Source organism: Dethiosulfatibacter aminovorans DSM 17477 (assembly GCF_900142005.1).
GTDB lineage: Bacteria > Bacillota > Clostridia > Tissierellales > Dethiosulfatibacteraceae > Dethiosulfatibacter > Dethiosulfatibacter aminovorans.
In genome coordinates this window covers 57,672-106,358 of record NZ_FQZL01000012.1, presented here as the reverse complement: position 1 = coordinate 106,358, position 48,687 = coordinate 57,672, and the positions used below count along the sequence as shown (strand labels likewise).

Genomic DNA, 48,687 nt, shown 5'->3' with positions numbered 1-48,687 from the left:
ATATTCATACTTCTGTTCTCCACAAGATTCTATTCGGAAACAGAAAGCCTCCTTCAGATAAGGGGGCTTACAAATGGACTTCCATACGGATGGATGGGAATCATAGGAGCACTGCAGTTTGGAGTATGGTTCTATCTGGGAATAGAGGGAACAGCCCTTGCGGCAGAGGAATGCAGGTCAACAAGCAGGTCCCTTCCCATAGGGGCCATAGTTGGAACAATAACGCTTCTGGTTGGAGCAACAACCACTTGGCTCGTGTGTTCCGGTCTGGTTGAGGCTGGAGTACTGGGATCAAGCGTATACCCCTTATTCGATGCTGCAAGAGCGGTAGGAAACCCGATAGTCATAAATGCCCTCTTCACAGGAACGATACTGTCCTGTATGGCAAGTGCCAACGGATGCATAACGGACTCGAGCAGGGCATGGTATGCAATGTCCAGGGATACTCTCATTCCTGAGATATTTGGAGTGCTTCATCCCAAGTATAAGACACCATACAGGGCAATACTGTTTCTGCTTCCCATAGCAATAGCCTTCGGATACACTGGAATGCTTGACCAGGTGGTGACATTCTCAATACTGTCTGCACTTCTTGTATATATAATGTCTGCAATAATGATGGTGAAATTCAGAAGGATGTACCCGATGGGAACAATACAGAGGGAATACGTATCGCCCTTCCATCCGGTACCGTCAATAATATTGATGGTCATAGCCGTAATGGCAATAGTGGGAATGTACTTCGGATACTGGATAAACATACTTGGGGGGCTGGCATTCTATTTTCTTGCATCACTGTGGTTCAAGAAGAGAAGGGAACACTACATAGATTTCAACAGTTTCATAGGAAATGCAGATGCATGGCCGAGGGCTGAGGGATATTAATAAAGTGAATTGAAAGACTGGCGGAAACCCATATAATTGAGGCGAAGCCAGTCTTTGTTTGACTGTTTGATATTTAATGAAAGTTCACGTATAATGGTAATGAAACAAAATAAAAAGCATACGGGAAAGTGAAAATGAATAAGAATATGAAAAGAATTTTAACAGTGATAAGTGCAATGATAATACCAGGCGCGGGCCATGTGATTCTTAAAAAGCCTGTGAGAGGGTTGATGCTTGTGTTCTGGATGCTGGCAATGGGATTCATAACATACAATATTACAGACGAATCAATTTCTTTTTTGGGGAGGTATGCAGGAGGATTTTTGGTTTATGTGCTCTCTATACTTGAAGTGTGGAAAATATCAAAATAATTCATCAAACCTGGTTTGACACCGAAAATGACAGGTGATAGAATTTTAATATAGAAATAAAAATTCATTGATGAAATGGAGGTATCACCATATGAAAAGGGATGAATTGTTTATAATCAAGCAGGCCATATTAAATGAAATTGAAGGATGCGAATTCTACAAGATGGCCGAAAAACAAGCTGACAATGAAGAGGCTAAAGAATCATTTTTAATACTTGCTTCAGAGGAAATGAAGCATGCGGAATACCTCAAGGAACTTTTTGATAAAATGGAAAAGGATGATGAGGACCTAAAGCTGGCTTACCTTTTGGAACCTCCATCACCCCATATCTTTGACTGGACAAAAAATAAATTCAAAAGGAGTGCCATGAATGTTTCAATATACGGCATGGCGGTAAACCTTGAAAAGGAATCAGTTGAATTTTATGAAGATGCAAGAGACAAGACTGAAAACAGTGAAGCCAGGAAGCTGTTTGATATCCTTGTTAAATGGGAAAAGGTTCATCTTGAACAGTTCTTGAAAGCCTATGAAACAAGCATGGATGAATGGTGGAAGGAACAGGGATACGAACCTTTCTAAAAAAATATTGAAACGATACAGAGCATGATATGACTTGCAGTGGGCGCACCGGACAAACTAATCGGTGGGTCCTTTTTTAGTTTGCTCTTCACAAAACAAAAGTTCGGTGTTATAATAAAAATACAAACATATGTTCTGTTTAAAAAGGGAGTGAATGTTGTTTTGGAAAGAGATAATATTGTCATGCATATAGATGTGAATTCCGCTTTTCTGTCCTGGCAGGCAGCATACAACAGGCAGATGGGCATGGAGGAGGATATAAGGGAAATTCCTGCAGTAATAGGAGGAAGTGAAGAAAGGAGGCATGGAATAGTCCTTGCCAAATCCATACCTGCAAAAAAACTGGGAGTAAAGACTGGCGAATCCCTTATGGAGGCAAGGCAGAAGTGCCCCAACCTCAAGGTAATACCTCCAAGCTATGATGTATATACAAGGGCCAGCAGAAAGCTGAGGGATCTTCTGGCGGAATATGCTCCAAAGATAGATGTTTTCAGCATAGACGAATGCTTTATGGATTTTTCGGGAACAAGAGATCTTTTTGGAGACCCTGAAGAACTTGCCCACAGGATAAGGAAAAGAATAAAGAAAGAGTTCGGCTATACAGTAAACATAGGAATATCCACAAATAAACTTCTTGCAAAACAGGCAAGTGAGTTTGAAAAGCCTGACAAGGTCCATACCCTGTATCCGGAGGAAATACAGGAAAAGCTGTGGCCCCTTCCTGTGGGAGAACTTTTTATGGTTGGATACAGAACTGTCCCCAAGCTTAACCAGCTTAACATATATACAATAGGAGAGCTTGCCAATACGGACAGGGAGCTTATTTCAGGGCTTCTCAAGTCCCATGGCAGACTTATACACGACTATGCCTGGGGAAAGGATGCTTCCAAATTTTCTGAAAAGAGCAGTATGCCTTTCAAGGGGGTTGGAAACGGAAGCACAATACATTTTGATGTAGAGGACAGGCTTACAGCCCATAAAATTCTTTTAAGCCTGGTTGAGACGGCATCAAAACGACTGCGGGACGAAGATATGAGCTGCCGTGTAGTTGCTGTGGGAATCAAAAACAAGGACTTTGGGTATCATTCCCATCAAAGGAAGATTCCTGTTTTTACCAATTGTACTCATGACCTTTTTGAAATAATAAGGGAGCTTTTTGATGAAACATGGGATGGAAGTCCCATACGACATATGAATGTAAGGTTTACAGACCTTGAACGAACAAAATTTAAACAGCTTAATTTTTTTCAAAACGAGTACAGCATGAAAATGGAAAAATTGGATATGGCAATAGACGGTATAAGGGAAAAATACGGGAAATATGCAGTAATAAGAGCAGAGTATATAGATTCCGGTCTTTCACCTGTCCTTGGAGGATATCCAAATGACGAGTATCCGGATATGAGCAGTATATTGTAAGGAAGTGTTTTATATGAAATTGTTGAATCACCCGGTTGATATGATAGCGGTGTTTGACTCAAGGGGCAAAGTTATGCCCTTTAAGTTCAAGTACGAAAACAAGACGGTAAAGGTTGAAAGAATTGTAAGGTATTATCAGGAAAAGCTGGCAGGCAATGAAAGGATAGTATTCGTCTGTCTCCACAACGGAAAGGACATGTATGAGCTTAAGTATGAACTTGACAGCCACAAGTGGTTTTTGTTTAAAAAATGAAATTTTATAATATTGATGTTGAATTAAAAGCGATACGTAAATGTGTCGTTTTTTATTTGCAATAAATGAATATGCGGGAGGTTCAGGCTCCTATCATGATTCCAGTAGGATTCTTGATTTTCTAAGTTGGATATGAGATAATGGTAAAGCCTCCTTTTGTTTTGCAGAGGGAGGCTTTTTGGTAGCTTGGGAGGAAATATGAGACCTACAATAAATGATGTTGCAAGAGAAGCAGGCGTTTCCAGGGGAACTGTCGACAGAGTGATTAACAACAAGGGAAATGTGTCGAAAAAATCTGAAGAGAAGGTGTTGGCAGCAATAAAAAAGCTTGACTATGTCAAGAGTCCTTTTGCAAGTGCTTTGGCAAAAAGGAGCAACAGGATCAAAATAGGAATAATATATCCTGACCTTGACCATTATTTCTGGAATGAAGTGGACAGGGGCATAGATGGAATGCGGGTAGCCAGCCAGGCTACGGTCTTCCAGGACCAGAAGGAAGAAATAGAAAATGCTGTAAACATTTTATGGAAACATATAGTAGGTGATGAAGAACCTGAGTTGCCGGCCTCCTAAAGCGAACAAAGAATTTTAATAAAAGAACAAATAGAATAGTATTAATATACCCGTTATTTTGATATAATCAGTGTATGTTTTTAGCAGTTATGAAAAGGCAAAAAAGAAAAATTATTATATAGATTGGTTTGAAAGGAAAATTATGGATTTTTTACCTGTAAATAGAATGGAAATGAAGGAACGAGGATGGGACCAGGTCGATTTTGTCATGGTGACGGGAGATGCCTATGTGGATCATCCTTCTTTTAGTACGGCAATAATAACAAGAACACTTGAAAAATATGGATACAAGATAGGAATTATATCCCAGCCCGATTGGAAGAATGTTGAAAGTTTCAAGATTTTTGGAAGACCGCGGCTTGGTTTTCTTGTTAATTCGGGGAATATAGATTCCATGGTGAATCACTATACATCCTTCAAGAAAAGAAGGAGCAAGGACGAGTATTCACCGGGAGGGGAAGCTGGTCACAGACCTGACAGGGCAGTAACCGTATACGGTAACAAGATAAGAGAGGCATACAGGGATGTTCCCATCATCATAGGAGGAATAGAAGCCAGCCTTAGACGGCTTGGTCATTACGACTATTGGGACAACAAGGTGAGAAGGTCGGTATTGCTTGACTCTTCTGCCGACCTTATTGTTTACGGCATGGGTGAAAAAACCATAGTGGAGGTTGCTGAAGCATTGGATGGCGGAATACCCATTGAGGAGATAACATATATAAGGGGAACCGTCTACAAGACAAAAGACAAGACAAGAATCTATGATTATATTGATTTGCCGGATTTTGAAGAAATAAAAAAGGACAGGGAAACTTATGCCGGAAGTTTCAAGATACAGTATGAAAATACAGATTCAATAAGTGCCAAAGTTCTTGTGGAAAAATACGGCAGTGTTTATGTTGTGCAGAATACTCCGACACCGCCCCTTTCTCAGATGGACCTTGATGATGTATATGACATGGAATATATGCGTGACTATCATCCAATGTATGAAGAGGCTGGTGGAATACCGGCTCTTAAGGAAGTGAAGTTCAGCATATTGAGTTCAAGAGGATGCTTTGGAGGTTGTTCCTTCTGTGCACTTACTTTTCATCAGGGAAGGGTTATACAGGCTAGAAGCCATGAATCAATAGTGAAGGAAGGAAAATCGTTTATTGAAGACAAGGACTTCAAGGGGTATATTCATGATGTTGGAGGACCTACTGCAAATTTCAGGGTAAGGGCTTGTGACAAGCAGGTCAAATATGGAGTGTGCAGGGACCGGCAGTGTCTATTTCCTGAAAAGTGTGAAAATCTGAATGTTGACCACAAGGACTATTTGAGTCTCCTTCGGAAGTTGAGGAAAATAGAAGGAATAAAGAAGGTGTTCATAAGGTCGGGAATAAGGTATGACTATCTTCTGTATGAAAAGGATGATGAGTTTGTGGAGGAGCTTTGCAAATATCATGTAAGCGGTCAGCTGAAGCTTGCACCTGAACATGTATCGCCAAAGGTATTAAAGGCGCTTGGTAAACCATCCTTTGACATCTACAAAAAATTCATAGAAAAGTATGAAAAGGTGAACAAAAAAATGGATATGAAGCAGTTTGTTGTTCCTTATTTTATATCGGGCCATCCGGGAAGTACAATGAAGGAAGCTGTGGAGCTTGCGGAATATATAAGGGATATGGGTCATATGCCGGAACAGGTACAGGATTTTTACCCCACGCCGGGAACACTGTCCACCTGCATGTACCATACTGGGATGGATCCAAGAACGATGGAAAAGATATATGTGCCGAATTCCTTTGAGGAAAAAAAGATGCAAAGGGCACTGATGCAGTTCAGGAAGAAAGAGAACTACAAGCTTGTATTGAAGGCGTTGAAGGCAGCCGGGAGGGAAGACCTTATTGGATTTGACAGGAAATGCCTTGTCAGACCTCCTAAAACTTCTGACGGAGAAAATAGAAAAGGCGGTGGGACGAGAAAGAAACGTTAGTGTAAAAAAGCGTCAATATTAAGGAAAACTTAATATTTGCCACCTTGCAAAATATTGCAAAATGAGATAGTATTTTAGTAGGCTTTTTGTAATGATGTGTTATTGTGAAGAGTCTGGAAAATTAGCGGGATTGGAAGGGAAAAATGAGAAGAAAAAGAAGAAGATTAAACCCCAAAGCAATAATAATCGTTATTGTTCTTGCGGCAGCATATATATTGTTTACTAATATTGGTGGAGTTTTTGGCAGCGATGAATTGAATTTGAACGATCTCAACAAGGAAGAGATGATAGTGGCGGAAGCCGATGTACCCAAGACTCAAAAAATCACCCTTGCTGCGGCAGGTGATATAATTTTCCATATGAGTCAGATTGATAGCGGATACGACGAGCAGACTGATTCCTATGATTTTGACAGTTTTTTTGAATATGTCAAGCCTGTTATAGAGGCGGCAGACATAGCAGTTGCAAATTTTGAAGGAACGACTGGAGGAACATCGGAATCCTACAAGGCATATCCAAGGTTCAATATTCCGGATGAAACCCTTGATGCAGTAAAGTATGCAGGTTTTGACGTTCTGTCAACTGCCAACAACCACACTCTGGATACCTACAAGGACGGCCTTATAAGGACTCTTGATGAAATAGAAGAAAGAGGTATGCTGGCGGTTGGAACCTACAGGGAAAAGCCCGAAAGTCGCGTGCTCTATGTCGAGGAAAAGGGAATAAAGCTGGCCTTTCTTTCCTATACTTTCAGTTGCAATGGAATGGAGTCGACAATGACGCCTGAAGACCTTGATGCAATGGTGAACATTGTGAATGAAAACTATGTCCTAAGCGATGAGACTGAAGCGGCGAAAATACTGGAAGACATAGAGGAAGCAAAAGAGGAAGGTGCAGATGTAATTACTGCCATAATGCATTGGGGAAATGAATATCAGAAGGATCCTTCCATTGCACAGAGGGAGCTTGCCGATCTTATGTTTACCAATGGAGTTGATTTGATTTTGGGCAGCCATCCTCATGTGATTCAGGATTCAAAAACTCTGGAATACGAGGGTGAGAAAAAGTTTGTTGTATATTCCATGGGAAATTTCATATCGAATCAGAGGCAGGAAACACTGGATGTATATTATCCCAATCTTGAAAACTACTACACTGAAGATGGTGTAATAATAAATATTGAAATAGAAAAGGATTTTGAGACGGGAATAACTACGTTGGGTGAAATTGAATTTGTACCGACATGGGTTTACAGGGTGGAAGCACCTCCCTTGTACGATTATGATGTAATACCTGTTGAAGAATACCTTAAGAACAACAGCTTGAATCTTGACGACTATACTTTGTCAAGGATGGAAAGGTCATTCAGGGACACAATGTCCAAAATGAATATAAATCAATAATATGTCTCAAAAATAAATTATGGAAGTGGTGAATTGGAATACATCAGGACATTATTAACAAATCTCAGAGTACGGGATGTTATAGACATCGGAATTGTCGCCTTTGCTTATTATAAGCTCTACATGATTATCAGGGAAACAAGAGCAAAACAGTTGTTGAAAGGTATTATGTTTATATTTATTATTTCAGCTCTTGCAAGCACCCTCAAACTTTTTACCATAAGCTGGATAATCACCAACACCTTGCAGGTTGGATTCATAGCCCTTGTAATAGTATTTCAGCCTGAGCTTAGAAAAGCTCTCGAGTACATTGGAAGGACAACCCTCTTTTCATTCAATGTATTTGAAGGAGACGAAAAAAGAAATGAAAGAAATATCAAGGAAATAATGACGGCTGTACATGCCCTGGCAAACCAGCGAATAGGTGCATTGATAATTTTTGAGCAGAAGACAGGACTAAGCGACATTATAGAAACTGGAGTTGCAATGGATTCACATATTTCAAATGGACTATTAATCAATATTTTCATACCGAATACTCCATTGCATGACGGTGCCGTAATCATCAAAAATTATAAGATCAAGGCGGCAGGATGCTTTCTTCCCCTTGCTGAAAGCCAGCACCTGAGCAAGGATATAGGTACCAGGCACAGAGCGGCCATAGGAGTTACTGAAAGGTCTGATTCCATAGCACTGATTGTGTCCGAGGAAACAGGTTATATTTCCTATGCCCATGAAGGAAGGCTTTACAGGAATATTCAAAGTGAAGAGCTAACAGAGCTTTTGACAAGCATTTACAAGAAGGATGAGAAACAAACAATATTTGAAAGATGGTGGCATAGAGATGGTAAAAAACAAGGATAGACTGCTAATACAAATCCTTTGTGTCATTGCTGCACTTATAACCTGGCTTTATGTTATAGACCAGATGAATCCGGTTACTGAAAAGGAAATAGATTCGGTTCCTGTAATACTTCAAAATACTGAAAAACTTGAGATTGCCGGACTTGTAGTTGCAGATGTTGACACAGATGAAATCAGCCTTGTAGTTGAAGGCTTTAGAAATGATATAATCAACCTGGAAACCAATGACATAAATGTTTACGTGGATGTAAACGGATACAACGAGGGTTTGAACAAGATTCCTCTGGAAATCCAGCTTCCCGACGATTACAAGCTTATCGACTATTCTCCAAAGCAGGTTCTTTGCGAATTGGAAGCTATTGTCAACAAGTCCATAGATTTGACAGTGGAAATAGATGGAATTCAAATTTCGGGATATTATGTTGATGATGCTGTATCAAGTGTAAACTCTGTAATAGTAAGAGGGCCAAGAAGTGTTTTGAATTCTGCAGAAAAAGCAGTGGCCCTATTCAACATAAACGGAGCGTCCGGAACTCTCGAAAAGAAAGTTCCTATAGATGTTTACAGCGATCAGGGACTTGAGCTGGATCTTGAAATAACTCCTGACATTGCAAACATAACCGTTCCTGTCTATCCCATGAAAAGGCTGAAGATAGTTGTCCCTGTAACCGGTCTCGTCATGGATGGGTATGATGTGAAAGAAATCAAGGTTGAGCCTGAAACTGTTCTTATTGCCGGGAAACCGGGAATTATTGATTCGATGGATCATGTGCTTGTTGAACCTGTGAGTATTGACGAGGCAGACAGTACGGTATTCAGATCACTGGATATAATCGAAGGCAACTATATAATAGCGGAAAAAATATTGCCTGTGGCAACTGTAGTTGTTGAAAAAATCATTTCAAAGGATTTCATATACAATCTGGATGAAATAGAATTTATAAATGTTCCAGATGGCTATAATTTGGAAATTACCGATGACAAGGAATTTGTGCTGGCAACTCTTACAGGGCTTACCAGCTACATGAATGAAACGGGAAGAAATGATTTGAAAATCGTTGCAGATCTTGAGGGATTTGAAGGTGTTTCAGGGCGGGTTGTCTTGAAATATGAAACCCAGAAGGAAATCAGGGAAATAGAACTGGATGCCGAATCCATAGAAATAAAACTTGTCAAGAATGAGGGCAATACTGAAGGAAACGACACGGAAGATACAAATACTGAAGAATCCAACACATAAGGGAGGATAAAATGAGAAAAGAACTTGAAGTTTTTCTTACCTCTACTCATGACGGTGTAATAGCCATAGATAAAAACTGCAATATAACTTTGTACAACAAGGAAGCGGAAAAGCTTGTAGGAATTCCCAGGGATAAGGCTCTCAACAGGAATGTGGAAGACATAGTGATAAATACGAGGCTTCCATACATTCTTGAGACAGGAGAGTATGAGCTTGACTGGCAGCAGCATTTGAGGGATTTTGAAATAATAAGCAGCCGTATGCCCGTCAAGAACAAGGATGGGGAAATAATAGGTGCAATAGCCATATTCAGGAATATTACGGACAGACTTAATCTCGATAAGCAGCTAACCAGCATGAATGAATATAAAAGTCTTCTTCAGGCATTGTTCCAGGCTGTACAGGATGCAATAAGCGTAGTTGATGAAAACGGCAATCATATAATGATCAATCCTGCCTACACAAGAATTACAGGCATCACCACTGATGAAATATATGGCAAGGGTGCAAATTACGATATAGCCGAAGGTGAAAGTGTTCACATGAAGGTGCTGAGGACAAAGAAGCCGGTAGGTAATACGAAGGTGACAACCAAACCCAGTGGAAAGGTGGTTATTGCCAGAGGGGCTCCTATAATAGTAGGAGACAAGTTGAAGGGCAGTGTAGTAATACTTCACGATATCAGTGAAATAAAACAGTTGACCACCAAGCTGAACGAGGCTGAAAAAAGAATTAGAGAACTGTCGGCAAAATATGCCTTTGACGACATAATCGGCAAAAGCCAGGTTATGAACGAGGCCAAGGAAAAGATGATCAAGGCATCCAAAGTTCCTGCCACTGTAATCCTCAAGGGAGAGAGTGGTACTGGAAAGGAAATGTTTGCCCATGCAATACACAACGAGAGCAGCAGGAGGGACAATCAGTTTATAAGAGTGAACTGTGCAGCCATACCTGAGACTCTTCTGGAAAGCGAGCTGTTCGGTTATGAAGAGGGAGCGTTTACAGGAGCAAAAAAAGGCGGAAAGAAAGGATACTTTGAAGAAGCAAACAATGGAACTATTTTTCTTGATGAAATTTCTGAAATAAATCTCAAGACACAGGTCAAGCTCCTTAGAGTATTACAGGAGAAAGAGATAACGAGGGTAGGTGGAGTAAAGCCCATACATGTCAATGTAAGGGTTATATCTGCAACAAATGTGAATCTCAAGGACAAGATAGAAAGAGGGGAGTTCAGGGATGATCTATACTATCGATTAAATGTGTTTCCGATTGATATCCCGCCATTGAGGAACAGGCTTGATGATATTGAACTTCTGACAGAGAGATTTATAGAAAAGCTGAATGTTGAATATGGAAGGAACATCAAGGGTATATCCCTAAAGGCACTGGCGGAACTCAAAAGGCATGATTGGCCGGGCAATGTAAGGGAGCTTGAAAATATTGTGGGAAGATCCATAATATCCATGAATGCAAATGAGCAAATAATATTGAAGGAGCACCTTCCATTACTTACCAATATGGGAATAAGGAATAATGGAGACCATTATGACGAGATAGAGGATGGTGAAATATCTACTTTGGCAGAAGCTGCCGATGCTTTTGAAGAGGATTATTTGAGAAAGGCATATGAGCTTTGCGATTACAATAAAACATTGACTGCTAAAAAACTTGGCATATCCATCAGAAGTTTATATTACAAGATGGAAAAATATGATATTAAATAATGCAAATATTTGCACGATTCAACAAAACCTTGCAAATATTTGCATGCAATAATAAGCATGCAATAAAATGAGAAACATTTAAAAAGTAAGAAGCATAGTATTTTCAACGAGTTGAAAATACTATGCTTCTTTTTCTTTTTTGGCATGCATCTTGCTTATTATTATATTGAGGACCAATGTGAATCAATAACTAATTTATTCAAAATCAAGTTTCGTATTTGTTCATTCAACAAGCTTAACTAAAGCTTTTGCATAAAACTAGGAGGTAGTATATGAAACAGTTGGTAATAAATCCGGGGTCGACTTCGACGAAGATTGCGGTGTTTGATGATCTTGAAATGATCTTTGAAAAAACGCTGAGACATTCAGTTGAAGAACTTGCGCCCTACGGAAAAATAATTGAAGAGTTTGAATTCAGAAAAAATATAATCCTGGAAGTACTAAAGGAAAGCGGTATTAAAGTGGAAGAACTTTCTGGTGTAGTAGGAAGGGGAGGCCTTTTGAAGCCGATGAGTGGCGGAACATATGAAGTTTCGGATTCAATGCTTAAAGATTTGAAAGAAGGTGCAAGAGGAGAGCATGCTTCGAATCTAGGTGGAATATTAGCTTATGAAATAGCAAGTGATGTAAATATTCCTTCTTTTATCGTAGACCCGGTAGTTGTAGATGAAATGAAACCTATAGCAAGACTGACAGGACATCCACAGTTTGAAAGAAAGAGCATCTTTCATGCACTTAATCAGAAGGCTGTTGGAAGAAAGGCTGCACAACAGTTGGGGAAAAAATATGAAGAAACAAACCTTGTTGTGGCACATCTTGGCGGTGGAGTTTCAGTCGGAGCGCACAAGGAAGGCAAGGTAATAGATGTAAATAACGCCCTTGACGGTGAAGGTCCGTATTCACCTGAAAGAAGCGGAACCCTTCCGGTAACAGATTTAGCCAAACTTGCATTTTCAGGAAATGTAAGCCTTGAGGAAGTCAAGAAAATGATCAAGGGAAACGGGGGGCTTACAGCTTATCTCGGCACAAACAATGCCAAGGTGGTGAGCGAGATGTGTGATGAGGGAGACCAAAATGCACGACTCATATATGAAGGAATGGCCTACCAGATTGCCAAGGATATAGCAGCCAATGCAGCTGTTTTGGAAGGAAATGTAGATGCAATAGTCATAACAGGTGGAATTGCATATGATGTAGAATTTGTATCATGGATAGAAAAAAGAGTGGGTTTCATAGCGGAAGTCCTGGTATTTCCTGGTGAAGATGAATTGGAAGCCCTTGCGGAAGGTGGACTCAGAGTGCTGAAAGGCGAAGAGGAAGCTAAAATATACAGTTAGGTGATTATATGAATAAAAGACTGGTGATTATTACAGGGCACTATGGAAGTGGAAAAACGGAATTTGCAGTGAATTATTCTGTGAAATGTGCCCAAAATCATGAAAAGGTAAATATTGCAGATTTGGATGTTGTAAATCCTTACTTCAGAAGCAGGGAAAAAGCTGAAGAACTTGCAGAAAAGGGAATAAGGGTCATAGGAAGCATGATAGGGAATTCCACTCTTGAACTTCCGGCGATACCGCCTGAAGTAAGGGGAATGATAGAGGACGAGGATGCAAAGACAATCCTTGATGTTGGAGGAGATCCTGAAGGTGCAAGGATACTGGCGGGATATTCGGCCTATATAAAGGAACAGGATTATGAAATGCTTCTCATAGTAAATGCAAACAGGCCTCAGACAAAGACGCTTGAAGATGTATTGGGATACATTGAGAGCATAGAAGCAACATCGAAGCTCAAGATAACAGGTCTTGTCAACAACACGCATCTTCTGAAGAGTACGACTGTAGAGGATGTAATAAGAGGACACAAGCTTGTAAAGGAAGTTTCTAAAGAGACAGGTCTGCCCATAATGTGCGAAACAGCCATAAAAACTGTGGTTGATGAAATAAAGCAAAGTTGTAAGGATTTAAGTATGTTTCCTCTCGATTTGTATATGAGAGAGAAGTGGATGAGTTAAATTTAATGGAGGTGTACTATGGCTAAAGGTCAGGTAACGTTTAATGTAGACATTTGTAAAGGTTGTGAACTATGTGTTACAGCGTGTCCGAAAAAGATAATTGAATTGGACCAAAGTGTGATCAACGCAAAAGGATTTCATCCTGCTCACGTAACAAATATGGATGAATGCATAGGTTGTGCAAACTGTGCGATTATGTGTCCGGATTCTGTAATAAAAGTTGAAAGGGTATAAGGAGGTAAAACAATGACTAAAGTATTGATGAAGGGTAACGAAGCAGTAGGTGCTGCAGCAATAAAGGCTGGATGCAGATATTTCTTCGGTTATCCCATAACACCACAAAATGAAGTGCCGGAATATATGTCAAGAGAACTTCCGAAGGTTGGAGGAGTATTTCTTCAAGCTGAAAGTGAAGTTGCTGCAATAAATATGGTTTATGGAGCGGCAGGAGCTGGAGCAAGGGTTATGACATCTTCTTCGAGCCCTGGTATTGCGCTGAAGCAGGAAGGTATTTCATATATAGCAGGAGCCGAGTTGCCATGTGTAATTGTTAACATGATGAGAGGCGGTCCTGGACTTGGAAGCATCCAGCCTGGACAGGCAGACTATTTCCAGGCTACAAGAGGTGGTGGAAACGGCGACTATAGACATATAGTATATGCACCGGCTTCAATCCAGGAAATGGTAGACTTGTTGATGGAATCATTTGATGTGGCTGATTTGTATAGAATTCCTGTAATGGTTCTTGGAGATGGAATGATAGGACAGATGATGGAGGCTGTAGAGTTCAAGGAGCCAAAGCACAGGGAACTTCCTGAAAAGGATTGGATTACTGATGGAACAAAGGAATCAAGAGAACCTAGAATAATAAATTCATTGTTCTTGGAACCGGAACTTTTAAATGAGCACAACATAGAACTTGAAAGGAAACACAAGCTGATTGAAGAGCTTGAAACAAGGTACGAAGCTTATGGCCTTGAAGATGCAGATGTTGTATGTGTTGCATATGGCACAACTTCCAGGATAACCAAAAATGCAATAGACGATCTTGAGAAGGAAGGTTTAAAGGTAGGACTTATCAGACCAATAACTTTGTGGCCTTTCCCATTTGAAGCATTTGATAAAATCAACCCTGACTGCAAAGGCCTTCTTACAATAGAGATGAGTATGGGACAGATGATAGATGATGTAAAAATAGCCTCAAACGGCAGATGGCCTGTATCATTTAACGGCATGGCTGGAGGTCTTGTACCTACGCCGGCAAGTATAATTGAATCAGTTAAGGAAATAATAGGAGGTGCAAAATAATGGCTACAAAAACACCTACAGTAGTATATGAAAAAACAAAGGCATTGACCGACACTCAGTTGCACTATTGCCCGGGATGTACCCATGGAATAATACACAAGCTTGTTGGTGAAGTGCTTGTAGAACTTGGAGTTCTTGGTGATACCATAGGAGTTGTTCCTGTTGGATGCTCTGCTCTTGCATATAAGTATTTCAATATGGATACTCATCAGGCAGCCCACGGAAGGGCTCCGGCAGTTGCGACAGGAATAAAGAGAGTCAGACCTGAAAATGTTGTGTTTGCATATCAGGGGGACGGAGACCTTGCTTCAATAGGGACAGCCGAGATAGTGCATGCAGCTCACAGAGGAGAAAAAATAACTACTATTTTTGTGAACAATGCAATATATGGCATGACAGGCGGACAGATGGCACCTACAACACTAATAGGACAAAAAGCTACGACTGCACCTCTTGGAAGGACTGTCGAGCATTCAGGAAGACCTCTCAAGGTTGTGGAAATGCTGGCAACAATAGATGGAGCAAAATTTGTTGAGAGAGTATCGGTACATACCCCTGCCGCGGTGAGAAAGGCAAAAAAAGCAATAAAGAGAGCTTTCCAGTGCCAGCTTGAAGGCAAAGGATTTGCAATAGTTGAAGTTCTTTCTACATGTCCTACCAACTGGGGCCTTACACCTGTAGACGCTCTGAAATGGCTGGAGGATAATATGATTCCCTACTATCCAATTGGAAATTTAAGGGATTATGAGGAGGAAAAATAATGTTGGAAAAAGTAATAATGGCAGGATTTGGCGGGCAGGGAGTTATGGCTATTGGAAAATTGCTGGCTTATGCTGGAATGCTTGAGGATAAACAGGTTTCATGGCTTCCTTCATATGGACCTGAGATGAGAGGTGGTACTGCGAATTGTGATGTTATAGTTTCGGAAAAGCTTATCGGATCACCAATAATTACAAATGATGCAACTGCGGCAATTGTAATGAATCTTCCTTCTATGGACAAATTTGAAAGCCATCTTGCTCCAAATGGCAAGCTTATAATAAACAAGTCCTTGATAGAAAAAGAAGCTACAAGAGATGATATTTTAGCATATTATATCGATGCAAATGAAATCGCAATGGATATTGGAAATTCAAAGGCAGCAAACATGGTTATGCTTGGAGCATATCTTGAGCTTACAAAGGCTGTTAAGCCTGAATCCATAATAAAAGCCTTTACTAAAGTATTTGGCGAGAGCAAGGCTAAATTCATCCCCCTTAATGAAGAAGCATTGAAAAGAGGCGCGGAGGCTGTAAAAAAGCAGGCAACCCTGGTTTAAAAAAATAAAATAAGGTGATAATAATGAACAAAACTGAGATAAACTGGCAAGAACTTGGATTTGGTTACATTAAAACGGATTATAGATATATATCTACATGGAAGAACGGAGTATGGGACGAGGGAGAGCTTGTTGAAGATAACTTCCTTAGAATAAGTGAAGCTTCAACTGGCTTGCATTATGGGCAGCAGTGTTTTGAAGGATTGAAGGCATACAGAACCAAGGATGGTTCCATACAACTTTTCAGACCTGATGAAAATGCAAAGAGAATGCAGAAAAGCTGTAAAAAGATAATGATGCCTGAAATGCCTGTGGATAAATTCATTGATGCATGCATTCAGGTTGTAAAGGCCAATGAACATTTTGTACCTCCTTACGGAACCGGGGCTTCACTGTATTTAAGACCATTCATGTTTGGAACCGGTCACAAAGTAGGGGTTAGTCCTGCACCTGAATACATATTCTGTGTATTCTGTGTTCCTGTCGGAGCATATTTCAAGGGTGGGATGAAACCTGTGAACTTCATTACTACGGATTATGACAGAGCAGCGCCAATGGGTACTGGAGCTGCAAAGGTAGGCGGAAACTACGCTGCCAGTCTTCAGGCTCATCAGGAAGCAGTGGATGCAGGATTTGCAGATTGCATATATCTTGATGCTGCCACTCATACAAAGATTGAGGAAGTTGGAGCTGCAAACTTTTTTGGGATTACAAAGGATGATGTTTTTGTAACACCGAAATCGCCTTCCATATTGCCCAGCATTACCAAATATTCCCTTCTTTACCTGGCGAAAAATTATATGAATATGAAAGCCGAGGAAAGGGATGTTGAAATAGACAATATAGATGAATTCAAGGAAGCCGGAGCATGCGGTACTGCAGCTGTAATAACACCTATTGGTGCCATAAGCCACAATGGAATCAAGCATGTATTCCATTCGGAGACAGAAGTTGGACCAGTAACAAAAAAACTATACGATATTCTAACAGGCATACAATTGGGAGATATTGAAGCGCCGGAAGGCTGGATTTACAAGGTTAAATAATATTTTTACAAGGCATAACAACGATTGTTCAAGGAAGTTGCAGGTCATTTAGAACTGCAACTTTTTTTTTGACCGAAAATTTGTGAGGTTGGATGTCCTGAGAATTTTAATTTAATGTTTGATTGAAAAAAGAATTGTGTTATAATGATAGGAACAACGAAAGTTGTTATGCCTCTTAAATTTTTTGCCAGGACCGTGAATAATCTCACGGTCTACTTTTTTTAGAAATATTTGAAAGAATTACAAGGGTTGAAAAATCATCAGGCTAAATGACCCGATATATTTATTGTTAAGGAGAAAATTATGGATTATTACACCAGGGCAGTGGAGTACAGAAAAGAATTGCACAAGATACCGGAAGTGGGAATGAAGGAATTCAAGACTACGGAATATATATTGAATGCTTTAAAGGTAATGGGCTATGAAGTGGAGGCGGCACTGGAAACAGGAGCCATAGCATATAAAAAGGGAACTGATGAATCATCTTCCATAGCTTTCAGAGCAGACATAGATGCTCTTGCCATACAGGAAGAAACGGTTGGAGAAACGAAATCCGAGCATGAAGGATATATGCATGGCTGCGGCCACGATTATCACATAGCCGTTCTTTTAGGATTTGCGGAATATCTTAAGGATGTAGAGACATCCTGCAATATTGTATTCATATTCCAGCCGGCGGAAGAAAGTCCTGGAGGAGCAAGACCAATTGTTGAAAGTGGAAAGCTTGACAGATTCAATATCACGGAAATATACGGCCTTCATATCTGGCCATATCTGGATCAGGGGAAAATAGGAGTCAAGCCGGGTCCATTAATGGCAATGTCCGGTGAATTTGAACTGGACCTCATAGGAAAGGGAGGACATGGAGCAGTGCCAAACAGTGCAATAGATCCTATATTCATATCTTCCCAGGTGATATCATCTCTTCAGAGCATTGTAAGCAGGAACATAGAACCAATAGATGATGCCGTTGTTACCGTAGGATATATTAGGGGTGGTTCTGTTCATAATGTAATTCCCGGGAAAGTAGAAATGGGAGGAACAATTAGAGCCTTCAGACAGGAAGTATATGACAGGATCAAGGAAAGGATAGCTACCATATGCGAGGGTATAGCAAAGGCATATGAAATGGAAATAGAAGTGAGGATAACGGATTTTTACAAGCCTGTTGACAACGATGAAAAGCTTACTGAGGAATTTATAAAATCACAGGGTAATGTTGTGGAAATAGTCAAACCTTACATGACGGGAGAGGATTTCTCTTTTTATCAGGCTGAATATCCAGGAGTATTTTTCTTCCTTGGATCAAAAAACGAGGAGAAAGGATTTATACAACCACTTCACAACAGCCGATTCCAGGCTGATGACCAGGTTATTAAAAACGGCATAGATTCATATATAAATCTGTTGAAATACAAATCAGTTATAGAATAAATCTGGGCACCGGTTTTACGGTGCCTGTTCCATGAAATCAACTGGAAAATGGTTTTTCGTGTGTTTTGCTAACACACCTGTTTTCAACAGCAATATTATGGATTAAATATTGCATAAACAGTTGACAAAGTAATTTCTTTCTGTTAACATTTAACAAACTTGAATATGTGTATTACAGAGGCCGCGATTAGTCAAGAGTACTTAAGGGGAAAGGGACTGTCGCCGAAATATACTAAATGTATATTGGGGCTATGCTGAACAAGTATGGCACTGTCCGAAACAGACCCACTGTCTAGGGAGTGCTGTGATACATGGGGGTAAGAATTAGATGATTATTAGTCATGAGTTTTTACTCATGGCTTTTTTGTATAAATTGTCATTGAAGTCGACCTTCTTTGTATCTATTGTTTTAAATAATAATTCCAAAGGGGGTCGATTTTTGTGTTGGATTTGACTTGTCTGACCTTAATGAAAAAACACTTGAAATATAAAAATGAAAACAATATGCATCAAGCAAAAATCAGATTAAATAAAAAAATAAAAATTGGAGGATACAATTATGTTATTTGATGGAGCAGGAACAGCGATAGTAACACCTTTTAGAAACGGAGAGGTTGATTTTGACAAGTACGGTGAGTTGATAGATTGGCAGATAGAGAAGGGAATAGATGCAATAATAACTTGTGGAACTACGGGTGAAGGATCTACCCTTAGTGATGCAGAGCATAAGAAGGTAATGAAGTACTGTGTGGAAAGAGTTGATGGAAGAGTGCCTGTAATAGCAGGAACCGGAAGCAACGATACGGCATTTTGCCTGCAGCTTAGCCAGTATGCTGTAAGTATTGGTGTAGATGGAATTATGCTCGTTACGCCATATTACAACAAGACTACTCAGAGGGGTCTGGTAAACCACTACAGGTTCATAGCCGAAAGAGTGGACATTCCTATCATAATATACAATGTACCTGGAAGAACAGGTCTTAGAATTGAAGCTGATACTGTAGTGGAAATTTCTAAGATCAAGAACATAGTGGCTATGAAGGATGCTACAGGAGATATAAGTTATGCTGCAGAGGTCATGAGCAAGCTTGCAGGAACTGATTTTGCAATTTATTCAGGAAATGACGACATGGTGGTACCCCTCATGTCACTTGGAGCAAGAGGTGTAATATCTGTAATTTCAAATGTGATGCCTGCCGAGGTACATGATATGGTAATGAAATTTCACGAAGGAAATATCGAAGAATCAAGAAGAATCCAGCTTGAGTTGAACGATATGATAGGAAGTCTTTTCATAGAGGTAAACCCTATTCCTGTAAAGACATGCATGAACATGATGGGCTTCGATGTGGGAGAATTGAGAATGCCGCTTTATGAGATGTCTGAAGCAAATAAGGAAACACTTCTTAAATCAATGAATAAAATCGGTCTTGTAAGGAGATAATTATGAGTACAAAAATACTAATGGTGGGCTGCGATGGAGCAATGGGAAGAGTTATTTCATCCCAGGCGGATGAAAGGGATACCTGCTGCATAGTGGCTGGAGTTGACAGAATAGCCAGACAGGGAGACTACCCCGTATACGATTCTTTTGAGGATATCAAGGAGGACATAGATGCCATAATTGATTTTTCAAGCAGGAACGTACTGCTTCCTCTTCTGGATTATGCAATAAAAAACAACAAGCCTGTGGTTCTTGCCACAACAGGATACAATGACAAGGATATGGAAGCCGTAATGGAAGCATCCAAAAAGATTCCGGTATTCAGAAGTGCAAACATGTCATATGGAATAAATGTAATGATCAAGCTTATTGAAAAGGCAGCTGAACTTCTCGAGGACGGCTATGATATAGAGCTTATGGAAAAACACCACAACAAGAAAGTGGATTCCCCAAGCGGCACTGCAAAGATGCTTCTCAGGGCAATTAACGACACATTGAATGAAAGATGTGATCTTGTTTACGGCAGGGAAGGAAACGACACAAAAAGACGGGAAAAAGAGATAGGCGTACATGCTATCAGAGGCGGTACTATTGCTGGTGAGCATGAAGTCATGTTTGCAGGTGTTGATGAAATAATTCAGATTAGACATACTGCAACATCAAAGAAGGTTTTTGCAATTGGCTCCATAAAGGCTGCTGAATTTATGGCAGACAAGGAACCAGGCTTCTACGATATGAACGACATGATAGGATAAATACCCCAAAAAACAAAAGGGTCAGAAATCTATGGTTCCTTTTGTTTTTTGCCGGTTTATATTGATACGAAAAAACGGTAGAATATTAATAGTAAATATGTTATATTATTAATTATTAAATTATAGAACAAGGGGTTATGTACATTTAACTTTCTTAAGCTAAAAATAAAGAGGAGCTATGTATGGAACAAAAAAAGATGACAGATCCTTATGAAATTGCCAAATTCATTAAGGACGCAGAAAAGGCGACACCGGTAAAATTTTACGTAAATGGAGCTTTAGACAAAATTGATTTTGCTGGTTGCAAGGTTTTTGGAACTGAAAAAAGTGCTGTAGTATTTGGTGAATATGATGTTGTAAAGTCAATAATAGACAAAAATGCTGCAAACATAGAGGAATATGAACTGGAATATGACAGAAGAAACTCTGCAATACCTCTTCTGGATACAAATGAGATTCCAGCAAGAATCGAGCCTGGTGCTACAATTAGAGACAGGGTTTCGATAGGCAAGGGTGCTGTAATCATGATGGGTGCTACAATAAACATTGGAGCCGAAATAGGTGAAGGTACGATGATAGACATGGGTGCAGTAGTAGGTGCCAGAGGAACTATAGGAAAGAATGCGCATATAGGTGCCGGTGCAGTTGTGGCAGGAGTCCTTGAACCGCCGTCAAAGACGCCTGTAATCGTAGAAGATGATGTTCTTGTGGGAGCAAATGCAGTTCTGCTTGAAGGTGTAAGAGTTGGAAAGGGCGCAGTTGTTGCTGCTGGAGCAATAGTAACTGAAGATGTACCTGCGGGAGCGGTTGTTGCAGGATCACCGGCTAAAGTTGTTAAGATGAAGGATGAAAAGACTGAAGAAAAGACAAAGCTTCTTGATGATTTGAGAGACATGGATTAGGAACCGAGGTGATTTTATGGGTTTTTTAAAAAACGATAGTAAGTATATCATTAATACATACAACAGAACTCCAATAGAGATAGTTGAAGGTGATGGAGTTTATGTAACAGATATAAACGGTGATGTATATCTTGACATGTTCAGTGGTATTGCCGTAAACAGCCTTGGACACAAAAATGAAGGGATAATGAAGGCTGCCTTCGAGCAGATAGGAAAATACATCCACGTGTCAAACTACTTTGCATCCGAGCCTGTGGTTGAGTTGGCAAAGCTATTGGTGGAAAATACATTTGCTGAAAAGGTGTTTTTCACAAATTCAGGAGCAGAGTCAAACGAAGCTGCTATAAAAATAGCTAGAAAATATGGAAGGTCAAAATCTGAAAAGAAGATAAAAATTCTTTCTGCTCACAACTCATTCCACGGAAGAACTTGTGGAAGTCTTGCCTTGACTGGTCAGAAAAAATATCAGGAAAGTTTCGAACCCCTTATTCCTGGAGTGGACTATTTTGATTTCAACAGTATAGAAAGCATCAAATCATTAATAGATGAAGATGTGTGTGCTGTGTTTATTGAAGCTATTCAAGGAGAAGGTGGAATAGTTGAGGTGGACAAGGAATTTTTACAGGAAGTGAAGAAGCTTTCTCTGGAGTATGATTTTCTCTTAATAGTGGATGAAATCCAGGCTGGAATTGGAAGGACTGGAAAATTCCTTTCATGTGAAAACTATGATGTAGTTCCTGATATGGTAACAGTAGCCAAGGGTCTTGGAGGAGGATTTCCGGTAGGAGCGGTTCTTGCCGGTGAAAGATGCTGCGACGTTCTTGTCCCGGGAGACCATGGAACAACCTTTGGACCTAGTCCGGTTGCCTGTGCAGTAGGATTGGTTGTAGTCAAGGAAACTTTAAGCAAGGAACTTCTTGATGGAGTTGTAGAAAAAGAAAATTATATAAGGAACAAGGTTAATGAGCTGTCTGAAAAATATCCGGGCATAATCAAGGAAGTAAGGGGCAAGGGCCTGATGCTTGGTATCAATACAGGAGAATATGCCAACCTCATAAAAGAAGAGGGTATGAAAAGAAAGATGCTTCTCAATGTAACGGCAGGAAATATAGTGAGAATAGTGCCAGCTCTAAATATTACCTTTGAAGAAATTGATAAATTCATTGAATTGTTTGAAGATATAATTAAAAATATTAAAAAATAGAGCCGAAAGGCTCTTTTTTTATTATTCTGACATACCAACTGAAATGTCAGAAAATTTGCAGGGTTCGATGTCCTGAGGATTCAAATTGACAAATTAGAGATATGGATGTACAATTATAGTAGATAATGATAATCAATTGATAATAAATCGATAGCAAATGACCCGATCAATAAAATTAAGAGGTATGAAAAAATGAAAGTTCTATTTAAAGAAGGATGTGTATCCTACAGAAGAATCGAATATATAAATAGAAAAAAAAGAAGGAAAGATTTCACAACCGATGCAATGTATAACTCAAGATCAGTATTTTAGTAGATAAGATTTAGCCCAATAAATAGAGCCGAAAGGCTCTATTTTATTGAGTTAAATCAAATATACTGATGCTGACATTAATAATATTGATTTGAAAATTAATAATATTAATATAATAGGTTGACAAATCAATTTTATGAATGTATAATTAAATCAGATAAAGATAATTAATGGACGGATTAATAAAATTAATAAGAGGGAAGAGCTATGAGGAATTATTTAAAAGAAGGATACGAAACATACAAGAGGATAGAATACTACAGGACAGAAAAAAGAAGAAATGAATCTAGAAACAATATAAGAGATATTCTAGGGAATGTATTTTAGAAAATCAAGAAATTTAAAAAATTATATACCGATAGACGGAAGACAGGTTGATTGGAAATTTGGAGGTGTAAAAATGTTTGACTTGGAAACGTATGACGGACGAGATCTATATGATAAAATAGAATATAACAGAAAAAGAAAATGTAAAAGCTATGATAACTATTTTATGGGATTCTGCGACAATATGAAAAGAATATATTGATTGAGGTATTCATATGAAAATAATGACAATACTTGAAATGCTGGAAGAAAAGAAGATCACAGTGGATGAGGCTGTTGATCTGATAAAATCCATAGACATTTCTGATGAAGTTGATATAAATGAATCTGAAATTGTAAGAGGAAAATCAAGGTGGATTAAGATTAAAGTCAAGGATGGAGAAAAGGGCAGCAAAATCAATCTTCCTCCTCTCCCTCTTGGATTGATGGGAAGTCTGGCATCATGGGGTGTGAAAATGGGAATCAGGCATTCCGATGAAAAAGAGATTCTTGAAAAACTTGACAGCAGGGAAATCAAGAACCTGTTCAATGTGTTGAGAAACCATCCGCCTATGAGAATAGTTGAAGTTGAAGATGACGATGGCTCAGTGGTACAAATCTATACAAAATAGATATTAATGGAGTTGATGATATGAGGTCTAATAGTATGAAGAAGGCAGTAATTGGAATATGTCCCGTGTGCGACAACAAGCTTAAGGTGACGCAGTTGTCCTGCAGAAGATGCGGTACGACCATAAGCGGAGAATTTGAACTTGACAAATTCGATCATCTTAACAAGGAACAAAAATATTTTGCAGAAATTTTCATAAAAAACAGGGGAAATATTAAGGAAATAGAGAAGGAACTTGGAGTGTCCTATCCTACTGTAAGAAAGTTTCTGGATGAGGTAATAGAGGCATTGGGATACAGGGAAGAAGCAAAGAAGGATTCTGTTAATCAGACGGATATATTGGATAAGCTAAGCAAGGGTTTAATAACTTCTGAAAAAGCATTGAAGTTGTTGAACGGCGAAGAAGTATAGGAGGGTTAATATAATGAGAGAAGAACAATTAAAAATCTTGAAAATGATTGAAGAAGGAACAATTACAGCAGAGGAAGGAAGCAAGCTGCTTTCTTCCATAGAGGAAAGCAGCGAGAAGCTGGATACGAAAAAGGGAACAGAAGCCAAATGGCTTAGGATTAAGGTTTTAAGCAATAAGAAAGGTGAAAAAAGCAAAGTCAATGTAAATGTGCCTATAGCACTGGTTGAGACAGGACTTAAGATAGGCAAGAACTTTGACAAGGATCTTGAGGAATCAATGAAGGATATTGATATACAGGAGATACTGGAACTTATAAAAAGCGGAGCAGAAGGAAAGATCGTGGAAGTAGAAACGGACGAAGGGGATACTGTTGAAGTATACGTGGAATAGAACTTCAATCAGATTGAATTATGTTTGGATGTACAGACAGGACTAATGTCCTGTCTGTTTTTTATAGCTTTGGAAAGTTTTTTTTATTGACGGCCTTAAATTTATCCGTGCCTGATTTCCTGAGCTTCACCGCTTTTTATAAGTACGCTTTTTGTTATGAAAGGACCTACAATTTCATAGAAGAACACTGCAAGCATTACCATGTTTGTTATTGTTGTTCCATATTCCGGGAATTTTTCCGATGCTATGACGGCAAGTCCGATTGCGACTCCTGCCTGTGGTAGAAGACCGAATCCAAGGAAATGTTTGACTTTTGCAGACGACTTGGTTAGCAAGGCACCCAGATAGGCGCCGCCTATTTTACCTGCTGTACGTGCAAATATGTAGACTACACCTGTGATACCTATTTCTTTTATTACTCCTATTTCCAGATGCATTCCTGAAATTGTAAAAAACAGTAGATAAACTGGTACTGCAAAGCTTTCGATTTCATCAAACACACGGGTACTTTTACCTGAAAAGTTTGTTAAAACGGATCCCATTGAAACACAGGTTAAAAGAGCAGAAAGGTCGAACTGAAGAGATACTCCTATTCCCAGTACTATCAATGCCAGGGAGTTTACAAGAAGGAAATCCCGCGCCTTCCTCTTTCTTACGGAATAAGATATTATAAGGCCCAGTACCGCTCCCAACCCTATTGAACCAAAAATCTCTATTGAAGGATGGACAACTGCTTCCTTGAAGCTTGTGTTGCCTGATCTTATTATTTCGCAAATTGCAGTTACTATACTGAAAATGATTATTGTCATTACATCATCAAGTGCAACTACCGAGATTAAAGTGTCTGTAAGCCTTCCTTTTGACTTGTACTCCTTTATTACCATCATTGTTGCAGCAGGAGCAGTAGCAGCTGATATTGAACCTATGACCAATGAAAATATGATATCCTTTGTAGCAAGACAAAGGATTATGGAAACTGCAATGAAGGTAAAAGTAGCCTGAATAACAGTGATTGATGTTATTCTTCTTGCAAGCTGCTTTATTCTACTTAGCTCAAAGTTTTCTCCAATATGGAATGCGATTAGACCAAGGGCCAGGTCGCTTATGATGCTTATTTGATCCACTATGCTGTGAGGTATTATGTTGAGCACTGAGGGTCCGATAACAAGACCTGCAATAAGATATCCTGTGACTGAAGGCATTTTGAATCTTCTTAGAAATGCTGCCGACAACAGACCAAAAATTGCTGCTATGCTTAGTATTAGTAATGTGTTCATAAGCTAGCCTCCTGATTGTGTTATTAATATTATACAGCAAATCAGTATTTAATAAAACCAACTAATTTTGTCAATATAAATGATTTAAGTTGATATTGTTTTTTTAACCTTGAAATCATTGGAAATTGGATGGTTATATATGAAACTCTTAATAAGAAACGTAAAATATTAATAAAAAGCCATAAAAATATTGACAATATTGTAATAAAATGTTAATCTTATTAAGATGATTTCACCAAATCATTTGATTAATTTTTGAGGTAATGAATATGGAATGTTTAGCGAACAGAATAATTGCACAATTTAATATTCATCATCATCATAGAAGGAAGAGTTTGTTCTAGTACTATTTTCAAAATAGTTCATGGATGCAAGCTCTATTAGTCGTTGCTATAGACTGCATCTATGATGGATAAGAATTTTAAGCCATTCGGATGCATCCGGATGGCTTTTTTTTATAGATATGGAAAGTTGAACATGCATAACCAGAGAGTAACAAAAAAATTGGAGGAAGAAATGAAATTTACAAACATTAAGGATGAATTGGCCTATTCGTCAAAAAGATACAAACTTAAAAACGATATAGAGAAGATGGTTCTCAACAAGGGATATATGAATTACGAGCCCGAGATAGTGGAGGATTACGACAAGTATGTATCCATGAATTCAAGATCAAACAGAAAATCGACTGTAAAGGTTATTAATGCAAATGGAAGAATATCCATACTCAGACCTGACATAACGTCGAACCTTCTTACAAATCTTCTTCCAAAGTGGGAGGACGGACTGAAGCTTAAACTTTTCTATTATGAGAAGATATTCAAACAGGCTGGCATTTCCGTCAAGGAGATAAGGCAGATGGGCATAGAATGTCTGGGCATAGATACAATAGATGCGGACAAGGAAGTAATAATGCTTGCCAATGATATTATGAGCAAGTACAGAGACAAGTACATAATGGAGCTGGGAAGTTCCGAGTATTTGAAAGGCCTTCTGCAGGAATTTTATCTTAGCGAAGATGAGTATTCAAAGATAATGTATTTCCTCGACAGGAAGAACAAGCAGGAATTGGAAAGGTATATAAAGAATTTCAAAGACAATGAAGCGTATGATGCGCTTTTGAACCTTATAGACATGAAAGGGGAATTGAAGACGGTACTTGAAAAGATAGAAAACAGCTTCCTGAATGAAAGGATGGAAAAGGGACTTAAGGAATTAAAGGAAATATATGCATTTCTTGAGGAAAACAACTTCACTAAAAATGTCACCTGTGACCTTTCCATGGTATCCAGTCTTGGATATTATTCTGGAGTTACACTGAGAGGATATTTCAGGGATTCCAACAGGGAAATAATAAAGGGCGGAAGGTATGATACCTATACGGAACGTTTCGGTGAAGTGATTCCTGCCATAGGATTTTCAATAGAGATAGACGAGTTGTTAAAAATTCTTTATAAGGGAGGAGAAATATAATGGATTATTTGACAGTTGCTTTTGCGAAAGGAAGACTTGGAGAGCAGTCTGCGGAGCTTTTCAACAAGATAGGCATTGGACATTGTCTTGACCTTAAGTCTAGAAAACTTGTATTCATAGATGAAGAGAACAAAATAAAGTTCATGCTTCTGAAAAACTCTGATGTTGTTACATATGTGGATAATGGTGTTGCAGATATAGGGATAGTCGGAATGGACATGCTCAAGGAAAGCCGGTCAGACGTATATCAGCTTTATAATTTGCCTTTCGGTTACTGCAATATGAGCATAGCGGGAATGAAGGGGGCGGAAGTCGACAGGAATAAATCAATACTAAGGGTTGCTACCAAGTTCACCAATTCTGCCAAGGAATATTTCGAATCAAGGGGACAAAAGATAGAGATAATCAAGCTTAACGGCTCAGTGGAACTTGCGCCGGTACTTGGCCTTTCGGATGTAATAGTAGACATAGTCGAAACGGGCAATACACTTAGGGCCAACGGACTTGAAGTGATGGAAGAAATGTTTGAAATCAATCCCCTTATAATAGCAAACAGAATCGGATACAAATTCAAGATGAAACAGATAGATGGAATAATCGAAAAAATTAGAAATCTGGAGGAAGCTTAGTATGTTGAGGGTAATAGAATCGGGACAAAGCAGGGAATTTCTTAATGAACTTTTCGACAGAACCACGACGGATTACAAGGAAATCTACAAGGTTGTTGAAGGTATCATTGAAAATGTAAAGAAGAATGGCGATGATGCAGTAAAGGAATATACAGAGAGATTCGACGGTGTCAAGCTTGACAGTATCGAAGTGACCGGCAGGGAAATAGAGGAAGCCGTAGCTCGAGTGGACAGCGACCTCCTTGAAACCATAAGGAAATCCTACAACAATATAAAGGACTACCACAAGAGGCAATTGAGGGAATCCACAACCTACAAGCCTAATGGCAAGAATATAATACTTGGTCAGCTGGTAAATCCAATAGAAAAGGCAGGCATTTACGTACCGGGCGGAAAGGCTGCATATCCATCTACGGTACTTATGAATGCTGTCCCTGCAAAGCTTGCCGGTGTTGAAGAGGTTATAATGATAACTCCTCCCAACAAGGAAGGAAAGATTCAGGATTCAATACTTGCAGCCGCCAGCATTTCGGGAGTTGACAGGATATTCAAGGTGGGAGGAGCACAGGGAATTGCCGCCCTTGCATATGGTACTGAATCAATACCCAAGGTATTCAAGATTACCGGGCCCGGGAACATCTATGTAGCAGCTGCAAAGAAAATGGTTTCGGATTTTGTTGGAATCGACATGATAGCGGGACCAAGTGAAATTCTGGTTATAGCCGACAAGTCGTCAAATCCGAGATATATTGCTGCAGACCTTATTTCACAGGCGGAACATGATGAAATGGCTGCATCAATACTTGTTACGGATTCGCCTTCTCTTATTAGGAATGTGAATATAGAGCTGAAAAAGATTACCGACACCCTTGAGAGGAAGGATATAATCCTGAAGTCGTTGACAACCTACGGTGCGGCAATACATACGAACGGATTACAGGAGTCAATAGATATAACAAATGAGATAGCGCCTGAGCACCTTGAAATAGCTACAGTCAATCCCTTTGAGGATTACAAGAAAATAAAAAATGCAGGAGCAATATTCCTGGGGAACTACACTCCTGAGCCTGTAGGGGATTACTTTGCAGGCCCCAACCACACCCTGCCGACAAGCAGCACAGCTAAATTTTCATCTCCGTTGAGCGTTGATGATTTTATAAAGAAGACATCCCTTATTTACTACAGCAGGGATGCCCTTGAAGCAACAAAGGATGACATAATAAGATTTGCAGAAAACGAAGGTCTCACCGGGCATGCAAATTCCATAAAAATAAGATTTGAATAAGGGAGAGGGAAATATGATTGAACTAAAAAAGAGTGTAAGAGATTTGAAGCCGTATTTTGTAAATGAAATTCCCTACAGGGTAAAGCTTGATGCCAATGAAGGGAAGAATTATCTGATAGATGAAAACCTGCTCATAGAAGGATTTCAGTCTAACATATACCCTGACAGCGATTCACAGCTACTGAGAGAAAATATGGCTGCTTTCTATTCGGTAAAGAAGGAAAACATAATGGTAGGCAACGGATCAAGTGAAATGATCACTACAGTCATCAACGGTTTCTGCGAGCCGGGTGACAAGGTTATGGGATTTGTTCCGTCCTTCAGCATGTATGATGTCTACTGCAAACTTGCCTGTGCCGAATATGTGAAACTTGAAAGCAATGATGATTTTTCCTTTGACCTGGACTATCTGGTTGAAAGGGCTGCTGAAGAAAAACCAAAGGTGATAATCATCTGCAATCCAAACAATCCAACAGGGAATTATATTGAAAAAGATGATATAATAAGGACATTGGATAAACTTAATGATTCTGTTGTGATACTTGATGAAGCATATATAGATTTTGGCGGAGATTCCTGTGTCGATAAGATAAATGACTATGAAAATCTTATAGTCATGAGGACTCTGTCAAAAGCATTCGGTCTGGCTTCCATAAGAATGGGATGTCTTATCGCCAACATTGAAATGGTGAACCAGCTGTGGAAGATCAAGGTTCCGTACAATATCAATACTTTAACCCAGTATGTTGCCAATAAGGCATTTGAACAGGTTGAGAAGGTAAAAGAGTTTACCTCCATGATAGCAGAACTGAGGGATGACCTTTCTGAGAAGCTTGCTGGTCTTGGTATAAAAACATATCCAAGCAAATCCAATTTTATCTTTATTTACAATGAAACGGAAAACCTGTTTGACAAGCTCAATGAGAGGGGAGTTCTTATCAGGAAGTTCACTGGCGACCTGGAAGGTTACTACAGGATCTCCGTAGGGTACAAGGAAGAAAATGAAATTCTGTTGAAGGAACTGGAGGATATCATATGAGAGAAGCATCTATTGAGAGAAAAACCAAGGAGACGGAAATAGAGATAAAAATCAATATTGACGGCAGTGGTAAGGCGGATATTGATACTGGAATCGGTTTTTTCGACCATATGCTTGATTTGTTCGCATTTCACGGCAAGTTTGACCTCACTGTCAAATGCAGGGGAGACCTTGATGTGGACACCCACCACACAGTTGAAGATATAGGTATTTCCCTTGGAAAGGCATTTTTTGAAGCCATGGGAGATAAAAAGGGAATAAGAAGATATTCAACTGTATTTCTTCCAATGGACGAGGCTCTTGCAAGGGTGGCTCTTGATATAAGCGGGAGGGCCTATCTGGTCTATGATGACAAGTTGTCAAAGGACTACCTGGGACGGATGGATACGCAGAACTTCAGGGAGTTTTTAAGAGCCTTCAGCAACGAGGCAAGAATTACGCTCCATGCAGAAGTCCTGTATGGAGATAATGATCACCATAAGATCGAGGCAGTATTCAAGGGAATAGGAAGAGCCCTTGCTGAAGCTTCGCAGGTGATCGATGATAGGATAACTTCTTCAAAGGGGGTATTGTAATGAATGTAATGATTGATTATGGAATGGGTAATCTTAATTCAGCCCAAAAGGGATTTGAAAGGGTAGGTCTTGATATTGTTGTTTCGGACAGTGTTCAAAAAATAAGGGATGCAAGGACGCTTATTCTTCCGGGAGTGGGAGCTTACAGGGATGCAATGGCTCTTCTTGACAAGCTGGAATTGAGCGAAGTAATCAAGGAAGAAGTAAGAAATGGAAAGCCAATAATAGGAATTTGTCTTGGAATGCAGCTTCTTTATGATAAAAGTTATGAATATGGAGAATACGAAGGACTTGGGCTCATTGAAGGTGAAATCAAAAAAATGGAAGTTTCCCTCAAGGTTCCTCATATGGGATGGAATTCCTTGAATTTCAAGGACAAGGACAATAAAATACTGAAGTATATAAATGAAGGCGAGTATGTATATTATGTGCATTCATATTATGCCGATTCGGACAACAGTGAGCTTGTTGCCTATTCAGACTATGAAATAATGATTCCCGGAATTGTCAACAAGGACAATATCTACGGCATACAATTCCATCCAGAGAAAAGTGGAATGGTTGGACATAATATATTGAAGGCATACAAGGAAATAATAGAATGATATTGCTTCCGGCAATAGACATAAAGAACAACAAATGCGTAAGGCTCATCCAGGGCGATTTGGAAAATGCAACCATCTATTCGGATAACCCTGTGGAAATGGCGTTGAAGTGGCAAAATGAGGGCGCACAATACCTTCATGTGGTGGATCTTGACGGAGCACAGTCCGTTTCTCTGGTAAACCGGGAATCCATAAGAGAAATAATCAGAAGCATAAGTGTTCCTATTGAAATCGGTGGAGGAATACGGACGGAAGAAAGGATAGAAGAACTTCTTGACCTGGGGGTGTCCAGGATTGTTTTAAGCACTATTGCAGTTGAAAACCAGAATCTTCTAAGAAGGTTTTCGGAAAAATATGCAAAGTACCTGGCTGTATCTGTAGATGCAGTAAACGGCAAGGCTGCAGTCAGGGGATGGAAGGATGTGACCTCTGTAGATGTCATGGATATATGCTCTCTGATGGAGGAGTGCGGTATAAAAACTTTGATATATACGGATATTCTAAGAGGCGGAATGCTTAGGGGACCAAACTTTGAAGTATATGAAAAACTGAAGAAGTCCACAAAACTTGACATAATAGCTTCAGGGGGAGTATCAAGCTTGGAGGATGTTAAAAGGCTTGAAAAATTGGATATGTATGGAGCCATAATTGGAAGGGCTCTTTGTGATGGAACACTTGATTTTAAGGAGGCTATAAAATGCTTGCAAGGAGAATAATACCATGTCTTGATGTAAGAGACGGGAGAGTAGTAAAGGGAAAGCAGTTCAAGGACATAGTGGATGTTGATGCTCCGGAGGTTCTTGGAAAGTTCTACAGTGATAACGGAGCCGATGAGCTTGTATTCTACGATATAACTGCTTCATCCGATGAAAGGAAAACCCATTATGAGTTTGTGAAGAAGGTGGCTGACGAAATAAACATACCTTTCAGTGTAGGTGGAGGAGTTTCTACAGTTGATGACTTCAAGGACATACTCAGGAAAGGAGCCGACAAGGTATCGGTCAATTCGTCAGCTGTAAAGAATCCGCAACTCATAAAGGATGCATCTGAAAGGTTCGGGGCCCAATGTGTTGTACTATCAATAGATGCCAAGAAGAATGATGAAGGATCATGGAGTGTATATGTAAAAGGTGGAAGGGAAAAGACTGATCTTGATGCGATTGAATGGGCTGTACGTGGAGTCGAACTTGGAGCCGGTGAAATTGTAGTTAACAGCATAGATGAAGACGGGATGAAAAAGGGCTATGATGTTGAATTGTTGAAGAAAATAACAGACAGGGTCAATGTGCCTGTAATAGCTTCGGGGGGAGCAGGAACGATGGAACATTTCAAGGAGGCTGTTGTTAAGGCAGATGTGGATGGAATTTTGGCAGCATCCGTATTTCATTTTGGTGAAATTGACATTAAGGAACTAAAGAAGTACCTTAAAGAAGAAGGAATAGAAATAAGATTATAAACTAAAAACTACAGACAAGAGGTAAACTATGAATATTGAAGAGACATTGAAAAAAATCAAATTTGACGAGAAAGGGCTTGTACCTGCTATAGCACAGGATGTTGCTACCAAAGAAGTTCTTATGATGGCCTATATGAATGAAGAATCCATCAAGAAGACTCTTGAAAGCGGATATGCGACATACTACAGCAGAAGCAGGCAACAGCTTTGGAAAAAGGGTGAAACATCGGGGCATCTTCAGGAAATAAAAGGATTTTATTATGACTGCGACGGAGACACTATTCTTATAAAAGTCAAGCAGATCGGACCGGCATGTCATACCGGCGAGTATTCCTGTTTCCACAATCCAGTTGTTGAATATGCTTTTGAAGAGGATATGCTCAACAAGCTGTTCCGGATTATAGACAACAGGAAAGAGAATCCTGTTGAAGGATCCTACACCAATTATCTTTTTGACAAGGGTGTGGACAAGATACTCAAGAAAGTTGGAGAAGAGTCTGCAGAGGTTATAATTGCAGCCAAGAATGATGACAAGAACGAACTGATATATGAAATCAGCGATTTGGTTTATCATACACTGGTTCTTATGATAAACCAGGGAGTTTCCATAGAGGAAATTAAAAGAGAACTTAAATCAAGACATAAATAGGAACATTAGAGATTTAATTAGGACATCAAACGCACAAATAAAAGAATGAACATTTTTTATTGAAAAGTCTTGAATATGGTGATATCATATAAGGTAAGAATAGCAAATAATGGGATATAATAGGGGTGTAATTGTGAAATTATTTGAAGACTTTTCATTGGAAGATTTATTGATTAAAATTTTTGTGCCTGATGCCAATAAGGTTAAACCAGTAGACCCATTTGACATGGCAATGAAGGAAAATAAGAATCAAAGCGTCAATGACAAAAAATACAACAAAAACAAAAAATCCGGTTGAACCGGATTTTTTTAATGCACTTTCAATTTTATCATGCTGTGAAAAATGCCTGAAATTTTTATGATTTCAGGCATTTTGAGTGTTATCTTGTCAGGTACTTGAACAGCGGTGATTCTTCGTCAATGACCATTGTTGTTCCATCAAGAGTTGTCTTGTACATCTCCAGAGTCTGGTAGAATTCGTAGAAATCAGGGTCTGCACTGTAGGCGGTACTGTAGATTTGTGTGGCTTCTGCATCTCCTTCACCTTTTATGATCTCTGCATCTTTCTTTGCTTCTGAAATCATAATGGCTGCATCCTTGTCAGTACTTGATATGATCTTAAGTTTTTCCTCTTCTCCTTCAGATCTATACTGCTGTGCCTTTTGCTTTCTTTCGGCTTCCATCCTGGCATAGATGTTTTGGATATTGCTTTCATGAAGATCAGTTTTCAAGATTCTGTTGTCAAGAACCTCCATACCGTATTTTGCAAGTTCCAGATTTACATCATTCACTACTGTATGTGACATTTCTTCAAGATAATCCTTGTCTGCTATCAATGTATGAGCGTCAGTTTTACCTACCTGAACGTTGATTTCAGAATAAAGTATATCATCAAGCCTCAGGCTGGCCTGCTGCTCGTTTTTCATAGTAAGTCTGAAGAGCAGGGGATCAACAATCTTCCATTGCGCATTGTTGCTTAGAATGAGGATTTTCTTGTCCAGCGTGTTTACCTGTCTCGATGCTGTCTTGTACGTTATGAGCCTGTTTTCAAGCTTTTCCACAGTATCTATGAAAGGAACCTTGAAATGAAGTCCTTTGCTTGTTGAAATCTTTACATGGCTGTACTTTTCACTGTTGTTTATGGTTTCCATTACAGTATCGTAATTGTCTTCATTGACTACGATTTTTTGAACTTCTCCAAACCTTGTGATTATGGCATGCTCTCTTGTGTCAACTGTATATGCCGCAGTTGACATGACCATTACGAGCACTATTATCAGAAATAATAACAATCCTTTTTTCATGTCGCACCTCCTATTGTCCTGCAGTTGCACCGACTACAGCCTTGGCTGCACTGGTGTCCGCACCGCTTACAGGAAGCATTGTAATATTGTCTCCGTCTACAATGTAAATGTCCATACCCGGAAGTATTTCCTGCATGGTTTCTATGTACATTCTTGTTTTGGTTATTTCAGTGGCTTCCTTGTATTTCTCAAGAATCTGTGTGAATCTTGCCACGTCACCCTGTGCCTGGTTGATTCTAACAGTTTTGTACGCTGTGGCTTCATTCAACAGCTTTTCCTTTTGAGCCCTGGCTTCAGGAATGATCTTGTTGAAATACTGGTTTGCTTCATTGATGTATTTCTCCTTGTCTTCCTTTGCGCTGGCGACATCGGTAAATGCAGCCGCAACTGCATCAGGCGGATCAACATCCTGAAGTTGAACTGTTGTAATCAATACTCCAAGACCGTACTTGTTGGATATTTCCTGTATGTCCTCAAGCATTTCCTGTTGCATTACTGCCTTGTTCAAAGTAAGAACATCGTCCAGGTTGTGGTTTGCAACAACCCTTCTTATCCTTGAATAAGCCGCCAGCTCCAATGTTTCCTTAGGTGCGTCCACATTGAGGATATATGCTTCGGGATCTATAACCTTGTATTGCACGATTACTTCAACTTCAACAAGGTTTTCATCTCCCGTAATCATAATCTTCTCAGAATAAATATCCGAATAGTTATCGCTTCTATACTCATCGAAGAATGAACTTTCCTGAGAATTGCTTCTGAAGCCGTATTCAATCCTTCTGATTTCCTCCGTATTTACAAATTCTACGGTGTCAATGAATGGTATTTTGAAATTAAGACCCGGTGTCGTTACGGTTTTGTGATGAGCGCCAAATCTGAAAATCAAGGCTTGCTCGCTTTGGTCGATTGTATAGTAGGCATTCATTGTAGAAAGAGCAATGAGAATCACCACTATCACAAGCAGCACCATTTTTCCCGGAAACTTACCCATGTTGACATTTTTCTTCTTGAATACAGGATTCCCGTTTTCGTCGTACTCTCTTGGTTCGTCACCTTTTTTAGTGAATCTTTCAAAAGGGTTTCCCTTGCTATTGGATATTCCTCTTATTATTGAGGAAATAACACTGATGATGATAAATAAAATGATAATTGAAAATATTGAATTCATATTAACACTCCCTTCGTTAAAAAACATTATACATCACAAATGAACCGAAAGATATTAATAATTTGTTAAATTCACAGAAAACATTATGAATGATTCAACTATAGTATTGACAAAGCAATCCCGAATATTTATAATAAAAACAATATTAAATGTGATGACGAGTCGAGTAGACTGGAAACAGAATCAATAAAAATTCACTAGGCATCGAGCCTTTTGAATTTTGGGATGTTCCAGAACTTAATGATTTCCAAAAACCGAAATCATTTGGAGACATCCCTGACAGAGAGAAGATACCTTGGCTGTAAGTATTTTCATTCATGACCGGTTGAAAACTAGCTCCGAACAAAGTCTGAATTCAAAATGAAGAAAGGACTTCGTCCAGGCGCGATAAGCCTTTAGAGAACCAATTAGGGTGGAACCACGTGAATTTATCTCGTCCCTTTCCAGGGACGGGATTTTATTTTTTTGTACATGACGGTTAAGATAATTCCGGAATCTGGGAATTATCACTCTTTTAAACGTCAGATGATTTGAAGGACTCGACGTCCTGAGAATTATAATTTTTTAATTTGAGGAGGAAGAAAATGATAAAGATAACACTGCCTGACGGCAGCATTAGAGAATTTGAAGAAGCGGTTAAAGTAATAGACATAGCGAAAAATATAAGTGAAGGATTGGCAAGGGTAGTAGTTGGAGCAATGGTAAACGGATGTCCTGCAGGTTTGGACCAGCTGGTGGAAAAGGACAGTGAAGTGAGCCTTCTGAAATTTGACGACAACGAAGGCAAGGATATATTCAGACATACAAGTTCCCATATTCTTGCTCAGGCTGTTCAGAGACTATATCCAGGAACCATGCTTGCAATAGGACCTGCTATCGAAAACGGATTCTATTACGACTTCGATTCGGAACATGTATTTACAGAAGCTGATTTCGAAAAAATTGAAGCTGAAATGAAAAAAATAGTCAAGGAAGACCTTAAGATAGAAAGATTCGAACTTCCAAGAAATGAGGCTCTTGCATATGTTGAAGAAAGAGGCGAAAAGTACAAGGTGGAGCTTATAAACGACCTTCCGGAGGATGCAGTAATATCGTTCTACAAGCAGGGAGAGTTTGTTGACCTTTGTGCGGGACCTCACCTTCAAAGTACAAAAAAAGTCAAGTCAATCAAGATACTCAGCATAGCTGGTGCATATTGGAGAGGAAGCGAAGACAACAAGATGCTTCAGAGAATCTATGCAACTTCTTTCGAGAAGAACAAGCAGCTTGAAGAATACCTTCACAGACTTGAAGAAGCAAAGAAAAGGGATCACAGAAAGCTTGGTAAGGAGCTTGATCTCTTCTCAATGCACGAAGAAGGACCTGGTTTCCCGTTCTTCCATCCGAAGGGAATGGTATTCAGAAATCTGCTTGAAGACCTGTGGAGAAAGGAACATGTAAAGAAGGGATACGGAGAGATTAAGACTCCAATAATCCTTAATGAGGAATTGTGGCACAGATCGGGGCATTATGAAAACTACAAGGAAAACATGTATTTTACAAATATTGATGAAGAAAACTATGCAGTGAAGCCTATGAACTGTCCGGGTGGAATACTCGTATATAAAAGCAACATGTACTCCTACAGGGATCTTCCCCTGAGGCTGGGAGAAATGGGACTTGTTCACAGACATGAGATGTCAGGCGCCCTGCATGGCCTCATGAGGGTTAGAAGCTTCACGCAGGATGATGCCCATCTGTTTGTGACTCTAAGTCAGCTTAAGGATGAAATCATGGGAGTTGTGAAGTTTACAGATGAAATGTACAAGTTATTCGGATTCAAGTATCATGTAGAGCTTTCCACAAAGCCTGAAAAGGCCATAGGAACAGATGAAGAATGGGATGTAGCCATAGAATCCCTTAGAGAGGCGCTTGTGGAAATGAACGTGAAATACATAGTAAACGAGGGAGACGGAGCTTTCTATGGACCTAAGATCGATTTCCATCTTGAAGATGCAATCGGAAGAACATGGCAGTGCGGTACTTGTCAGCTTGATTTCCAGATGCCTCAAAGATTCGACCTTTCATATGTAGGACAGGATGGTGAGAAGCACAGACCTGTAATGCTCCACAGAACAATTTTCGGGTCAATCGAGAGATTCATGGGAATCCTCATAGAGCATTATGCAGGAGCATTTCCTACATGGCTTGCACCTGTTCAGGTGAAGATACTGCCTATTTCCGACAAGTTCAACGATTATGCTGAAGGAGTCAGGAAGCAGCTTGAAGAAATGGACATCAGGGTTGAATTGGATACAAGGTCGGAAAAAATAGGATACAAAATCAGGGAGGCACAGCTTCAGAAGATTCCTTACATGTTTGTTGTAGGTGAAAAGGAAGTTGAAGCATCTGAAGTCTCCGTAAGGCAAAGAGCCGAAGGAGACGTGGGAAGCAAGAGCGTGGAGGAAATTGCAGAGGAAATCCTTGCTAAAATCAAAAACAGGGACAATGATTCTCCAGGCTTGGTATAAGGCATGAAAAACTCAGGACTATATGTCCTGAGTTTTTGTAATCCTATACTTTTCTTATTTTAATCCTATTCTAATAATTGCTTAAGTAACTACTAATACCTTGGACATATAATATAGACATAACAAAGGAGGTAAGATCATGAAAGTTACATTGGAAATGATTGATGAATTAAGAAGCAGAGTTAATGTCACTTACGAAGAAGCCAAGGAGGCTTTGGAAAATAATGAAGGCGATATTGTACAGGCCATAATAGAACTGGAGAAACAAAAGAAGAACTACCACGGACATAGAAGACAAAAGAGAGAGCATATAAACAAGGATGCAAACAGGGTGCTTAACAAGTTCCTCTCAACAGACTTTGTACTTAGAAAAAAAGACAAGGTATATCTGAATCTTCCATTCTGGATTGTAGCTCTAATAACACTTGTTACAATGCCGTTCAGTCTTGTTGCAATTGTTCTTTTCCTTCTTCTGGGATATCAGATGAGAATAGTAACCGGCAAGAAAACAAAATTTGACATCAACAAAAATGTTGACAGGATGACAAAGAAATTCAAGGAAACCACTGACAAGATATTCGAAGAAAGTGAAGAAATGGCAGAAGAGGAATCTGAAAGTGATGCTGAAGAATCAAGCGACGGAGAAGATGAAATAACAATTGAATAGAACTTGTCACCAATCAATGAAAAATTTTGGGTTTCGGCTCAAAATTTTTTGTTAATTATAAGATGTTCAAGATAATGGTGATAGCTACAAATTCTAAATTGTTTATTATTGGCAATACCCATGATATAATAAAGTCAAATATACTTTTAGGCTAAGGTGATAAGATGGATAAAAAGAGAATATTGATTATAGAGGATGAAAAGAAAATTGCCAGATTCCTGGAACTTGAGCTTCAATACGAAGGTTACGAAGTGGATATTGCAAATGATGGCAGAACAGGATTGGAAATGGCAATGAAGGATGACGCAGACCTTATAGTACTGGACTTGATGTTGCCTGGACTAAGCGGCATAGAAATATGCAGGAGGCTTAGAGGAACTTCGGATGTTCCTATAATAATGCTTACAGCCAAGGACGATGTCTCCGACAAGGTTATGGGCTTGGATGTAGGGGCGGATGACTATATGACAAAACCCTTTGCAATAGAAGAGCTTCTTGCAAGAATAAGGGTTCTGCTCAAGCGGAAACTGCGAAATGACAAAAATGAGATTACGGATGAAAACAAGGACATATTGTCTCATGACAAGCTCAAGCTCTACAAGGACAATTACAGGGTCGAATATGGAGATGATGAAATAGAGCTGACCAAAAAGGAATTTGAACTCTTGGAATATCTCATGATAAACAAGAATATTGTGCTTTCCAGAGAGAAGATTCTTGAAAATGTATGGGGATATGACTATTTCGGAGAAACGAATCTCATAGATGTATATATAAGATATCTAAGAGGCAAGATTGATCAAAAATATGGGGTGGATGTGATCAAAACCGTCAGGGGAGTGGGATACATAATAAGAGACTAGGCGGTGAATCTATGAATAAAACCGATGGAAAAAAGAAAGCTGTGATGAACATGAAAGAAAAAAAGAAAATGAAGGCTGAAAGAAAAAAACACAAGACCGATAAAAATGGGGAAAACTTGGAAAAGGAAAAACTCAGCATATTGGATAATCTGCTTTTCAGAATACTGTTTGCTCCCTTCATATTCATAGGCAGGATATTTTACAATCTGAGGAAAAAGATAAGGCTTTCAATTTCCTTTAAGATATCTACGGTATATCTTGGTTTGTACATTATTTCCATAGTCATAGTAATATTGGCTGCAGTTTTCGGATATCTGGCCTATAAGATAATAGACCTTGAGAACACCGGTGAAAACTATTCCGATCTTGTACTAAAAAAGACAATAGGTGAAAATGAAAAACTGGAAGATTACCTCATAGACGAAAGACTGGCTGGAGTGGCAATATATGATTCAAACTACAATCAGATAGTCAATACCAACAGCTTTGAGGAAGTTTATATGGAGAACTCCTTTTACAGGATAGACAGGATGGCAACCAGCAGGGTGTACATATATTCTTCAAGCGCCTACTATAACAGCAGTCTGTACCATATGAACATATACTTTGACATATCCGGTTTAATTGAGGAAACATTCATAATAGGATTCTTCATCACCTGTGCAGGATTGCTGGGCATGATTATAATTGCCGCTATGGGACCATCTGCAAGCAAGAAGATTGTGAAACCCATCAACGACATGACAGAGGTAACCAGGACAATATCTGCAAACAATATAAATACCAGGCTCAATGTAAAGGCGTCACAGTATGAATTGAAGGAGCTTGCTGAAACCTTTAACCATATGATGGACAGAATAGAAAGCGACTATATCAAGCAGCAACAATTTGTGTCGGATGCTTCCCATGAGTTGAGAACTCCCATAGCCGTACTTAAAGGTTATGCGGACATGCTTGACAGATGGGGCAAGGATGACAAGGAAGTCCTTCAGGAATCCCTTGATGCAATCAAGAATGAAGCAAACAACATGCAGGATTTGGTTGAAAAGCTTCTGTTCATAGCAAGAAACGATAAAAAAACACTGAAGCTAAATAAGGAAGAGTTTAATATAAATGAAGTAATAGAAGAAGTTTACAGAGAAACAAAAATGATAGATACTTCTCATGACATTACAAGCAGTGTCTGTCAGGGCGTCATTATATATGCTGATAAGAACAGAATTAAGCAGGCAATAAGGATATTTGTGGAAAATGCAAGGAAATTTACTCCTGAACAGGGCAAGATTGATATTTCATGTACCAGGGACGACGAATATGCAATTATAACTGTTAAGGATAATGGTATGGGAATCAAATCAAAAGACCTAAAGAAGGTTTTTGACAGGTTTTACAGGGCGGAGGAATCAAGAGTCAAGGAGTCCGGAGGCCATGGACTTGGCCTTTCAATAGCAAAAATTATAGTTCTTGGACATAGAGGGAAAATTAAAGTTAAGAGTAATTATACGGAAGGATCAAGATTTTCAATTCTATTGCCATACATTAAATCAGTTGACTGATGCAATCGTTGACTGGTTTTTCTAATTGCTGTAAAATTAAAAATGAAGAGGTGTTAAACAGTAAAAAACACGACAAGAGGGGAGAATAATATGGATGACGAGTATCTCAAAAAATTCATTTCTGAAAAATATATTGTAAAAACAGAAAATATTCACCCCATTGGAAACCATAGACTGGGAAGAAATTATGTCTACCTTATTAAAAAAAATGAAATGGAACTTGTAGTTAAGGTTTCGATTTCTCAAAAGAAATGGCACAATGAAATAATTTCCTATAAGTTACTGAAAGGACTTGAATTCATACCTGAGATTTATGAAACTGGAAAGACCAGGGATCTTTACTACCTGATATCTAAAAAAATTGAAGGGAAAATGCTGGATGAAGTGTGGTTTCGCAAGAGTTTTCGGGAACAGATTAAAATATCTGGAATGCTTGGAAAAACTCTGGCTCAAATCCATGACTGGAAGTCCTTTAATCATTACAATTCATGGGAAGACAAAAGCAATATTGATATTGTGAAGGACAGGGAATCAAGGGATAAAAACATAGTGAGAAGACTTGCTACCTGCAATCTTCTTGACCATATGACAATACGGATGGGAATTGCTGCATTGCCGGAATTCAGAGAGAAATTGGAAAACAAAAAATCTGTCATTGCCCACAGGGATTTCAGCTTCAGGAATATCTTGGTCAATGATGAAAATGAAGTGACGGGAGTCTTGGATTTTGAACATACGATACCTGACGATCCCAGTATGGACATATGCACAATTCTACAAACCAGCATGTTTGATAATGAAAGGCTTTTTAATTCCTTTATAAAAGGATATACATCCGTGAAGGATTTTCCTGAAAATTTCATCAATAACAAATCATACTATTATTTAATAACAGGATTATATATGTGCAGTAAATATGATATAAGAAGAGAAGGAGAAATATTGAGAGGAATATCACTGATTAAAAAGGGGTTGAGTTTATGAAGAAGGCAGTATCGATTATTACTGTTATAGTATTGCCTGTTTTTGTATTATTGTTTGTATTTCAGTTGGCAGTATTTGACCTTGACTATTTCGAGAAAAAATTTATTGAGAATAACACCATGGAAATAACCGGCCTTGATCTGGATCAGCTGATGAGAGTATCTGACGAAACGCTCAAATATCTAAATGATGAGAGACAGGACCTTATACTCCATGAAGAAGTAAACGGAGAGGAGATTCAGGTTTTTGAAGAAAACGAGCTAAACCACATGAGGGATGTCAAAATTCTTTTTATGAACGGCTTTATAATCAAGAATGCTGCCATGTTCATCAGTATTTTATGTCTGGTGTATCTTGTGTTCAAGGACGGCAAACTGCTTTGGAAAACCATTAGGACAGGTGCAATATTATATTTGTTGTTGATTGGCGCAGTGGCAGTCATGGCATATGTTGACTTCAGAAGCGTGTTTGTTGTGTTTCACAAGCTGCTGTTTACCAATGAACTGTGGATTATGGATCCAAAGGAAGATATTATGATACAGATGTTGCCTCTGGATTTCTTCATGGGGATAGGAATAAGGACGGCGGCATTGTATTTTGGCTATATAGCGATTTCTATTGTCATATCTACAATGATGCTTCGTGGATACAATGAATGGGACATTTGATGAAAGATTATATTGATGAATATGGGTTGAAACTATTTGTGAATTGTCACAAATTTAGAATATTAAAAAAAATTAATATTCCATTTTACAATTGCAAAAAAAATTTGTATAATGGAAGGTATACTCGCGAGGAAGGTGTTTAATAATGAGATTTTTAAGTTCGGGAGAATCCCACGGAAAAGGACTAAATTGTATAATAGAAGGATTTCCTGCAAATGTGGAAATCAATGTTGAAGAGATCAATGAGGAACTGTCCAGGAGACAGAAGGGATATGGCAGAGGAAAGCGGATGAACATTGAAAGTGACGCTATTGAAGTGATGGCGGGTATCAGGTTCGGAAAGACTATTGGAAGCCCAATTTCATTATATGTTAGGAATAAGGACTGGGAAAACTGGAAGCTTAGAATGTCCAGTGAAAATATATACCATGACCCTGAACTTTCAGTAAAGGCGCCCCGACCAGGGCATGCCGATTTGCCGGGAGTTATAAAATACAACCAGGATGATATCAGGAACATACTTGAAAGAGCCAGTGCAAGGGAGACGACTACAAGAACTGCAGTTGGTGCAGTTGCCAAGCAGCTTCTGAAGGTTTTTGGCATAGAGATATACAGCAGGGTGGCAAGCCTTGGATCTGTGGAGGATGTTACTGTAATAGAAAAGGGAGAGTCATACTGGACCAAGATAAGGGAATCGGAACTTAGTATGTATGACCCTGAAGCAGAAAAGAAAACAAAGGCACTTATAGACAAGTCAAAGGAAGAGGGAGATACCCTTGGTGGAATAGTAGAGGTTTCAATATACAATGTACCGGTTGGTCTTGGCAGTCATGTACATTATGACAGAAAGCTTGATGCAAAGCTTGCCATGGACATAATGTCCCTTCAGGCTGTAAAGGGGTTTGAAATGGGGGCTGGATTCAAGACTGCCACAACTCCGGGATCAAAGATACATGATGAAATTGTATATACGGATGGATACCACCACAAGACCAACAACGCCGGTGGAATTGAAGGCGGAATGTCAAATGGTGAAACCATACAATTCAAGGCTGCAGTAAAGCCAATCCCTACGCTTATGAAACCCCTTCAGACTGTAGACATTGATTCCAAGGAAAGAATAGATGCCTGCAAGGAAAGATCCGATGTATGTGCTGTTCCCGCTGCAGGCGTTGTAATGGAAAATATAGCAGCCTTTGTTATTGCAAATGCAATGATTGAAAAATTCGGTGGAGATTCCATTGAGGAAATGAAGGCAAACTACGACAACTACATGAAATATGTAGAGGAAAGGTAGAAACAATGAAGAGCTTAAGGGTGAATTTGCCCGATAGAACCTACGATATAGAAATTGGAAGCAATATTCTTGGAAATATCCCTGCTTTTATAAATGACAAGGGATATTCCAACAGGTTTTATGTCATAGACAACAATGTCTATGACCTTCACAGGGAAAAACTTGAAGAGATAATTGCTGGAGACGGATTCCTTGTGATTGGTACAGGAGAAGAAAACAAGACTTTCAGCAATCTTGAAAAGATACTGTCATCTATGGTGGAAGCCGGACTTGACAGGAAATCAGTACTTGTTGCAGTGGGAGGAGGAGTTACAGGAGACATATGCGGTCTTGCTGCAGCACTTTTCATGAGAGGCATCAGTGCCGTTCAGGTACCGACCACATTACTGTCTCAGGTAGACAGCAGTGTAGGTGGAAAGACTGCTATTAATTTATCCGGCATCAAGAACATAGTAGGCGCATTCTATCAGCCTGACAAGGTATTTATTGACATAGATTTTCTCAAGACCCTTGAGAAAAAGGAAATAATGTCCGGTATTGGAGAAATAGCAAAGTATGGCTTCATAGTTGATGAAGACTATATAGACTATCTTCAAAACAATCTTGAAAGGATAGAAAAACTTGAAGATGAATATCTTCTTGAAATAATATTCAAGTCGGTAGACTTCAAGGCACAGATAGTTGAAAAGGACGAAAAGGAGTCTTCCATAAGAAAGATACTGAATTTCGGACATACTGTAGGCCATGGAATAGAGCTTATGAAAAATGTCGATATAACCCATGGAGAGGCTGTTGCAGCAGGTATGATACTGGAAGGAATAATTGCCTTTAATAGAGGTAATATTTCCAAGGAATACCTTCAGGAAATAATCAGTCTTTGTAGAAGGATTTATTTAATACCTGATTTTACAGAATATGAAATTGACATTATAATTGAAAATACAAAACATGACAAGAAAAACGTCGGAGACAGCATAAATATGGTTCTTCCGGTTTCACGGGGAGCTGTTGAGAGCTTTGACGGAGTGACAATAGATGAAATCAAAGAGTGTTTTAGGAGTTGGTCCAATGATTATAAATAAGTATAATGGATGTTTTAAGGGTGAAATGACTGTGCCTGGAGACAAGTCTATATCACACAGGAGTATAATGTTCGGTTCCCTTGCTGAAGGGGAAACCAACGTCAAGAATTTTCTGATGGGAGAGGACTGCCTTTCAACCATAGGATGTTTCAGGGACATGGGCGTTGAAATAGAAGTTTCAGGTACTGATGTAAAAATAAAGGGAGTCGGATTCAAGGGATTGAAGAAGCCTGAAAAAACTCTCGATGCAGGTAATTCCGGAACAACAATAAGGATATTGTCGGGACTTCTGGCATGCCAGAATTTTGAAAGCAGGATTGACGGAGACGAGTCTCTTAGAAAGAGACCAATGTCAAGAGTTGCAGATCCTTTGAATGATATGGGAGCCGATATGGAATGTACAAACGGCAAGTATCCTCCCGTGACAATAAGGCCTGTGGAAAAGATCAAGGCCTACAGGTATGTGCAGCCTACGGCAAGTGCCCAGGTCAAGTCCTGTCTTTTGATGGCCGGCATGTACGGAGAGGGAACTGTTGAAATAGTGCAGCCTGAAATTTCCAGAGACCATACGGAAAGAATGATGAAATATTTTGGGATCCCCATCGAAGTTGAAGGGAAAACCGTAAGGATACAAAAGGCGGATGTCTTCAAGGGCAAGGATATAATGGTTCCAGGGGACATTTCCTCGGCAGCATTCTACATGGTTGCTGCATGCATTGCAAAGGGATCTGAGATTCTTATCAGGGACGTAGGACTTAATCCCACAAGGACTGGAATAATCGATGTGCTTCTTCAAATGGGAGGAGATATTGAAATCGAGAATGAAAGACTTGAAAACGAGGAGCCTATCGGTGATATCAGAATCAAGGGCAGTGATTTGAAGGGGATTGAAATCAATGGAGACATTATTCCAAGGATAATAGATGAAATCCCAATAATTTCCCTGGCTGCAGTATTCGCAGAAGGAACAACAGTGATAAGCGATGCCGAAGAGTTGAAGGTCAAGGAAACGGACAGGATAGCTGCTGTATGTGACGAGCTTTCCAAAATGGGGGCAAAGATAACTCCGAAGGATGACGGCATGGTGATTGAAGGGACAAGCAAGCTTTCAGGTGCCGCTGTGAAGACATATGGAGATCACAGAATGGGCATGATGCTGGCACTGGCTGGAGGTTTTGCAGATGGAGATACTGAGATAGACGATATTGAATGTATAGCTGTTTCAAATCCTGATTTCTTCAAAATTCTTGACACAGTAAAGCAAATCTAAAGAAATTATTAAGAATTTCTTAATAATTAATAAGAATTAATTCGTTGTATTAACAGTCCTTCCTATATATAATCTTAATGTCAGTTATAATTAGGAGGATATATTAAATGAAAACTAAATTACCAATAGCACTATCAAATAAACATGTACATCTTTCACAGGCAGACATAGACGTATTGTTCGGCGAAGGATATGAGTTGACACCAATAAAGGACTTGTCTCAGCCAGGTCAGTATGCATGCGACGAAAAAGTTGATCTTGTTGGACCTAAGAGAACAATCAAGGGAGTAAGAGTACTTGGACCTGCAAGAAAAGAGTCACAGGTTGAAGTATCACTTTCAGACGGATTCACTTTGGGAACAGAGGTTCCAATCAGGGAATCAGGAAAGCTTGATGGAACTCCTGGAGTCAAGCTGGTTGGACCTAAAGGCGAAGTTGAGCTGGAGAAAGGTCTTATAGCAGCCGGAAGACATATACACATGCACACGGACGATGCAAAGGAATTCGGAGTTGAAGACAAGCAGATAGTAAGCATCAAGACTGTTGGAGAAAGAGCTCTTGTATTCAAGAATGTACTTATTAGAGTAAGCCCTTCATATGCCCTTGAAATGCACGTTGACGTAGAAGAAGGAAATGCTGCAGGCGTTAAGAACTGTGATTTGGTAGAGCTTATCAAATAATTGAATTAAAAAATAAATGGAGTGATTCAAATGGAAAACATAGCTTCTTATATTGATCATACCATCTTGAAGCCTGATACAAATATTGATCAGGTGAAGAAAGTATGTGAGGAAGCCAGGGAATACAAGTTTGCATCGGTATGTGTCAATCCCTATTACGTGAAGGCCGTCAAGGACTTTTTGGAAGGCAGCGATGTAAAGGTTACATCTGTAATCGGATTTCCCCTTGGATGCACAATGAAGGAAGTAAAGGCATTTGAAACTAAAATGGCAGTCATGGCAGGTGCTGATGAACTTGACATGGTTATAAACATTGCCGCTCTTAAAAATAAAAGTTATGATGTTGTCCTGGAGGACATACAAGCGGTTGTTGAAGCTTCCGAAGGTATGACTGTAAAGGTGATCATAGAGACATGCCTTCTGACAGACGAAGAAAAGGTGAAAGCCTGCGAACTTTCTGTAGAGGCAGGAGCAGATTTTGTTAAGACTTCAACAGGATTCAGCACCGGAGGTGCTACCGAGGAAGATGTAAGACTCATGAAGGAAACCGTAGGCGACAGGGCAAAGGTCAAGGCGTCCGGTGGAATCAGAGACTACAGCAAGGCTGTTCAACTTGTATTTGCCGGTGCCGAGCGACTGGGGGCCAGTGCTTCAGTGGCTATAGTTACTGAAAAGGAAGCAGACGGCGAAGGATACTAAAATTATAGATTGTTAAAATACATGCAAGATAGCATTGAAAATCATAAGTATTTTCGATGCTATTTTTTGTTGAAATACTAAGATTGTATGAAAAATCCCTTAATGATTGGAACTTTAAGAATTAATAAGCGTCAAAGAAGTATCAACCAAATTAGAATTGGTTTGAAAAGACATTATTA

General features: G+C 39.3%; 50 protein-coding genes and 1 riboswitch. Of the genes, 47 read left to right on the top strand and 3 right to left on the bottom strand.

The features are described 5' to 3' along the window. The 26 genes from BUB05_RS09575 to BUB05_RS09445 form a co-directional block, all read left to right on the top strand. A partial coding sequence (locus tag BUB05_RS09575) for an APC family permease (RefSeq protein WP_139257979.1) occupies positions 1 to 885 on the top strand: 885 nt, incomplete at its 5' end. Positions 886 to 1,019: 134 nt separating this feature from the next. Then, positions 1,020 to 1,256, top strand: a complete 237-nt coding sequence (locus BUB05_RS09570; RefSeq protein WP_073049378.1) for a hypothetical protein — start codon at positions 1,020 to 1,022, stop codon at positions 1,254 to 1,256. Positions 1,257 to 1,347: 91 nt separating this feature from the next. Continuing rightward, on the top strand, positions 1,348 to 1,836 hold the full coding sequence (locus tag BUB05_RS09565; protein WP_073049377.1) for a ferritin family protein: 489 nt from the start codon (positions 1,348 to 1,350) through the stop codon (positions 1,834 to 1,836). Positions 1,837 to 1,998: 162 nt separating this feature from the next. After that, positions 1,999 to 3,255: a DNA polymerase Y family protein gene (locus BUB05_RS09560; protein ID WP_245819835.1), complete on the top strand. Its 1,257-nt coding sequence runs from the start codon at positions 1,999 to 2,001 to the stop codon at positions 3,253 to 3,255. Between the two features lie 13 nt (positions 3,256 to 3,268). Then, on the top strand, positions 3,269 to 3,508 hold the full coding sequence (locus BUB05_RS09555) for a hypothetical protein (protein WP_073049376.1): 240 nt from the start codon (positions 3,269 to 3,271) through the stop codon (positions 3,506 to 3,508). Positions 3,509 to 3,706: 198 nt separating this feature from the next. Next, a complete protein-coding gene (locus BUB05_RS09550) occupies positions 3,707 to 4,081 on the top strand; it encodes a LacI family DNA-binding transcriptional regulator (protein ID WP_073049375.1) in 375 nt (124 codons plus the stop codon). A 142-nt stretch (positions 4,082 to 4,223) separates the two neighbouring features. Further along, a complete protein-coding gene (locus BUB05_RS09545) occupies positions 4,224 to 6,062 on the top strand; it encodes a YgiQ family radical SAM protein (protein WP_094762829.1) in 1,839 nt (612 codons plus the stop codon). 143 nt (positions 6,063 to 6,205) lie between these two features. Next, a complete protein-coding gene (locus BUB05_RS09540) occupies positions 6,206 to 7,465 on the top strand; it encodes a CapA family protein (protein WP_073049374.1) in 1,260 nt (419 codons plus the stop codon). A 33-nt stretch (positions 7,466 to 7,498) separates the two neighbouring features. Continuing rightward, a complete protein-coding gene (gene cdaA / locus BUB05_RS09535; RefSeq protein ID WP_073049373.1) occupies positions 7,499 to 8,329 on the top strand; it encodes a diadenylate cyclase CdaA in 831 nt (276 codons plus the stop codon). After that, positions 8,310 to 9,569 (top strand): CdaR family protein, encoded by a 1,260-nt coding sequence (locus BUB05_RS09530; protein WP_073049372.1) that lies wholly within the window; start codon positions 8,310 to 8,312, stop codon positions 9,567 to 9,569. Before cdaA ends, BUB05_RS09530 begins: the two co-directional genes overlap by 20 nt. 11 nt (positions 9,570 to 9,580) lie before the next feature. Then, positions 9,581 to 11,293, top strand: coding sequence for a sigma 54-interacting transcriptional regulator (locus BUB05_RS09525; protein WP_073049371.1), 1,713 nt, complete (start codon positions 9,581 to 9,583; stop codon positions 11,291 to 11,293). Positions 11,294 to 11,565: 272 nt separating this feature from the next. Continuing rightward, positions 11,566 to 12,630, top strand: coding sequence for a butyrate kinase (gene buk, locus BUB05_RS09520; RefSeq protein ID WP_073049370.1), 1,065 nt, complete (start codon positions 11,566 to 11,568; stop codon positions 12,628 to 12,630). 8 nt (positions 12,631 to 12,638) lie between these two features. Next, the gene (locus BUB05_RS09515) at positions 12,639 to 13,310 is read left to right on the top strand and encodes an ATP-binding protein (protein WP_073049369.1); all 672 of its coding nucleotides are present in this window, start codon (positions 12,639 to 12,641) and stop codon (positions 13,308 to 13,310) included. Between the two features lie 18 nt (positions 13,311 to 13,328). After that, the gene (locus BUB05_RS09510; protein ID WP_073049368.1) at positions 13,329 to 13,544 is read left to right on the top strand and encodes a 4Fe-4S dicluster domain-containing protein; all 216 of its coding nucleotides are present in this window, start codon (positions 13,329 to 13,331) and stop codon (positions 13,542 to 13,544) included. Positions 13,545 to 13,556: 12 nt separating this feature from the next. Continuing rightward, on the top strand, positions 13,557 to 14,618 hold the full coding sequence (locus BUB05_RS09505; RefSeq protein ID WP_073049367.1) for a 3-methyl-2-oxobutanoate dehydrogenase subunit VorB: 1,062 nt from the start codon (positions 13,557 to 13,559) through the stop codon (positions 14,616 to 14,618). Further along, positions 14,618 to 15,379 carry a thiamine pyrophosphate-dependent enzyme gene (locus tag BUB05_RS09500; RefSeq protein ID WP_073049366.1) on the top strand — a complete coding sequence of 254 codons (762 nt, stop codon included), beginning with the start codon at positions 14,618 to 14,620 and terminating at the stop codon, positions 15,377 to 15,379. Before BUB05_RS09505 ends, BUB05_RS09500 begins: the two co-directional genes overlap by 1 nt. Beyond that, entirely contained in the window at positions 15,376 to 15,936 is a 561-nt protein-coding gene (locus BUB05_RS09495) for a 2-oxoacid:ferredoxin oxidoreductase subunit gamma family protein (RefSeq protein ID WP_094762825.1), read from the top strand. The genes BUB05_RS09500 and BUB05_RS09495 overlap by 4 nt, the downstream gene beginning before the upstream one ends. A gap of 23 nt (positions 15,937 to 15,959) precedes the next feature. After that, positions 15,960 to 16,982, top strand: a complete 1,023-nt coding sequence (locus BUB05_RS09490; protein WP_073049364.1) for a branched-chain amino acid aminotransferase — start codon at positions 15,960 to 15,962, stop codon at positions 16,980 to 16,982. A gap of 303 nt (positions 16,983 to 17,285) precedes the next feature. Continuing rightward, on the top strand, positions 17,286 to 18,416 hold the full coding sequence (locus tag BUB05_RS09485) for a M20 metallopeptidase family protein (RefSeq protein WP_073049363.1): 1,131 nt from the start codon (positions 17,286 to 17,288) through the stop codon (positions 18,414 to 18,416). Positions 18,417 to 18,583: 167 nt separating this feature from the next. Then, positions 18,584 to 18,729, top strand: a riboswitch (Lysine riboswitch). A 246-nt stretch (positions 18,730 to 18,975) separates the two neighbouring features. Beyond that, positions 18,976 to 19,860 (top strand): 4-hydroxy-tetrahydrodipicolinate synthase, encoded by an 885-nt coding sequence (dapA, locus tag BUB05_RS09480; protein ID WP_094762824.1) that lies wholly within the window; start codon positions 18,976 to 18,978, stop codon positions 19,858 to 19,860. Positions 19,861 to 19,862: 2 nt separating this feature from the next. Next, complete coding sequence (gene dapB, locus BUB05_RS09475; RefSeq protein ID WP_073049362.1) at positions 19,863 to 20,615, top strand: 4-hydroxy-tetrahydrodipicolinate reductase; 753 nt, start codon at positions 19,863 to 19,865, stop codon at positions 20,613 to 20,615. Between the two features lie 182 nt (positions 20,616 to 20,797). Then, a complete protein-coding gene (gene dapD, locus BUB05_RS09470; protein WP_073049361.1) occupies positions 20,798 to 21,517 on the top strand; it encodes a 2,3,4,5-tetrahydropyridine-2,6-dicarboxylate N-acetyltransferase in 720 nt (239 codons plus the stop codon). A gap of 16 nt (positions 21,518 to 21,533) precedes the next feature. Further along, positions 21,534 to 22,721, top strand: a complete 1,188-nt coding sequence (locus BUB05_RS09465; RefSeq protein ID WP_073049360.1) for an aspartate aminotransferase family protein — start codon at positions 21,534 to 21,536, stop codon at positions 22,719 to 22,721. 854 nt (positions 22,722 to 23,575) lie between these two features. Next, positions 23,576 to 23,971, top strand: a complete 396-nt coding sequence (locus BUB05_RS09455; protein WP_073049358.1) for a hypothetical protein — start codon at positions 23,576 to 23,578, stop codon at positions 23,969 to 23,971. Positions 23,972 to 24,006: 35 nt separating this feature from the next. Continuing rightward, complete coding sequence (locus BUB05_RS09450; RefSeq protein WP_073049357.1) at positions 24,007 to 24,381, top strand: DUF2089 domain-containing protein; 375 nt, start codon at positions 24,007 to 24,009, stop codon at positions 24,379 to 24,381. Positions 24,382 to 24,394: 13 nt separating this feature from the next. Beyond that, the gene (locus tag BUB05_RS09445; RefSeq protein WP_073049356.1) at positions 24,395 to 24,772 is read left to right on the top strand and encodes an SHOCT-like domain-containing protein; all 378 of its coding nucleotides are present in this window, start codon (positions 24,395 to 24,397) and stop codon (positions 24,770 to 24,772) included. A gap of 101 nt (positions 24,773 to 24,873) precedes the next feature. Here BUB05_RS09445 and BUB05_RS09440 read toward each other — a convergent pair whose 3' ends face one another. After that, positions 24,874 to 26,049 (bottom strand): cation:proton antiporter, encoded by a 1,176-nt coding sequence (locus BUB05_RS09440; protein WP_073049355.1) that lies wholly within the window; start codon positions 26,047 to 26,049, stop codon positions 24,874 to 24,876. A 516-nt stretch (positions 26,050 to 26,565) separates the two neighbouring features. Here BUB05_RS09440 and BUB05_RS09435 point away from each other — a divergent pair. From BUB05_RS09435 to BUB05_RS18675, 10 genes are all read left to right on the top strand, one after another. Further along, a complete protein-coding gene (locus tag BUB05_RS09435; RefSeq protein ID WP_073049386.1) occupies positions 26,566 to 27,522 on the top strand; it encodes an ATP phosphoribosyltransferase regulatory subunit in 957 nt (318 codons plus the stop codon). Next, the gene (gene hisG, locus BUB05_RS09430) at positions 27,522 to 28,151 is read left to right on the top strand and encodes an ATP phosphoribosyltransferase (RefSeq protein ID WP_073049354.1); all 630 of its coding nucleotides are present in this window, start codon (positions 27,522 to 27,524) and stop codon (positions 28,149 to 28,151) included. Before BUB05_RS09435 ends, hisG begins: the two co-directional genes overlap by 1 nt. A gap of 1 nt (position 28,152) precedes the next feature. Beyond that, positions 28,153 to 29,436 (top strand): histidinol dehydrogenase, encoded by a 1,284-nt coding sequence (gene hisD, locus BUB05_RS09425; protein WP_073049353.1) that lies wholly within the window; start codon positions 28,153 to 28,155, stop codon positions 29,434 to 29,436. Between the two features lie 13 nt (positions 29,437 to 29,449). Then, positions 29,450 to 30,475: a histidinol-phosphate transaminase gene (gene hisC, locus BUB05_RS09420; RefSeq protein ID WP_073049352.1), complete on the top strand. Its 1,026-nt coding sequence runs from the start codon at positions 29,450 to 29,452 to the stop codon at positions 30,473 to 30,475. Further along, complete coding sequence (gene hisB, locus BUB05_RS09415; RefSeq protein WP_073049351.1) at positions 30,472 to 31,050, top strand: imidazoleglycerol-phosphate dehydratase HisB; 579 nt, start codon at positions 30,472 to 30,474, stop codon at positions 31,048 to 31,050. Before hisC ends, hisB begins: the two co-directional genes overlap by 4 nt. Then, positions 31,050 to 31,655: an imidazole glycerol phosphate synthase subunit HisH gene (gene hisH, locus BUB05_RS09410; protein WP_073049350.1), complete on the top strand. Its 606-nt coding sequence runs from the start codon at positions 31,050 to 31,052 to the stop codon at positions 31,653 to 31,655. Before hisB ends, hisH begins: the two co-directional genes overlap by 1 nt. Then, positions 31,652 to 32,371 (top strand): 1-(5-phosphoribosyl)-5-[(5-phosphoribosylamino)methylideneamino]imidazole-4-carboxamide isomerase, encoded by a 720-nt coding sequence (hisA, locus tag BUB05_RS09405; RefSeq protein WP_073049349.1) that lies wholly within the window; start codon positions 31,652 to 31,654, stop codon positions 32,369 to 32,371. The genes hisH and hisA overlap by 4 nt, the downstream gene beginning before the upstream one ends. Then, on the top strand, positions 32,353 to 33,111 hold the full coding sequence (hisF, locus tag BUB05_RS09400) for an imidazole glycerol phosphate synthase subunit HisF (RefSeq protein ID WP_073049348.1): 759 nt from the start codon (positions 32,353 to 32,355) through the stop codon (positions 33,109 to 33,111). The genes hisA and hisF overlap by 19 nt, the downstream gene beginning before the upstream one ends. Before the next feature lie 28 nt (positions 33,112 to 33,139). Then, positions 33,140 to 33,760 carry a bifunctional phosphoribosyl-AMP cyclohydrolase/phosphoribosyl-ATP diphosphatase HisIE gene (gene hisIE, locus BUB05_RS09395; protein WP_073049347.1) on the top strand — a complete coding sequence of 207 codons (621 nt, stop codon included), beginning with the start codon at positions 33,140 to 33,142 and terminating at the stop codon, positions 33,758 to 33,760. 133 nt (positions 33,761 to 33,893) lie between these two features. Further along, positions 33,894 to 34,058 carry a hypothetical protein gene (locus tag BUB05_RS18675; protein WP_175548542.1) on the top strand — a complete coding sequence of 55 codons (165 nt, stop codon included), beginning with the start codon at positions 33,894 to 33,896 and terminating at the stop codon, positions 34,056 to 34,058. Between the two features lie 82 nt (positions 34,059 to 34,140). On the opposite strand, the gene hflC is transcribed toward BUB05_RS18675, so the two are convergent. Both hflC and hflK read right to left on the bottom strand, forming a co-directional pair. Next, positions 34,141 to 35,064 (bottom strand): protease modulator HflC, encoded by a 924-nt coding sequence (gene hflC, locus BUB05_RS09385; RefSeq protein ID WP_073049345.1) that lies wholly within the window; start codon positions 35,062 to 35,064, stop codon positions 34,141 to 34,143. 10 nt (positions 35,065 to 35,074) lie between these two features. After that, positions 35,075 to 36,232 carry an FtsH protease activity modulator HflK gene (gene hflK / locus BUB05_RS09380; RefSeq protein ID WP_175548541.1) on the bottom strand — a complete coding sequence of 386 codons (1,158 nt, stop codon included), beginning with the start codon at positions 36,230 to 36,232 and terminating at the stop codon, positions 35,075 to 35,077. 584 nt (positions 36,233 to 36,816) lie between these two features. On the opposite strand from hflK, the gene thrS reads away from it, so the two are divergent. The 11 genes from thrS (at position 36,817) to deoC (ending at position 48,508) form a co-directional block, all read left to right on the top strand. Further along, positions 36,817 to 38,742, top strand: coding sequence for a threonine--tRNA ligase (gene thrS / locus BUB05_RS09375; RefSeq protein ID WP_073049344.1), 1,926 nt, complete (start codon positions 36,817 to 36,819; stop codon positions 38,740 to 38,742). Positions 38,743 to 38,881: 139 nt separating this feature from the next. Next, a complete protein-coding gene (locus BUB05_RS09370) occupies positions 38,882 to 39,409 on the top strand; it encodes a UBA domain-containing protein (RefSeq protein ID WP_073049343.1) in 528 nt (175 codons plus the stop codon). 164 nt (positions 39,410 to 39,573) lie between these two features. Then, positions 39,574 to 40,272, top strand: coding sequence for a response regulator transcription factor (locus tag BUB05_RS09365; RefSeq protein ID WP_073049342.1), 699 nt, complete (start codon positions 39,574 to 39,576; stop codon positions 40,270 to 40,272). A gap of 11 nt (positions 40,273 to 40,283) precedes the next feature. Continuing rightward, on the top strand, positions 40,284 to 41,828 hold the full coding sequence (locus BUB05_RS09360; RefSeq protein ID WP_094762821.1) for a sensor histidine kinase: 1,545 nt from the start codon (positions 40,284 to 40,286) through the stop codon (positions 41,826 to 41,828). Between the two features lie 90 nt (positions 41,829 to 41,918). Next, positions 41,919 to 42,812, top strand: a complete 894-nt coding sequence (locus tag BUB05_RS09355; protein WP_073049341.1) for an aminoglycoside phosphotransferase family protein — start codon at positions 41,919 to 41,921, stop codon at positions 42,810 to 42,812. Beyond that, complete coding sequence (locus tag BUB05_RS09350) at positions 42,809 to 43,480, top strand: TIGR01906 family membrane protein (protein ID WP_073049340.1); 672 nt, start codon at positions 42,809 to 42,811, stop codon at positions 43,478 to 43,480. The genes BUB05_RS09355 and BUB05_RS09350 overlap by 4 nt, the downstream gene beginning before the upstream one ends. Positions 43,481 to 43,622: 142 nt before the next feature. Then, positions 43,623 to 44,777: a chorismate synthase gene (gene aroC / locus BUB05_RS09345; protein ID WP_073049339.1), complete on the top strand. Its 1,155-nt coding sequence runs from the start codon at positions 43,623 to 43,625 to the stop codon at positions 44,775 to 44,777. A 5-nt stretch (positions 44,778 to 44,782) separates the two neighbouring features. After that, entirely contained in the window at positions 44,783 to 45,859 is a 1,077-nt protein-coding gene (gene aroB / locus BUB05_RS09340) for a 3-dehydroquinate synthase (protein ID WP_073049338.1), read from the top strand. Beyond that, complete coding sequence (aroA, locus tag BUB05_RS09335; RefSeq protein WP_073049337.1) at positions 45,846 to 47,129, top strand: 3-phosphoshikimate 1-carboxyvinyltransferase; 1,284 nt, start codon at positions 45,846 to 45,848, stop codon at positions 47,127 to 47,129. Before aroB ends, aroA begins: the two co-directional genes overlap by 14 nt. Positions 47,130 to 47,236: 107 nt before the next feature. Next, positions 47,237 to 47,809, top strand: a complete 573-nt coding sequence (gene pduL, locus BUB05_RS09330) for a phosphate propanoyltransferase (protein WP_073049336.1) — start codon at positions 47,237 to 47,239, stop codon at positions 47,807 to 47,809. A 30-nt stretch (positions 47,810 to 47,839) separates the two neighbouring features. Next, the gene (gene deoC / locus BUB05_RS09325) at positions 47,840 to 48,508 is read left to right on the top strand and encodes a deoxyribose-phosphate aldolase (protein WP_073049335.1); all 669 of its coding nucleotides are present in this window, start codon (positions 47,840 to 47,842) and stop codon (positions 48,506 to 48,508) included. Positions 48,509 to 48,687 lie beyond the last annotated feature (179 nt).

Coding starts and splice junctions, on each gene's coding strand:
- BUB05_RS09570 (WP_073049378.1), top strand. CDS start 1,020: ATGAATAAGAATATGAAAAGAATTTTAACAGTGATAAGTGCAATGATA.
- BUB05_RS09565 (WP_073049377.1), top strand. CDS start 1,348: ATGAAAAGGGATGAATTGTTTATAATCAAGCAGGCCATATTAAATGAA.
- BUB05_RS09555 (WP_073049376.1), top strand. CDS start 3,269: ATGAAATTGTTGAATCACCCGGTTGATATGATAGCGGTGTTTGACTCA.
- BUB05_RS09550 (WP_073049375.1), top strand. CDS start 3,707: ATGAGACCTACAATAAATGATGTTGCAAGAGAAGCAGGCGTTTCCAGG.
- BUB05_RS09545 (WP_094762829.1), top strand. CDS start 4,224: ATGGATTTTTTACCTGTAAATAGAATGGAAATGAAGGAACGAGGATGG.
- BUB05_RS09540 (WP_073049374.1), top strand. CDS start 6,206: ATGAGAAGAAAAAGAAGAAGATTAAACCCCAAAGCAATAATAATCGTT.
- BUB05_RS09530 (WP_073049372.1), top strand. CDS start 8,310: ATGGTAAAAAACAAGGATAGACTGCTAATACAAATCCTTTGTGTCATT.
- BUB05_RS09525 (WP_073049371.1), top strand. CDS start 9,581: ATGAGAAAAGAACTTGAAGTTTTTCTTACCTCTACTCATGACGGTGTA.
- buk (WP_073049370.1), top strand. CDS start 11,566: ATGAAACAGTTGGTAATAAATCCGGGGTCGACTTCGACGAAGATTGCG.
- BUB05_RS09515 (WP_073049369.1), top strand. CDS start 12,639: ATGAATAAAAGACTGGTGATTATTACAGGGCACTATGGAAGTGGAAAA.
- BUB05_RS09510 (WP_073049368.1), top strand. CDS start 13,329: ATGGCTAAAGGTCAGGTAACGTTTAATGTAGACATTTGTAAAGGTTGT.
- BUB05_RS09505 (WP_073049367.1), top strand. CDS start 13,557: ATGACTAAAGTATTGATGAAGGGTAACGAAGCAGTAGGTGCTGCAGCA.
- BUB05_RS09500 (WP_073049366.1), top strand. CDS start 14,618: ATGGCTACAAAAACACCTACAGTAGTATATGAAAAAACAAAGGCATTG.
- BUB05_RS09490 (WP_073049364.1), top strand. CDS start 15,960: ATGAACAAAACTGAGATAAACTGGCAAGAACTTGGATTTGGTTACATT.
- BUB05_RS09485 (WP_073049363.1), top strand. CDS start 17,286: ATGGATTATTACACCAGGGCAGTGGAGTACAGAAAAGAATTGCACAAG.
- dapA (WP_094762824.1), top strand. CDS start 18,976: ATGTTATTTGATGGAGCAGGAACAGCGATAGTAACACCTTTTAGAAAC.
- dapB (WP_073049362.1), top strand. CDS start 19,863: ATGAGTACAAAAATACTAATGGTGGGCTGCGATGGAGCAATGGGAAGA.
- dapD (WP_073049361.1), top strand. CDS start 20,798: ATGGAACAAAAAAAGATGACAGATCCTTATGAAATTGCCAAATTCATT.
- BUB05_RS09465 (WP_073049360.1), top strand. CDS start 21,534: ATGGGTTTTTTAAAAAACGATAGTAAGTATATCATTAATACATACAAC.
- BUB05_RS09455 (WP_073049358.1), top strand. CDS start 23,576: ATGAAAATAATGACAATACTTGAAATGCTGGAAGAAAAGAAGATCACA.
- BUB05_RS09450 (WP_073049357.1), top strand. CDS start 24,007: ATGAAGAAGGCAGTAATTGGAATATGTCCCGTGTGCGACAACAAGCTT.
- BUB05_RS09445 (WP_073049356.1), top strand. CDS start 24,395: ATGAGAGAAGAACAATTAAAAATCTTGAAAATGATTGAAGAAGGAACA.
- BUB05_RS09440 (WP_073049355.1), bottom strand. CDS start 26,049: ATGAACACATTACTAATACTAAGCATAGCAGCAATTTTTGGTCTGTTG.
- BUB05_RS09435 (WP_073049386.1), top strand. CDS start 26,566: ATGAAATTTACAAACATTAAGGATGAATTGGCCTATTCGTCAAAAAGA.
- hisG (WP_073049354.1), top strand. CDS start 27,522: ATGGATTATTTGACAGTTGCTTTTGCGAAAGGAAGACTTGGAGAGCAG.
- hisD (WP_073049353.1), top strand. CDS start 28,153: ATGTTGAGGGTAATAGAATCGGGACAAAGCAGGGAATTTCTTAATGAA.
- hisC (WP_073049352.1), top strand. CDS start 29,450: ATGATTGAACTAAAAAAGAGTGTAAGAGATTTGAAGCCGTATTTTGTA.
- hisB (WP_073049351.1), top strand. CDS start 30,472: ATGAGAGAAGCATCTATTGAGAGAAAAACCAAGGAGACGGAAATAGAG.
- hisH (WP_073049350.1), top strand. CDS start 31,050: ATGAATGTAATGATTGATTATGGAATGGGTAATCTTAATTCAGCCCAA.
- hisA (WP_073049349.1), top strand. CDS start 31,652: ATGATATTGCTTCCGGCAATAGACATAAAGAACAACAAATGCGTAAGG.
- hisF (WP_073049348.1), top strand. CDS start 32,353: ATGCTTGCAAGGAGAATAATACCATGTCTTGATGTAAGAGACGGGAGA.
- hisIE (WP_073049347.1), top strand. CDS start 33,140: ATGAATATTGAAGAGACATTGAAAAAAATCAAATTTGACGAGAAAGGG.
- hflC (WP_073049345.1), bottom strand. CDS start 35,064: ATGAAAAAAGGATTGTTATTATTTCTGATAATAGTGCTCGTAATGGTC.
- hflK (WP_175548541.1), bottom strand. CDS start 36,232: ATGAATTCAATATTTTCAATTATCATTTTATTTATCATCATCAGTGTT.
- thrS (WP_073049344.1), top strand. CDS start 36,817: ATGATAAAGATAACACTGCCTGACGGCAGCATTAGAGAATTTGAAGAA.
- BUB05_RS09370 (WP_073049343.1), top strand. CDS start 38,882: ATGAAAGTTACATTGGAAATGATTGATGAATTAAGAAGCAGAGTTAAT.
- BUB05_RS09365 (WP_073049342.1), top strand. CDS start 39,574: ATGGATAAAAAGAGAATATTGATTATAGAGGATGAAAAGAAAATTGCC.
- BUB05_RS09360 (WP_094762821.1), top strand. CDS start 40,284: ATGAATAAAACCGATGGAAAAAAGAAAGCTGTGATGAACATGAAAGAA.
- BUB05_RS09355 (WP_073049341.1), top strand. CDS start 41,919: ATGGATGACGAGTATCTCAAAAAATTCATTTCTGAAAAATATATTGTA.
- BUB05_RS09350 (WP_073049340.1), top strand. CDS start 42,809: ATGAAGAAGGCAGTATCGATTATTACTGTTATAGTATTGCCTGTTTTT.
- aroB (WP_073049338.1), top strand. CDS start 44,783: ATGAAGAGCTTAAGGGTGAATTTGCCCGATAGAACCTACGATATAGAA.
- aroA (WP_073049337.1), top strand. CDS start 45,846: ATGATTATAAATAAGTATAATGGATGTTTTAAGGGTGAAATGACTGTG.
- pduL (WP_073049336.1), top strand. CDS start 47,237: ATGAAAACTAAATTACCAATAGCACTATCAAATAAACATGTACATCTT.
- deoC (WP_073049335.1), top strand. CDS start 47,840: ATGGAAAACATAGCTTCTTATATTGATCATACCATCTTGAAGCCTGAT.